52 protein-coding genes and 1 riboswitch (1 of these 53 running past the window's edge) are annotated in these 57,671 nt (G+C 43.8%); of the genes, 43 read left to right on the top strand and 9 right to left on the bottom strand.

Annotated elements, in window-relative coordinates:
• Window positions 1-572, top strand: the final stretch of a protein-coding gene (locus CA598_RS10060) for a dihydrolipoamide acetyltransferase family protein (RefSeq protein ID WP_094872109.1). 790 nt of this gene lie to the left of the window's left edge; the window shows 572 of its 1,362 coding nt (coding positions 791-1,362); its start codon lies beyond the left edge, outside the window; the stop codon is at window positions 570-572.
• A gap of 57 nt (window positions 573-629) precedes the next feature.
• Complete coding sequence (gene lipB, locus CA598_RS10055) at window positions 630-1,340, top strand: lipoyl(octanoyl) transferase LipB (protein ID WP_094876419.1); 711 nt, start codon at window positions 630-632, stop codon at window positions 1,338-1,340.
• Window positions 1,341-1,422: 82 nt separating this feature from the next.
• Here lipB and prli42 read toward each other — a convergent pair whose 3' ends face one another.
• Complete coding sequence (gene prli42 / locus CA598_RS10050; protein WP_094872112.1) at window positions 1,423-1,524, bottom strand: stressosome-associated protein Prli42; 102 nt, start codon at window positions 1,522-1,524, stop codon at window positions 1,423-1,425.
• Between the two features lie 94 nt (window positions 1,525-1,618).
• Here prli42 and CA598_RS10045 point away from each other — a divergent pair, with 94 nt between their 5' ends.
• Entirely contained in the window at window positions 1,619-2,746 is a 1,128-nt protein-coding gene (locus tag CA598_RS10045) for a tripeptidase T (RefSeq protein ID WP_094872114.1), read from the top strand.
• A 232-nt stretch (window positions 2,747-2,978) separates the two neighbouring features.
• Here the strand turns inward: CA598_RS10045 and CA598_RS32245 are convergent, their stop codons facing one another.
• Window positions 2,979-3,152, bottom strand: a complete 174-nt coding sequence (locus CA598_RS32245) for a hypothetical protein (protein ID WP_179281665.1) — start codon at window positions 3,150-3,152, stop codon at window positions 2,979-2,981.
• Window positions 3,153-3,229: 77 nt separating this feature from the next.
• Here CA598_RS32245 and CA598_RS10040 point away from each other — a divergent pair, with 77 nt between their 5' ends.
• The 9 genes from CA598_RS10040 to CA598_RS10000 all read left to right on the top strand — a co-directional run bounded on the left by CA598_RS10040 (window position 3,230) and on the right by CA598_RS10000 (window position 11,487).
• Window positions 3,230-3,802, top strand: a complete 573-nt coding sequence (locus CA598_RS10040; RefSeq protein WP_076299537.1) for an NUDIX hydrolase — start codon at window positions 3,230-3,232, stop codon at window positions 3,800-3,802.
• Window positions 3,793-4,992: an endonuclease Q family protein gene (locus CA598_RS10035; RefSeq protein ID WP_094876418.1), complete on the top strand. Its 1,200-nt coding sequence runs from the start codon at window positions 3,793-3,795 to the stop codon at window positions 4,990-4,992. The genes CA598_RS10040 and CA598_RS10035 overlap by 10 nt, the downstream gene beginning before the upstream one ends.
• Window positions 4,993-5,073: 81 nt before the next feature.
• On the top strand, window positions 5,074-5,724 hold the full coding sequence (gene spoIIM, locus CA598_RS10030) for a stage II sporulation protein M (RefSeq protein WP_094872118.1): 651 nt from the start codon (window positions 5,074-5,076) through the stop codon (window positions 5,722-5,724).
• A gap of 89 nt (window positions 5,725-5,813) precedes the next feature.
• Entirely contained in the window at window positions 5,814-6,278 is a 465-nt protein-coding gene (gene fur, locus CA598_RS10025) for a ferric iron uptake transcriptional regulator (RefSeq protein WP_094872120.1), read from the top strand.
• Window positions 6,279-6,440: 162 nt separating this feature from the next.
• On the top strand, window positions 6,441-6,674 hold the full coding sequence (locus CA598_RS10020) for a DUF4227 family protein (protein ID WP_042129742.1): 234 nt from the start codon (window positions 6,441-6,443) through the stop codon (window positions 6,672-6,674).
• A 158-nt stretch (window positions 6,675-6,832) separates the two neighbouring features.
• On the top strand, window positions 6,833-7,726 hold the full coding sequence (xerD, locus tag CA598_RS10015; RefSeq protein WP_094876417.1) for a site-specific tyrosine recombinase XerD: 894 nt from the start codon (window positions 6,833-6,835) through the stop codon (window positions 7,724-7,726).
• A 227-nt stretch (window positions 7,727-7,953) separates the two neighbouring features.
• On the top strand, window positions 7,954-9,132 hold the full coding sequence (gene deoB / locus CA598_RS10010) for a phosphopentomutase (RefSeq protein WP_094876416.1): 1,179 nt from the start codon (window positions 7,954-7,956) through the stop codon (window positions 9,130-9,132).
• A 38-nt stretch (window positions 9,133-9,170) separates the two neighbouring features.
• On the top strand, window positions 9,171-9,995 hold the full coding sequence (locus tag CA598_RS10005; protein WP_076284512.1) for a purine-nucleoside phosphorylase: 825 nt from the start codon (window positions 9,171-9,173) through the stop codon (window positions 9,993-9,995).
• A 160-nt stretch (window positions 9,996-10,155) separates the two neighbouring features.
• Window positions 10,156-11,487 (top strand): pyrimidine-nucleoside phosphorylase, encoded by a 1,332-nt coding sequence (locus CA598_RS10000; RefSeq protein WP_094876415.1) that lies wholly within the window; start codon window positions 10,156-10,158, stop codon window positions 11,485-11,487.
• Between the two features lie 84 nt (window positions 11,488-11,571).
• Here CA598_RS10000 and CA598_RS09995 read toward each other — a convergent pair whose 3' ends face one another.
• Window positions 11,572-12,585 (bottom strand): serine hydrolase domain-containing protein, encoded by a 1,014-nt coding sequence (locus CA598_RS09995; RefSeq protein ID WP_094876414.1) that lies wholly within the window; start codon window positions 12,583-12,585, stop codon window positions 11,572-11,574.
• 393 nt (window positions 12,586-12,978) lie between these two features.
• Between CA598_RS09995 and CA598_RS09990 the strand changes: the two genes are divergently transcribed.
• From CA598_RS09990 to CA598_RS09940, 11 genes are all read left to right on the top strand, one after another.
• Entirely contained in the window at window positions 12,979-14,115 is a 1,137-nt protein-coding gene (locus CA598_RS09990) for a D-alanyl-D-alanine carboxypeptidase family protein (RefSeq protein ID WP_256989916.1), read from the top strand.
• 175 nt (window positions 14,116-14,290) lie between these two features.
• Window positions 14,291-14,644, top strand: coding sequence for an anti-sigma F factor antagonist (gene spoIIAA / locus CA598_RS09985; protein ID WP_094872130.1), 354 nt, complete (start codon window positions 14,291-14,293; stop codon window positions 14,642-14,644).
• Window positions 14,641-15,096: an anti-sigma F factor gene (gene spoIIAB / locus CA598_RS09980; RefSeq protein WP_042129726.1), complete on the top strand. Its 456-nt coding sequence runs from the start codon at window positions 14,641-14,643 to the stop codon at window positions 15,094-15,096. The genes spoIIAA and spoIIAB overlap by 4 nt, the downstream gene beginning before the upstream one ends.
• 11 nt (window positions 15,097-15,107) lie before the next feature.
• A complete protein-coding gene (gene sigF / locus CA598_RS09975) occupies window positions 15,108-15,863 on the top strand; it encodes an RNA polymerase sporulation sigma factor SigF (protein ID WP_042129724.1) in 756 nt (251 codons plus the stop codon).
• 100 nt (window positions 15,864-15,963) lie between these two features.
• Window positions 15,964-18,897 carry a sensor histidine kinase gene (locus tag CA598_RS09970; protein ID WP_094876413.1) on the top strand — a complete coding sequence of 978 codons (2,934 nt, stop codon included), beginning with the start codon at window positions 15,964-15,966 and terminating at the stop codon, window positions 18,895-18,897.
• 40 nt (window positions 18,898-18,937) lie between these two features.
• The gene (locus CA598_RS09965) at window positions 18,938-19,600 is read left to right on the top strand and encodes a response regulator transcription factor (protein ID WP_094872133.1); all 663 of its coding nucleotides are present in this window, start codon (window positions 18,938-18,940) and stop codon (window positions 19,598-19,600) included.
• 204 nt (window positions 19,601-19,804) lie between these two features.
• Window positions 19,805-21,403 (top strand): HAMP domain-containing methyl-accepting chemotaxis protein, encoded by a 1,599-nt coding sequence (locus CA598_RS09960; protein ID WP_094872135.1) that lies wholly within the window; start codon window positions 19,805-19,807, stop codon window positions 21,401-21,403.
• Window positions 21,404-21,444: 41 nt separating this feature from the next.
• Window positions 21,445-22,530, top strand: a complete 1,086-nt coding sequence (cheB, locus tag CA598_RS09955; RefSeq protein WP_179283634.1) for a chemotaxis-specific protein-glutamate methyltransferase CheB — start codon at window positions 21,445-21,447, stop codon at window positions 22,528-22,530.
• Between the two features lie 372 nt (window positions 22,531-22,902).
• Window positions 22,903-23,670 (top strand): ABC transporter ATP-binding protein, encoded by a 768-nt coding sequence (locus tag CA598_RS09950; RefSeq protein ID WP_094876411.1) that lies wholly within the window; start codon window positions 22,903-22,905, stop codon window positions 23,668-23,670.
• Window positions 23,660-25,663 carry an FtsX-like permease family protein gene (locus tag CA598_RS09945; RefSeq protein WP_179283633.1) on the top strand — a complete coding sequence of 668 codons (2,004 nt, stop codon included), beginning with the start codon at window positions 23,660-23,662 and terminating at the stop codon, window positions 25,661-25,663. Before CA598_RS09950 ends, CA598_RS09945 begins: the two co-directional genes overlap by 11 nt.
• A 20-nt stretch (window positions 25,664-25,683) precedes the next feature.
• Window positions 25,684-25,905 (top strand): hypothetical protein, encoded by a 222-nt coding sequence (locus CA598_RS09940; protein WP_094872144.1) that lies wholly within the window; start codon window positions 25,684-25,686, stop codon window positions 25,903-25,905.
• Window positions 25,906-25,982: 77 nt separating this feature from the next.
• Here the strand turns inward: CA598_RS09940 and CA598_RS09935 are convergent, their stop codons facing one another.
• Window positions 25,983-26,990, bottom strand: coding sequence for an ABC transporter substrate-binding protein (locus CA598_RS09935; RefSeq protein ID WP_094876409.1), 1,008 nt, complete (start codon window positions 26,988-26,990; stop codon window positions 25,983-25,985).
• A gap of 210 nt (window positions 26,991-27,200) precedes the next feature.
• Between CA598_RS09935 and CA598_RS09930 the strand changes: the two genes are divergently transcribed.
• The 6 genes from CA598_RS09930 to CA598_RS09905 all read left to right on the top strand — a co-directional run bounded on the left by CA598_RS09930 (window position 27,201) and on the right by CA598_RS09905 (window position 35,064).
• A complete protein-coding gene (locus tag CA598_RS09930; RefSeq protein WP_094876408.1) occupies window positions 27,201-28,259 on the top strand; it encodes a FecCD family ABC transporter permease in 1,059 nt (352 codons plus the stop codon).
• A gap of 2 nt (window positions 28,260-28,261) precedes the next feature.
• Entirely contained in the window at window positions 28,262-29,296 is a 1,035-nt protein-coding gene (locus CA598_RS09925) for a FecCD family ABC transporter permease (RefSeq protein WP_373455817.1), read from the top strand.
• Window positions 29,297-29,339: 43 nt separating this feature from the next.
• Window positions 29,340-31,055 (top strand): ABC transporter ATP-binding protein, encoded by a 1,716-nt coding sequence (locus CA598_RS09920; protein ID WP_094872150.1) that lies wholly within the window; start codon window positions 29,340-29,342, stop codon window positions 31,053-31,055.
• A gap of 42 nt (window positions 31,056-31,097) precedes the next feature.
• The gene (locus tag CA598_RS09915; RefSeq protein WP_094872152.1) at window positions 31,098-32,138 is read left to right on the top strand and encodes an NAD(P)/FAD-dependent oxidoreductase; all 1,041 of its coding nucleotides are present in this window, start codon (window positions 31,098-31,100) and stop codon (window positions 32,136-32,138) included.
• A 142-nt stretch (window positions 32,139-32,280) separates the two neighbouring features.
• On the top strand, window positions 32,281-33,906 hold the full coding sequence (locus tag CA598_RS09910; protein WP_179283632.1) for a helix-turn-helix domain-containing protein: 1,626 nt from the start codon (window positions 32,281-32,283) through the stop codon (window positions 33,904-33,906).
• A 132-nt stretch (window positions 33,907-34,038) separates the two neighbouring features.
• The gene (locus CA598_RS09905) at window positions 34,039-35,064 is read left to right on the top strand and encodes an iron-hydroxamate ABC transporter substrate-binding protein (RefSeq protein WP_256990446.1); all 1,026 of its coding nucleotides are present in this window, start codon (window positions 34,039-34,041) and stop codon (window positions 35,062-35,064) included.
• A 71-nt stretch (window positions 35,065-35,135) separates the two neighbouring features.
• Here CA598_RS09905 and CA598_RS09900 read toward each other — a convergent pair whose 3' ends face one another.
• The gene (locus CA598_RS09900) at window positions 35,136-36,164 is read right to left on the bottom strand and encodes an ABC transporter substrate-binding protein (protein WP_256990445.1); all 1,029 of its coding nucleotides are present in this window, start codon (window positions 36,162-36,164) and stop codon (window positions 35,136-35,138) included.
• Window positions 36,165-36,267: 103 nt separating this feature from the next.
• Window positions 36,268-37,851: an AraC family transcriptional regulator gene (locus CA598_RS09895; RefSeq protein WP_094876405.1), complete on the bottom strand. Its 1,584-nt coding sequence runs from the start codon at window positions 37,849-37,851 to the stop codon at window positions 36,268-36,270.
• Window positions 37,852-37,997: 146 nt separating this feature from the next.
• Here CA598_RS09895 and CA598_RS09890 point away from each other — a divergent pair, with 146 nt between their 5' ends.
• The 4 genes from CA598_RS09890 (at window position 37,998) to CA598_RS09875 (ending at window position 41,976) form a co-directional block, all read left to right on the top strand.
• Complete coding sequence (locus CA598_RS09890; protein WP_094872157.1) at window positions 37,998-38,357, top strand: (2Fe-2S) ferredoxin domain-containing protein; 360 nt, start codon at window positions 37,998-38,000, stop codon at window positions 38,355-38,357.
• Window positions 38,358-38,904: 547 nt separating this feature from the next.
• Window positions 38,905-40,059, top strand: coding sequence for an AI-2E family transporter (locus tag CA598_RS09885; protein ID WP_094872160.1), 1,155 nt, complete (start codon window positions 38,905-38,907; stop codon window positions 40,057-40,059).
• Window positions 40,060-40,078: 19 nt separating this feature from the next.
• The gene (locus CA598_RS09880; protein WP_094872161.1) at window positions 40,079-41,551 is read left to right on the top strand and encodes a carboxylesterase/lipase family protein; all 1,473 of its coding nucleotides are present in this window, start codon (window positions 40,079-40,081) and stop codon (window positions 41,549-41,551) included.
• A 23-nt stretch (window positions 41,552-41,574) separates the two neighbouring features.
• Complete coding sequence (locus tag CA598_RS09875) at window positions 41,575-41,976, top strand: VOC family protein (protein WP_094876404.1); 402 nt, start codon at window positions 41,575-41,577, stop codon at window positions 41,974-41,976.
• A 56-nt stretch (window positions 41,977-42,032) separates the two neighbouring features.
• On the opposite strand, the gene CA598_RS09870 is transcribed toward CA598_RS09875, so the two are convergent.
• On the bottom strand, window positions 42,033-43,526 hold the full coding sequence (locus CA598_RS09870) for an N-acetylmuramoyl-L-alanine amidase family protein (RefSeq protein WP_094872182.1): 1,494 nt from the start codon (window positions 43,524-43,526) through the stop codon (window positions 42,033-42,035).
• Window positions 43,527-43,733: 207 nt separating this feature from the next.
• Entirely contained in the window at window positions 43,734-44,924 is a 1,191-nt protein-coding gene (locus CA598_RS09865; protein WP_256990441.1) for a substrate-binding domain-containing protein, read from the bottom strand.
• 209 nt (window positions 44,925-45,133) lie between these two features.
• Window positions 45,134-45,282, top strand: a riboswitch (FMN riboswitch).
• Between the two features lie 126 nt (window positions 45,283-45,408).
• On the opposite strand from CA598_RS09865, the gene CA598_RS09860 reads away from it, so the two are divergent.
• The 7 genes from CA598_RS09860 (at window position 45,409) to CA598_RS09830 (ending at window position 54,967) form a co-directional block, all read left to right on the top strand.
• On the top strand, window positions 45,409-46,368 hold the full coding sequence (locus CA598_RS09860; RefSeq protein WP_094872164.1) for a DMT family transporter: 960 nt from the start codon (window positions 45,409-45,411) through the stop codon (window positions 46,366-46,368).
• Window positions 46,369-46,670: 302 nt separating this feature from the next.
• Window positions 46,671-48,422 carry a sensor histidine kinase gene (locus tag CA598_RS09855; RefSeq protein ID WP_094876403.1) on the top strand — a complete coding sequence of 584 codons (1,752 nt, stop codon included), beginning with the start codon at window positions 46,671-46,673 and terminating at the stop codon, window positions 48,420-48,422.
• Between the two features lie 11 nt (window positions 48,423-48,433).
• Window positions 48,434-50,074, top strand: coding sequence for a response regulator transcription factor (locus CA598_RS09850; protein WP_094872185.1), 1,641 nt, complete (start codon window positions 48,434-48,436; stop codon window positions 50,072-50,074).
• Window positions 50,075-50,183: 109 nt separating this feature from the next.
• Complete coding sequence (locus CA598_RS09845; RefSeq protein WP_094876402.1) at window positions 50,184-51,887, top strand: type 2 periplasmic-binding domain-containing protein; 1,704 nt, start codon at window positions 50,184-50,186, stop codon at window positions 51,885-51,887.
• A 237-nt stretch (window positions 51,888-52,124) separates the two neighbouring features.
• The gene (locus tag CA598_RS09840; RefSeq protein ID WP_094876401.1) at window positions 52,125-53,015 is read left to right on the top strand and encodes an ABC transporter permease; all 891 of its coding nucleotides are present in this window, start codon (window positions 52,125-52,127) and stop codon (window positions 53,013-53,015) included.
• 24 nt (window positions 53,016-53,039) lie between these two features.
• Window positions 53,040-53,918 (top strand): carbohydrate ABC transporter permease, encoded by an 879-nt coding sequence (locus tag CA598_RS09835; protein WP_094872170.1) that lies wholly within the window; start codon window positions 53,040-53,042, stop codon window positions 53,916-53,918.
• A gap of 2 nt (window positions 53,919-53,920) precedes the next feature.
• Complete coding sequence (locus tag CA598_RS09830) at window positions 53,921-54,967, top strand: glycoside hydrolase family 53 protein (protein WP_306440455.1); 1,047 nt, start codon at window positions 53,921-53,923, stop codon at window positions 54,965-54,967.
• Window positions 54,968-55,026: 59 nt separating this feature from the next.
• Here CA598_RS09830 and CA598_RS09825 read toward each other — a convergent pair whose 3' ends face one another.
• Window positions 55,027-56,061, bottom strand: a complete 1,035-nt coding sequence (locus CA598_RS09825; protein ID WP_094876399.1) for a glycoside hydrolase family 53 protein — start codon at window positions 56,059-56,061, stop codon at window positions 55,027-55,029.
• Between the two features lie 262 nt (window positions 56,062-56,323).
• Here CA598_RS09825 and CA598_RS09820 point away from each other — a divergent pair, with 262 nt between their 5' ends.
• The 3 genes from CA598_RS09820 to CA598_RS09810 all read left to right on the top strand — a co-directional run.
• On the top strand, window positions 56,324-56,986 hold the full coding sequence (locus tag CA598_RS09820; RefSeq protein WP_094876398.1) for a stage V sporulation protein AA: 663 nt from the start codon (window positions 56,324-56,326) through the stop codon (window positions 56,984-56,986).
• The gene (locus CA598_RS09815; RefSeq protein ID WP_042129676.1) at window positions 56,983-57,408 is read left to right on the top strand and encodes a stage V sporulation protein AB; all 426 of its coding nucleotides are present in this window, start codon (window positions 56,983-56,985) and stop codon (window positions 57,406-57,408) included. The genes CA598_RS09820 and CA598_RS09815 overlap by 4 nt, the downstream gene beginning before the upstream one ends.
• Window positions 57,409-57,422: 14 nt before the next feature.
• Window positions 57,423-57,671: hypothetical protein (locus tag CA598_RS09810; protein WP_218832593.1), on the top strand; the 249-nt coding region annotated here is incomplete at its 3' end.

The following is a 57,671-nucleotide window of genomic DNA, read 5'->3' as shown; positions in this document are numbered from 1 at the left end:
TGCGCAATAAACATAAGGATGAGTTCAAGCGCAAAGAAGGTATCAATCTAACCTATCTGGCTTTCATGATGAAGGCTGTTGTGAGTGCGATTAAGGATTACCCGATTATGAACTCTGTCTGGGCTGTAGACAAAATTATTGTCAAACGTGATATCAATATCTCGTTAGCGGTAGGTACTGAAGATTCGGTTATCACTCCTGTAATTAAGAAGGCTGATCAGAAAAATATTGCCGGGCTGGCACGTGAGATTGATGAATTGGCACAAAAAACCCGCGAAGGCAAACTGAGTCTGGAAGATTTGCAGGGAGGAACTTTCACTGTAAATAATACCGGCTCATTTGGCTCCATTCTTTCTTATCCAATCATTAACTATCCACAGGCAGCGATTTTAACGTTTGAATCGATTGTAAAAAGACCTGTTGTCATAAACGATATGATAGGTGTGCGATCAATGGCTAATATTTGTCTGTCGCTGGATCATCGGATTCTGGACGGAGTAATTTGCGGTCGTTTCTTGCAACGCGTTAAGGATAACATCGAAGGATATACCCCAGATACGAAACTTTACTAAAAAATAATAACGAGCCAAACTGTGCAGGCATGAGACTGAAAAAGGGGACCTGACGGTATGAATATTTCGGATAATCGTAAGCTGCAGATTTCATATGACCCTATTATGGAGTATGGGGAGGCATGGGATCTGCAAAAGGAAAGTGTGCACGCCATTGATGCTGGTGAGCAACCGGAACGATTGATTCTTTTGCAGCATCCGCCTACCTATACTATTGGTTCACAGAATCATCCCGAACATCTTCTTCTAGATGAAGAGCAGCTCAAAGAAAAAGGAATTGCGCTGTTTGAAATCGACCGGGGAGGAGATATTACATATCACGGACCGGGTCAGCTAGTAGGTTATCCGATCCTTATGCTCGGTGAAGAAGGTAAGGTTGATTTACGCGGGTACTTGCGCAGTCTGGAAGCAGTGATTATTGATTATTTGGCATCCTACGGAATTGTAGGGGAACGGAAGCCGGAGTATACAGGGGTATGGGTTGGCGACGAGAAAATCTGTGCCATTGGTGTCAAGTTTAACAAAAGCAAATTCCGAAGAGGGTTTGTAACTAGCCATGGTTTTGCCTTTAACATTTCTGAAGGGATATCTGGACACGGCTTTCAAGGAATTATTCCATGCGGTATCACTGAATTTGGAATAACCTCCCTAGAAGAATGTGCAGGTCGTCGTTTTGAACTTCAAGATGTGGCCAAAGAATTGGTTCCGTATTTTCTAAGACACTTTCCTTATGAAGAGCAGGATGAGTTCTTCGGCACTATGGCTTAAGGTTGAATAACGAACTAACAGGCAAGCCAAATAGCGGCAAGGGAGTCCCTAGCCGCTATTATCAATGTTCCTTGTGTAGATATTAACCTGCAAGGAAAGGCTCGATAACCATAAAGAGCGTAGAGGCAATCATGGCGAACAACATGACGTAGATGAAGATTTTGAACCATTTATTACGTTGCATGAGTAACTCCTTTAGATTTAGTTTAAGTTAATTGCATGAAGATGGTCTTTCTGTACAACCATTGTAACGTATTCACGAAAGAGAGGGAAGTCCAGTGATTTCACAAGACAGATTGATTCAAGAATTTATGGAGCTTGTCCAAGTTGATAGTGAAACAAGAAATGAACGGCAGATTGCCGATGTGCTCAAGAGCAAATTTAACGCTCTTGGCTTAGAAGTTACCGAAGATGATTCCCAGGAAAGAACTGGACATGGAGCGGGTAATCTGTTCATTACCTGGCCGGCTGTGAACGTTGGATCTGCACCAAAGCTTCTGTTCACTTGCCACATGGATACGGTTGTCCCTGGACAAAATATCAAGCCTACGCTCGGCGCGGATGGATGGATTACAAGTGACGGCACTACGATTCTTGGTGCAGACGACAAAGCGGGTCTAGCTGCACTGTTCGAAGCGATCAGAGTGATTCAAGAGCAAAAATTGCCACATGGTCAGATTCAGTTCGTAATTACTGCGGGTGAAGAATCTGGATTGCTGGGTGCACGCTCGATGGATCCGAGTCACTTGGATGCAGACTTCGGTTTCGCACTCGATTCTAATGGTGAAGTCGGAGCGATTGCAGTTGCTGCACCTACACAAGCTAAGATTACGATGCAAATCTTCGGTAAATCTGCTCATGCAGGTGTTAATCCAGAAGACGGCATCAGCGCGATTCAAGTAGCAAGCAAAGCAATCGCTGCCATGAAGCTTGGACGGATCGACAACGAAACGACTGCGAATATTGGTAAATTCGCTGGCGGCGGACCTACGAATGTGGTGTGCGATCACGTTCAATTGGATGCAGAAGCACGGAGTATCGTGCAGGAAAAGGTTGGCGATCAAATTGCTTCGATGCGTGAAGCACTGGAGACCACTGTCCGCGAATATGGTGCAGAATGCGAATTCCGCAGTGAAATTATTTATCCAGCTTTCAGCTTTAATGAAAATGATCCATTGGTACAGCTTGCACAACGGGCTATCACTTCTATGGGTCTTACACCGCGTCTGTTCCACTCTGGTGGTGGAAGTGACGCTAACGTGTTCAATGGCTTAGATGTTCCGACCATTAACCTAGCTGTAGGATACGAGCATATCCATACCACTAAGGAACGGATTAAAGCCGAAGATATCGTTAAAGTGGCTGAGCTTGTAGTGAGCATTGTTAAAGAAAGCGTAAAGGGATAACCGTCTTATAAAATAGCAGAGCAGTGATCCTACCGAAATGGAGGATTGCTGCTCTGCATTTTTTATGGGGAGTTTAATACAGCCAGATTTAGCCTTATGAAGAGGTGCGTATAGGATTTAAAACATAACTCGAAAAAAAGACTGAGGTGCCCCAGCAGCCATTTCTTGGCTTTTGGGACACCCCTATATTCGGATGCACATGTATGATTAAATCCTAAAGGAAAGAATGAATTTACCCTGCTTTGGTTGGAATGAACTTGGATTGATCCTTTAGGGAGAGAATGTAGGAGAGAGGCATATCGGGCCCATACCGCTCTATCCACCTAGCTAAGATGGCTTTGATTTCCTCCGGTTTACCTACCATTGTAACTGCGGCTGAGCTTGTACGGCTGAAGATTTCGTTCATCTGAAATTCCTTCTTTCCCTTTAAGTTTGCTATAATACACCGTATGCACAATAGAGAAAAAGGAGACCAGAAACTTTATGGGAGAACAACATTTGCACAGCAAACCCGAGCTTGATGAAGTGACATTGTCTACCCAGCCTGTTTTTGATGGGAAGATTATTTCTTTACAGGTGGACACAGTGAGACTGCCTGATGGAAATACTGCCACACGTGAAGTTGTGAAGCATCCCGGCGCCGTAGCGGTGCTTGCTTTAAACAACAACAAAATGCTTGTTGTAGAGCAATACCGTCAGCCTATGCAACGCACTGAAGTAGAAATTCCGGCAGGGAAGCTGGATAAAGGTGAAGATCCATTAGTTGCGGCTGGTCGTGAACTTCAGGAAGAGACTGGCTTTCACAGTGGAGATCTGAAATTGCTTAAATCCTTCTATACTTCTCCCGGCTTTGCCGATGAGATTATTCATTTGTATGTGACTACTAATGCAAAGCCAGGGGATATGTCCCTGGACGAGGACGAATTTCTAGAAGTTTCGGAGCTTACCCTGGAGGAAGCGTATCAATATATGGCTGACGGGCGCATCGCGGACGCGAAGACGATGATGGCAGTGTATGCTTGGCATCTATACACGCTGACTGGCCAATGGAATTAACAACTGAACTGAAGAGCTTCTATTGCGATTTGCATGTTCATATTGGACGAACCTCGGAAGGACAAGCGGTCAAAATCAGCGGCTCCCGCGAGCTTACCTTTGCAGGCATTGCCAAAGAGGCTGCAGAGCGCAAGGGACTGGAAATGATCGGTATTATTGATAGTCATTCACCTGGCGTTCTACGTGATATGGAGCGTTCCTTGGAATCTGGAGAGATGACGTTAGCTGAAGGTGGAGGGATTGCTTACCGAGGGACTACGATCATTCTGGGAACAGAGATTGAAATCCGCGAGCCTGGGCGAAAAGAGTGCCATGTGCTTGCCTACATGCCGGACTTGGAGCGCATGACCGATTTTAGTGCGTGGATGAGCCGCAATATGCGGAATGTGAATCTAAGTTCCCAGCGCCTGTATGCTCCGGCTAGGGAGCTTCAGGATGAGATTTATGGGCGGGGAGGCATTCTTATCCCTGCACATATTTTCACGCCTCACAAGGGCTTGTACGGCTGTGCAGCGGAGCGTATGGCAGACATCTTTGATCTGGATCGCATAGCAGCAGTTGAGCTAGGGCTGAGTGCAGATTCGGAAATGGCGGGTTATCTTTCTGAGCTGGATGACTTTACATTCCTAACGAACTCTGATGCGCATTCACTGGGCAAACTAGGCCGTGAGTATAATGTCATGGCGTTGGCACGACCTTCTTTTGCTGAATTACGACTCGCACTAGAACGTAAGGAAGGGCGGAAGGTAACTGCCAATTTCGGACTTAACCCCCGGCTTGGTAAATACCACCGAACCTACTGCGGAGGTTGTGGCAGTATTATTGACGAAGCATATGTCACATCGGAACGCTGCCAGTATTGTGGCAGTCTTAAGCTGGTTAGAGGTGTATTCGACCGGATCTTAGATATTGCGGACCGCAAGACACCGATAGTACCTGCTGATCGTCCACCCTATCATTATCAGGTTCCGCTTGAATTTATCCCGGGGTTAGGGAAGGCGAAAATGAACGCGTTACTGCAAGCGTTTGGAACTGAGATGAACATTTTACATGGTTGTGGTGAAGCGGAAATTGCCAGCGTTATAGGTGCGGATTTGGCGTCGATGATCGTCCAGGCCCGCTCTGGAATTTTGGAGCTATCGGCAGGCGGGGGAGGAACATACGGTAAAGTCGTACAACCTGGAAAGTAGAGTTATTGTCCTAAGGACAAGTCATATCGCGGGACGTTTTCTCATATGGTGTAACATGTAACCGGAAAGGGGAACGTCTCGATGCGTAATTTAAGGCTGATGATGAAGGAACAGACGCCTCTGTATATTTTTGTCGGCGTATTATTTCTGGTAGGTGTTGTATTTGGAGCTCTTATCGTTAGTGCGCTTACGATGGATCAGCAACAGGAGCTGGGGGATTATCTAGGGAATTTCTTTGTAACGGTTGATCAGCAGGGTCTATCTGCAGCACCTGATTCGTACTGGAGTATAGCGGCCTTAAACTTAAAATGGATTGGGCTGATCTGGATCCTTGGATTATCAGTCATTGGGTTGCCGGGAATCTTGATTCTTGATTTTTTAAAAGGGGTACTGATCGGCTTTACAGTCGGTTGTCTAGTCAGTCAATATTCTTGGCACGGGATGCTGTTCGCACTAGTCTCTGTGGCTCCGCACAATCTGGTACTGATCCCTGTGTTGTTAGTAAGTAGTGCAGCAGCGATCGCCTTTTCCTTGCAGATGATTCGTAGCCGAGTGTTAGGACAACGCCGGACGCCAATAACTCGACCTTTTACGATGTACACGATATTGTCACTTGTGATGGCTCTGTTGATTCTGGGCATTTCTAGCTTTGAGACCTATGTTACGCCGATCATGATGCGCTGGGTTACACCTTCACTTGTACAAGCAGTGACTACCTTGGGCTTGCAGTAAAAGCGTTTGACTTCTCAAAGCGACACCCCCTATAATGGAAGAAGTGGTTTGAAGACCGGTGAGGTAATTTTCCAAGGGGGAGGGAGACAATGGAAGCTCGAATAGACAAAATTAAGCAACAGTTACAATCCCAAGGATACAAGCTTACACCCCAACGGGAAGCGACCTTAAGAGTGCTGCTGGAGAATGAGGAAGATCATCTTAGTGCAGAAGATGTTTTTATGCTCGTGAAAGAGAAAGCTCCCGAGATCGGTCTTGCGACTGTATATCGTACCCTGGAACTTCTTAGCGAGCTTCACGTCGTAGAAAAGATTAACTTCGGTGACGGTGTCGCCCGTTATGATCTGCGAACAGATACTGCAAAGCACCATCATCATCATTTAATTTGTGTGCAATGCGGTAGTATGGATGAGATTCGCGAGGATTGGCTAGGTCCGCTAGAAGAGCGATTGGAGAAAGAATTTAATTTCTCAGTGCTTGATCATAGACTTGATTTTCATGGGATATGCTATCGGTGTAGCGATAAGAATAATTCAAACGGAAATCCGTCCTAAGTCATCTTATAATGAAATTCACTTCATAAGCTCTCCCCGGTTTTTTTACCGGAGAGAGCTTTTTAAATGATTGGTCTATTGGAGGTATACATATCAGTCCGTTTTAGTGCATAAGGTGAAGGACGAGCAGATCTTAACTGTATGTTAAAGGGAGGCGTCCTTATGATCGTTTCTGTGCCCAAAACCGTTCGAAAGCTGTATTTTATGATCATGTTTGTAGCTCTAAGCTATTTACTTTACAGTGCTATGAGCTGGCTTGGTGAATGGATCAGTCCGATAGAGAATTATGGAATTCCTGAAGGCACTGCTGTTCGGGCTTTTGATCATGCCGATCGTGGTGATGATGGTCTGGATACAAGACAGCGTTTGCGCTTCTATTACTGGTATGGAGAATGAAAGCTTCTCAGGAAGCAGGAACAAGCGAGAAGAATGTCGAAGAAAACAAGGTGGATTCATGCAGCGTATACTAAATGTACACATCTGCAGAGCCCTCATGCTGAATGTGCTGCAGGAAGTCACTATGAGTAGCTGCGCCAGGACAGGAGCGTGAAATAATGAAGTCACACTTGCAGCCGTTTTTACATTATTTGTCCGGAGATAAAGGCTTGTCCCCGAATACCCTGGAATCTTACGGTAGGGATGTATCGCAGTTTCTGGAGTTCGCTGAAGAGCGGGGGGCTAGTCAGCCTGATGAGATCCGAAGATCGCATGTGATATTATATCTTGGCTCATTACGCGGAGCTGGCCGAGCAACTGCAACATTGAACAGGAACGCAGTGTCCCTCCGTGCTTTTTTTCATTACTTGCTGAAGGAACGTTTGATTGAGCAGGATCCAACATTGGACATGGAGACCATGAAGCCTGATAAGAAACCTCCTATGGTGCTTACCATTTCGGAAATAGAGCAATTATTGGCTGCGCCGGATGTAAGTACGCCACAAGGGATGCGCGATAAGGCTATGCTGGAATTACTCTATGCAACAGGTATTAAGGTCTCTGAATTAATCTCACTTAACGTGGATGATGTGCACACGGATATGAAATTTGCGCGTTGTACAGGAACTTCTGGAAAGGAGCGGGTAGTTCCCATTGGCACCCTTGCAGCTGAGAGTGTATCGGCTTACACTTCACTGATGCGGGACAAGCTGCTTCGTGATCACCAGGAGGAACCAGCCATGTTCCTGAATAGTCTAGGCGGAAGATTAACCCGGCAAGGCTTTTGGAAAATCATAAAAAAATATGCGCGGGAAACAAACATTGAGCAGGATATTACACCGCATACACTTAGGCATTCCTTCGCAGCCCATTTACTGGAAGGCGGAGCAGATTTGCGTTCCGTACAACAAATGCTGGGTCATGCCGATATTTCGACGACTCAGATTTATAACGGTATAGCCCGTAAGAATATGAAGGAAGTATATGAGAGCCACCATCCTAGAGCTCGATAATTCTGCTGTAAAGATGCTTTTTGTGAGTAAGATGGTTATGATGGAATCATACTGAAAGGATAGACTGGGGAATGATCCGCAGGTTATCTTTTAGCAGAAACGGATACCTGATAAGCGGTACATTGTATCGCTAGCTTCGGAAGCGTATGTCTTCTGGAAGACGGTACAGCCGTTTCTTCTTGTTGGTACGAAAGAATATCTATACTAAAAAAGGAGTGAAGACAACAATGTCCTCATTTAAACGAATTGGTTTTATTGTTCTAGATAGTGTTGGTATCGGTGAAGCACCAGATGCTGCGGATTTCGGTGATGCTGGGTCGCACACGCTTGGTCATATATTGGATCGTGTTCCTGGTTTGAAGCTTCCTAATCTACAGAAGCTCGGGTTAGCTAATATTGCTCCGTTGCCACCACTAGAGCCTGTAGCTTCACCAACAGGGTATTACGGAAAAATGCAGGAAGTATCTGTAGGCAAGGATACGATGACCGGACACTGGGAGCTAATGGGGCTGAAGATTGAGGTTCCTTTCAATACGTATCCTGATGGTTTTCCAGCAGAGTTGATTGAGAAGTTCGAAGCGGCAACTGGTCGTAAGGTAATCGGTAATAAACCAGCTTCCGGTACGGAGATTCTTGTTGAATACGGTGAAGAGCAAATGAAAACCGGTGCTTGGATTGTCTATACCTCTGCGGACAGCGTGTTCCAGCTTGCTGCACATGAAGATATTATTCCGCTTGAAGAACTATACAGTGCTTGTAAAATAGCCCGTGAGCTGACAATGGCTCCAGAATTCTCGGTGGGTCGCGTGATTGCTCGTCCGTATGTTGGAGAACCAGGGAACTTCGTTCGGACACCAAACCGGCATGACTATGCGGTGAAGCCGCCGGAACCAACGGTAATGAACGCGCTTGCTGATATTGGTAAGGATGTTATCGCGGTTGGTAAGATCAACGATATCTTTACAGGAGAAGGGGTTACAGCTTCTTATCCAACGAAGAGCAATGAACATGGAATCGAAGTTACTATTGAGCAGCTTCGTCAACCGTTTGACGGTTTTCTGTTTACGAATCTGGTGGATTTTGATTCTTTATATGGACATCGTCGGGATCCAGAAGGTTATGGCCGTGCACTGGAAGTATTCGATCAGGCGTTGCCTGAGATTCTATCCACGCTTGGTGAAGATGATCTGTTGATTATTTCTGCAGACCATGGTAACGATCCGATCCATAGTGGAACTGATCATACCCGTGAATACGTGCCGCTCTTAATCTATAGCCCACGGTTTAAACATCCGGAAAGTTTGGGCATTCGTGAAACCTTCTCTGATGTAGCTGCAACCATTGCTGATAACTTTGGTGCAAAGGCGCCGCAGTATGGGACAAGCTTTTTAGCGAAACTGCAATAAAAGGGTTGCTCCGCAACATCAATGAAGGAGGATCATCCATGAGCGCGTTAACACAAAAAGAAATTCAAGAAGCAGCCATTTATATAAAAGACAAATGTCCGGTGGCTCCGGAAATTGGATTGATCCTTGGTTCAGGTCTCGGTGTGCTAGCAGACCTTATTACTGATGGAGTAAGTATTCCATATGATGAGATTCCTCACTTTCCGGTATCTACTGTAGAGGGACATGAAGGCGAGCTATTAATTGGTATGATCGAAGGCCGCCGAGTTGTGATGATGAAGGGCCGCTTTCATATGTATGAGGGGTATGGGCCAGAGGTAACGGCATTCCCAGTACGGGTTATGAAAGAGCTTGGTATAGCCAGTTTACTAGTGACGAATGCAGCTGGTGGAGTGAACACTGATTTCACACCGGGTGATCTTATGCTTCTTACGGATCATCTTAATATGACTGGACGGAATCCTTTAATAGGACCTAATGATCCTGCACTTGGTGTGCGCTTCCCAGATATGTCGACCGCCTACAGTCGCCGCCTGATCCAGGTAGCGAAGGAAACGGCAGCTCAGCAGAATTTCGAGTTCAAAGAAGGCGTATATGCAGGTCTATTGGGCCCTTGCTACGAAACGCCTGCTGAAATCGTAATGCTTCGTACGCTAGGCGCCGATGCTGTGGGCATGTCTACTGTATCGGAGACCATTGTTGCTCGTCATGCAGGTATTGAGGTATTGGGCATCTCCTGTATTACTAACATGGCCGCGGGAATCCTGGATCAACCACTCAATCATGAAGAGGTGATGGAAACTGCAGAACGTGTGCGTGAACGTTTCTTGAAACTGGTCTTAGGCTTTATTCCGAAAATGTAATTTGGGATACTTCATATTGAATTACTGGAGGTCATATCTATGATTCAAGAAATTATGATTGAGCCAATGACGCATGAACAGGTTGTAAAAGTACTTAATTTGACGAAACCAAAATATATCGGATTTGCTCGCGCAAATGTCCGTGAAGAGCAGGTGTAAGATGAGAGCTGTCGATATTATTCAGAAAAAAAGAGACGGTGGAGAGCTTAGTCGTGAGGAAATATCCTTCTTAATTCAGGGTTACAGTAAAGGTGAAGTTCCTGATTATCAGCTTTCTGCTTGGGCCATGGCGGTTTATTTCCAAGGTATGAACGCACGGGAGACCGGTGATCTAACGATGGAAATGGCGATGTCCGGTGATCAAGTGGATTTGAGCCCAATCGCAGGCATTAAGGTGGATAAGCACTCCACAGGTGGAGTGGGAGATAAAACAACCGTGGTGCTTGCACCGTTGGTAGCCTCTGCTGGAGTACCCGTAGCGAAGATGTCCGGCCGCGGACTTGGGCATACAGGAGGTACACTTGATAAGCTGGAGTCGATCACTGGTTTTTCTGTAGAGATGGATCGCGAGCGATTCTTCGATCAAGTAGGGGAGATCGGAGCTGCGGTAATCGGACAGTCAGGCAACATTACACCTGCAGACAAAAAGCTGTATGCCCTTCGGGATGTAACAGCAACTGTTGAATCCATCCCTCTTATTGCAAGCTCAGTGATGAGCAAGAAGATTGCAGCGGGTGCAGACGCCATTGTACTGGATGTCAAAACCGGCAGCGGTGCTTTTATGAAGACGCTTGATGATTCTATTGCGCTTGCCCAGGCTATGGTGGATATCGGCACCCATTTGGGTCGTAATACCGTTGCGATCATCAGTGATATGGATCAGCCACTGGGTTTCGGGATCGGAAATGCGCTGGAAATTAAGGAAGGAATCGAGACCTTGAAGGGTCATGGTCCTAAAGACTTGCAGGAAGTATGCCTTATTCTGGGCAGCCAGATGCTTGTTCTTGGCGGTAAAGCCAAGGATGAAGCGGAGGCTCGTTCGATTCTGATGACACATATTGAAGATGGCACAGCGCTGGAGAAATTCAAACAGATCGTGAGTGCGCAAGGCGGAGATGTTTCGCAAATCGATGATCCGGAGAAACTCCCTGCTGCTAAACGATTCATTGAAGTGAAAGCGAAGACTAAGGGTTACATTGAGGGGATTCAAGCAGAAGAAATCGGCATTGCTGCTATGTTGCTTGGTGCAGGACGTGAAACCAAGGAATCTGTAATAGATTTGGCTGTAGGTATTCAACTCTCTAAAAAAGTTGGAGATGCTGTAGAGATTGGGGATACACTTGCAGTATTGCATATCAATGATGCCAGTGATAAGAAAGTAGAGGAAGCTGAGGGCAAGGTATTAGAAGCTTACCGCATTACTTCTGAATCGGTTCCACCATTACCACTGGTATTCGCGCTTGTTACGAAGGATGGGGTAACACGGTACTAGCCAAGTAAATATAATTATTGTCATGATAAAGACCTGAAATAGACAGTAAAACAGCGAGCCTCCCGTAATAGGAGGCTCGCTGTTTTATGTTTTTGACGGAGCAGCTACAAAATGCTTATCGATAAGATTGAAAATCTGAGAAGCCCCGCTGCTTGTATTACATAATACGACCACAGTTTCTCCACTAGCTGGATAGATAGCCGATCGGAAGGAAACGCCGGGATCGTAGCCCATAATGTGAAACTTGAACACTTTTTCTTCTCGGAGGGTGATCCATACACCATAACCATAATAGCCTTCACCATCCACATGTATGTGGGGAGTAAGCAACAATGAAGTGAGTACTGGACTCAAAAGGGTATGGTTCATTAGCCCGTTCCAAAATAACTGCATATCGGCAGCGGTAACGAAAGCTCCACCGTCAGCGCCTCCTTTTACCGGGATTGAATAGATGTTGCTTCTCCAGCTACCGTTCTCTTCCTCTATGTATCCTAGTGCACAGTTGGCTGGTAAGGCATCTAACGTAAAGTAACCGGATTGCTCCATTCCGCAAGGCTTAAAGATGTGAAGCTCCACATAATCGGAAAAGGACATTCCACTTAAATCCTCCACCAGAAGACCTAGCACGATATATCCGGCATTGTTGTAGTGGAATCGTTCACCAGGGGTCCACATCATGGGGAGGTTTCGAAACATCGGTACAAAGTCTTCCAGCTGCCGTAAAGTATACATAGGTTGTGTCTTCCACAATTCTTCGAAGTCATCCATGATTGTTTCATCAAAATAATCTGGAATCCCAGAGTTATGCGTAAGCAACTGATGTATGGTGATTTCAGAACTAAAGAGAGGGAACTCTTCCTTTTTCAGATAGTCTGATAATCTGCTTTCGAAAGAAATCAATCCCCTTTCGACCAGTTGAGAGACGGCAATTGCTGTGAATATTTTACACCCGGAAGCGATCCCGAACCGAGTATGAATATTGTTTTCGCGCTTATCCGACTTATTGGCATAACCGTGACAGCTGCTGGCAATTTCTTTATCATATTGTTTTGCTAGTACTACGCCTGAGAAATCGTTCTGTTTTACTTCTGTTTCAATATAAGTTTCAGTGGGTTCATTCGTATTTCTCCTCTGTAAGACAGTTATAGGTTCATAGATAGCATTCGTGAAAGCCTACGATTTACCTTTAAAAGTCCTAAAATGAGAACGAAAAAAATGGGAATACTTTAAATTTGAAATATTATTTAATCTCCCCTATAATAAAAATGCTCTGCAACTGCTGCTGGGCTTTTTTTAATTGATGACATCCTTCCTTCTTGAGATAAATAATTGTGGTTATTTCCTTAAAAATGGAATAATTTCCACCCTTTCTGACGAAACTGGAACACAGTACCTGTGATATGAAGGTTAACGTTCAGGAGGGGAACCATTGTGAGAAAAATGCGTTTTGCTGTGCTTGTGGTCTGTATCGCTGTATCGGTTCTAGGACCTATGTCAGGCGCTTATGCAGAAGAAAAAACCAAGGACTCTGGCAGTAATGCTGCCGCTGTAGACCTCGCACCGGGAGCACGTTCTGCTATTTTGATGGACGCTGGTACCGGAACCGTTATTTATGAGAAGAACAGCCATGATAAGCTGCCTCCCGCAAGTATTACGAAGATTATGACGATGTTACTGACGGTGGAAGCGCTGGATGAAGGAAGACTGCAGCTGACTGATAAGGTGAGAACAAGTGAATATGCGGCTTCTATGGGCGGATCACAGATTTTCCTGGAGCCTGGTGAAGAAATGTCGGTAGACGATATGCTCAAAGGTATCGCTATGGCTTCTGGTAATGATGCTTCTGTGGCGATGGCGGAGAAAATAGCTGGTTCAGAGAGTGCTTTTGTCGATCTGATGAATAAACGTGCAGAGGAGCTGGGTCTAAAAGATACCCATTTTGCCAACTGCAACGGTCTTCCAGCCGCCAATCACTATTCCTCAGCTTACGATATTGCGGTCATCAGTCGTGAGCTTTTGAAGCATGATCAAATTATAAAATATACCGGTTCCTATCAGGATTACTTACGTAAGGATTCAACCAAACCGTTCTGGCTGGTGAACACGAACAAGCTGGTGCGTTTCTACACTGGTGCTGATGGTTTGAAGACAGGTTATACTGCAGAGGCAAAATTTTGTTTGTCTGCTACAGCAGCAAGAGATGGCCTACGTGCTGTCGCTGTTGTACTAGGCGAGCCGAACACAAAGACGCGCAATAGTGAAGTCTCAGGCATGTTCGATTACCTGTTCTCGCAATATAAAGTACACACGATCCACAAAGAAGGGGATGCGATCGGCACCCTAAAGATTGAAAAGGGCGTAAAATCCGAGTTACCGATAACAGCCAAAGAGACGTACAGTGTTCTTTTGAAAAAAGGTGTGACTCAAGAAGGCATCCGCCACGAACTAGTATTACCGGAAAGCGTGAAGGCTCCAGTAGCTGAAGGTCAATCTGTGGGTAAGCTGGTGGTCTACCAAGGAACCCAAGTGATTAAGGAATATGATTTAAAAGCAGGGGAAGCTGTGGCGAAAGCGGGCTGGTGGAAGCTCTTTAAGCGCACAACTGGCTCGATGTTCGGCGTAGATTAAAAACAGTTTTTTTGTAGATTACCCCCATGTACTCTGTAGATTCATAGGGGTTTTCTTCTAGTTTTGTCGTGAGGCAGGATTCCTGATTTGCCGCGTAGAAAACCTTGTCCTTGAAGGGAATAGGTACTGTCTTTCAAGGTCAGTTTTCAAAGCAACGAAGAGGAGAGTGGCAAGCATGAATTCTCATGTGGAGATGGAGCATCACAGGGGTGTGTTGATTGTCCGTTTATCAGGGGAGTTGGATCATCACGCAGCCGATTTTGTAAGAATGGATATGGATGAAGCGATTATGCGTGGTCAGGTATCGCATTTAGTTCTTAGTCTTAAGCAACTGCAGTTTATGGACAGTTCAGGCCTAGGCGTAATTCTGGGAAGGTATAAACTGATCCACAGTAAAGGTGGAAAAATGGTTGTGTGTGATGCAACGGCACCTGTGAAGCGGCTGTTGGAAATGTCTGGCCTGTTCAAAATCATGCCCCTATATGACGACGAGAGTACTGCACTCTCGGATTTGGAGGTTGCGTTATGACAAATAGTAAGGCTGGTAACTTCATGAACGTGCAGTTCGCTGCACGCTCGGAGAACGAATCGTTCGCGCGTGTAGTCGTAGCGGCGTTCGTTTCCCGGCTTGATCCTACGATGGACGAGCTGAATGATCTGAAGACAGTCGTGTCGGAAGCGGTCACCAACTGTATTATTCATGGGTATGATAGTGATCCGGAAGGTATTGTGACCATTTCGGCATCGTTGGACAACGAAACGGTACATCTAACCATTGAGGATCAAGGACGCGGCATTGAGGATTTGGAGCTGGCGCAACAGCCGCTGTATACCTCTAAGCCAGAGCTGGAGCGGTCGGGCATGGGCTTTACTATTATGGAGAATTTCATGGATGAATTTGAAGTCACTAGTGAACCGGGACACGGTACTTCTATCTCAATGAAGAAAACCATCGTCTCGAAAAAAGCTTTATACAATTAGGGGTTGGAGCCATGGATGCAGAGTCAAAAAAAGCTCCGCCGACCTATTTGGACGATGCGGAGGTCAAACGTCTTATCGCGCTCAGTCAGGCCGGAGATAGTCTTGCCCGCGACACGCTTGTAAGCTGTAATATCCGACTGGTCTGGTCGGTGGTGCAGCGGTTTATGAACCGCGGGTATGAGCCTGACGATTTGTTCCAGATCGGTTGCATTGGACTCTTGAAGTCCGTTGATAAATTTGACCTCAGCTATGAGGTCAAGTTCTCCACTTATGCAGTGCCGATGATTATCGGTGAGATTCAGCGTTTCCTTCGTGACGATGGCACCTTGAAGGTCAGTCGCTCCCTTAAGGAAATGGCTAATAAAGTTCGTAAGATGAAGGACGAAATGTCTAAAACGCTTGATCGTCTGCCTACGATTGGTGAAGTTGCGGAAGCGCTAGGGGTTACACCCGAAGAAGTGGTATTCGCCCAAGAAGCCAATAAGCCACCGACTTCTATTCATGAAACGGTGTTCGAGAATGATGGAGATCCAATCACGCTGATTGATCAAATCGCTGACGAATCACAGGAGCGTTGGTTCGATAAGCTGGCATTAAATGAAGCTATCGGAGGCCTCAGTGAACGTGAACGTCTGATCGTCTATCTTCGCTACTATCGTGATCAAACGCAGTCGGAGGTCGCTAGTCGTCTAGGGATCTCTCAAGTGCAGGTATCCCGGCTGGAGAAGAAAATATTGCAGAATATCCGTGAGCAGATTGCTCAATAGTAGGATAAAGTTATTCATGTAATGACGCTTATAAATTAGCGAATTAGAACAAAAAGCCGCCCCGAAAAGGGGGGGCTTTTTATGTGGAGGTGATCTCAATATGGATTCACTCGGTGACGAGAATGTGATCACATGGTCTTTGGATATGGAAGAAAATCTGCTGACGATGTCGAATATTTTAGAGGAATGGGTTGGTTGCACAAGTAAGACTAAACCGCACAACCCTAATTTTTTGCGGGAACTTGTGAATGTAGCGGATCTTGATCGATATGATGCCTACATGGAAAGATTAAATGCTGGTCATATCAGTTGTCTTGAGTATCGGATGCAACTACCTGCTAAAGGACTGAAGTGGGTTCAAAGTATTGGCACGCCAATCCTGAATAAGGAGAGCAAGGTTTGCCGAATAGATGGAATTATGCTGGACATTACTGAACAAAAAACGGCGCAAATTCAATTAGAAAGCACCTTTTCTTTGTATCAACAGATGTTCTCTAACCTTGACGTGGCGATTTGGTCTTTTGATTATGTTGCAAAGAAAGTATTGTTTGTATCGGATGCGGTTCACAATATCACTGGTTATTCCGTTGAACAGGCGAAAGAGGATGATTTTTGGTTCCGTATTGCGCATAAAGAAGAAAACCCCCTGATTCAAGAGATAATATCATCGGTTGGTCAAGGGATTCCACAACTTAGTGAATATCGGATTATCCACGCAAGTGGCGAGCCTCGATGGCTACAGGTCAGAATCATACCCAGTCTAGATGAATCCCAAGCGGTTGTTCGGCTAGACGGGATCTTGGCAGATATCACTGAAAGAAAGTTAATGAAGGAGGCATTACTCAAAAGTGAACAGCGCTATAAATCCTTATTTGACTATAACTCAGACGTCGTATGCGAGGTGAATCTGCAAGGTAATATTTTGGCAATCAATTCCGCAGCAGAGCAAATTACTGGAGAAGCTTTAAATATGGTCGGAGAGAACTTGTGCATCACGAATCTATTTGGAGTAGAAAATATACTGAGGATGTCGGATTTTTTTGAAAGAACAGTACGGGGATCTGCTCAGCACTATGTTGTTGCCTCTTCGCGTAAGGATGGAACAGTGAGCCACTGGACTATGAAAAATATCCCTATTTATGTGAATAGTCGTATTGTAGGTGCTTTTGTGGTCGCTAAAGATATAACATCAACAGTAGAAGTAGAACATAAGCTGGCACAGCGTGAAGCAGAGTACAGACTTATTATTAATAACATGAAGGATATGATGGGGGTACTGGATCAGAAAGGAAATTTCATTGTAGCCTCGCCTTCCTGCGAAACCCTAATCGGTATTCCTGTAGGGCTAATCAAAGACACTACCATACTTAAGTATATCGATCCAGATGAGCAAGAAAGCTTGCGTGAACAGATATTAAATATTTTTCGGACAAAAGCAAGCAAGATGTTTTACAATCGTTTTATTCACACAAAAGGTTATATCTTAAATTTAGAATGTCTTGCCACTCCTGTTCTAGATGAGGATGGAGAAGTAATAAGTATCGTAATTGTAGCAAGAGACATTACTAAGAGAGTCCAAATGGAAAATGAATTAAGGGAAAGCGAGGAGTTCAATCAGCAGCTGATCAAGATGTCGCCTGAAGCGGTTGTTCTGCATAGCGATTATAAGTTTGTTTATGTAAATTTCTCTTGTCTTGGATTATTTGGAGTTAGCGATGAGAGTCAATTGATTGGTAAAAATATTTTCAATTGGGCGCACCCGGAGTATCTGCGGCTGTCGAAAGAACGCATGCGAGAGATCTATAAAGAACCCTATAAGATCATAGCTCCTATTGAACAAAAGGTCGTACGTTCGGATGGAACGATTATCGATGTAGAGGTAACAGCTAGCTCCATTTTGTATAAAGGAAAAGTCGCATGTATCTCTATATTTAGGGATATTAGCGATCGAAAAAAAGCAGATGAGGACAGAGAACATACAGAGCAGATTATACGAGAGAGTGAGGAACGGTATTTTCGTCTGCAAATGAGTCTCGATCAGTTCTCCCAAGATCTTTTTGGTGTGATGAAGATTAGTCATATGGAGCAGCGGTTGCTTAGAGAAGTCAGAGAAACTCTGCAGATAACAAATATAAAATTTATCGCAGTTGAATCTAACCATGATAAATTATGTGAAATTATAGAGACTGAGCAAGGGTATTCACTCAAGATCGGGGAGTCCAGAGGAAAAAGCTACTTGTTGTCGATTAACGAGAAGACGCTTTTACTAGAAATCGGTTCTATTCGAGTGTGGCTGGAGACGATTACCCGTTATGTCAGTGTTCTCTTTGATCATTTTTTGCTTATCGAAGATTTAACGAAGGATCTTGAGCTAGCAGCTTCCAAGCAAGTGGCGCCTACATGGCTTCTCCGATTTATGTTTAATTTATCCGAGAATGAGCGAAAAAGACTTGCTCAGGACTTACACGACTCAGCGCTTCAAGAACAGATTATCTGGTATCGTAAGTTGGATCTACTGTTAGGTGAAAAATCCATCAATGGGGATCTTAGGGAACTGCTAGAACAGATTGCAGAAGGGTTACTAGATGTTATTTATCAACTTCGGATTATTTGTAACGAGCTCAGACCTCCTGCATTAATCAATGAAGGTCTTATCTCCTCGCTGGAGACGTTGTTTGAATTTACGCAGCTACGTACCAACTATCAGATTTATTTCGAGTCTGAAGGATTCACACATAAGTTAGATGATGAAGTGCTTATAGGCCTGTACCGTATTGTGCAAGAACTTTTGGCTAATGCAGCAAAGCATTCTTTTGCGACAGAAGTACGCATCACCTTAGCTAGTGAAGACAATCATATTCATTTGGATTATAAAGATAACGGAATCGGAATGAATTTATTTGGTGAGGATTCACTTACAAGTATGGGGATTTATGGGATGAAGGAAAGAGTTCGAAGTATGGATGGGACAATAGTATTTCACTCGCCAGATAAAAAGGGATTAGCGGTCAATATATCTATACCTGCAGATTAATCATGCGGCATAACAATTGGATAGAGGGGTAGTCATAGGCATGATTCAAATATTGTTAGTGGATGATCATCCATCTGTTATGGAAGGGACTAGAATGATATTAGAGCAAGAGGGAGACATGAAGGTTACTCTAGCTAATTCAGCGAATGAAGTGCTTGAAATGGTGAGTAGTCATTCCTTTGACGTAATGTTATTTGATCTTCATATCGCGGATGTGAATGGGATTGATTTGGCGAAGCAAGTATTAATAATGAACGCGGATGCGACTATCTTAATCTACACCGGATATGAATTTACTAACAAATTTAACCTGATGATCGAATCGGGGATCTTTGGGTTTATTTCAAAAACAACCAATAGAGAGCAGTTGATTACAGCGGTACGATGTGCATTAAGAGGGGAAGTCATTCTACCGCGGACCTTAGTAAAGCAGTTAAGAAAAGTACCTCCTAAAGGTTTAGAGATCAATGATGAACAAGCAACCTCCATGATTAGCAAAAGAGAACATGAAATGCTGACGGAAATTGCAAAAGGAAAAAGTAATAAGGAAATAGCGGAGATTGTGCTTATGAGTCAGCGGTCACTAGAATATAGTTTAACGAATTTGTTCCAAAAGCTAAATGTGAAATCTAGAATTGAAGCGGCTATAAAGGCTAAACGGCTCGGAATATTGAAGGAATCAGATTTTACTAATTCATTGTGAAAATACGTAACAATTCTATAGATTGAAATCCCGATCACTAGATAGTGAGGCGGGATTTTTTGTTTTGCGCGTCATTGCGGAGGTACGCAATAATTTTGCGTGCTCACGCCATTTATTTTCGGTTACCATATTCTGCTTACCGTTTATGATGAAATAGTTCCTAAGAATTACTAAAAATTGACTAACGTAATGAGGTGCAGAAGGATGAAATGGTTTTATAATTTGAGAACAGCAGTGAAGCTAATCTCAGCATTTGTGTTGGTATCAGTCATTTTATGCTTTGTAGGATTCTATGGAATAAGTAATTTGAGTAAGATGGATGAGTCCATCGAGGATATGTATAAAAATCGCTTAACACCGATTGCCTATCTCGGTGAAGCGAATGAACTTTTTTTAACGAATAGGATAAACATCCGGGATATAAATACGATGGCCCAAACCGAGGTGAAGAAAAAAGAATATCGGGATAAATTACATAAGAATGTCCAAAGCATTGAAGACATCATGAGTAAATATAGTAAGACAAGATTGAGAGAAGAAGAATTAGAGAAAATGAAGGATTATCCTGAGATCTGGCAACGCTATACCACCAGCGTGGATCATGCAATTGAATTGGATAAGAAGATCATTAGTAATGAAGAATATACGAATTATTTGCTGACAGGCGATTTACAGCTGGCCACTACGGAGATGACGAATTTCTTGCAAGGTTTAATTGACATCAATATGAAGCAGGCACAGGAATCCAGTGATAATGCGAATGAATTATATCAATCCTCTCGGTTGATTACCTTTAGTGTTACTATCATTGCACTTTTAATCAGCGTGGGTTTTGGCTATCTAATCTCGCAAATTATAGCACGGCCTCTTAATCAAGTGATGCGCCTGCTAGGTAAAGTAGCCAATGGAGACTTAAGCGAAACATCGAATCTGAATTCTAAGGATGAGATCGGCAAACTTGCGAATTCTGTGAATGAAATGGTTCTGAACTTAAGGCATACTGTGGGGGGGATTTTGTCCTCTGCAGAAAGTGTCTCGGCGGCAGCACAGCAAATATCAGCAAGTACTGAGGAAGTAGCTAGCGGCAGCATGAGTCAAGCAACTGCAGCGCAAACAATGAATGAGTTGTTCCGGGAATTGTCTGAAGCGATTAATTCAGTAGCTCAGAGTGCAGAGCAAGCCTCAGAGCTGTCAGATCATACGATGCGTATTGCTCAGGATGGAGGTGCGGTGGTTACTGACTCCATTCAAGGGATGACGTTACTTAACAACCAAATGTCTAGACTAGAAGAAGGCTCAGATAAAATTGGTGAGATCATTGCGGTCATTGATGATATTGCAAAACAGACAAATCTGCTGGCTCTTAACGCAGCTATAGAAGCGGCTCGTGCTGGTGAACAGGGCCGAGGTTTTGCCGTTGTAGCGAATGAAGTAAGAAAGCTAGCAGAGCGGAGCAGTGAGGCTACTAAGCAAGTCACGGACATTATTAAAGAAATGCAGAAAAATACGCAGCATAGTGTAAAGGCTGTAGTCGAAGGCGTAGCTTTTTCACAAAAAAATGGGGAAGCCTTTGATCATATTCTCTCTATGGTGAACGATACCGCTCATAAAGTAACAGAAATCGCTGCTGCCAGTGAAGAACAGGCCGCGCAGTCATCAGAGGTGTTGTACTCGATCGAGAGCATATCGGCAGCAACGGAAGAAATGGCGGCAAGCAGTAGTGAAACGGCAACGACGGCTAATGCATTAGCACAGCTTGCGGAGGAACTAAATGCACTCGTATCTATTTTTAAAGTTAAATAAACAGTGTCATGGGGATCATCATTGATAGGAGAGGAGAAGTAGTGCAAAAGTTAAAGGTGCTCGTTGTAGCTACTTCAGTAATGATGCGTAAACAGATCTCGAACCTTATTGCGGAGGATTCAATTATCGAGGTCATTGGAGCAGCTCGAAATGCATCCGAAGCGGTTAGTATGGTTCAAGAACTCAAGCCTGATGTCGTGACGATTGATATAGAAGTGCCAGAATTGAATAGTTTAGTAGCGCTCTCTAGTATTATGTCGCAACGTCCAACCCCTATCCTTATCCTAAGCTCGGGATCAAAGGATGGAATAACAGCAACTATCACAGGTCTACAGAACGGAGCTGTAGATTTTATATCCAAGCCCACACAATTCCATGGGCCTGATTTATCACAAATAAAAGACGAGCTAATATTCAAAATCAAACAAGCTGCTCAAATTCCTTTGAGAACCGTTATTCTTAACAATATTACTGTTTCGAAAGTGATGACAGGACAACAGGCAGAAGACAATTCTAAGAGCGGGTGTATGGAAGAATTCGATCAAATCGTAGCCATAGGATGTGGAGTTGGTGGCCCGAAGGCGCTTGAAATCGTAATTAGCTCGCTCCCGGCAAACTTCCCATATCCTTTGTTAATCGTTCAGCATATGCCACCCAAGTATACGAAAGTATTAGCAGAACGATTGAATCGATTCTCAAGTGTACGGGTGGTTGAGGCGAAAGATGATCAATTGGTACATGGCGGAACGGCATATATTGCACCTGGTAATTGTCATATGACCGTAGTTCAGCAAGGACAAGTATGTAGAATCAAACTTCACAAGAAAGCCCCAGTGAACGGATACCGTCCATCCATTGATATATTATTCGAATCGATTTCTGGACTGAAAAGCTTGAAGCAGCATTTGATTCTAATGACTGGAAGGGGAAGCGATGGCTCGAGAGGCATGCTGAATGCCAAACATGCTGGCGCCCAATCTACTCTTGTAGAATCGCAAGAGACTTCGATTGTAAATGAAATGCCTGAAGCGGCAGTTGAGCTCGGGTGCGTGGATTATGTAGTTCCTTCGTTCTTGTTAGCCTCGAAGATTATGGAGGTTACGGGGATGTTGGACGAACAATTTTAATGAATAAATTATTACCAAAGGCGTTGGTAGGAGGAAAATCCACCAACGCTTTTTTATGTAAACCTAGGGTTTCATCCCAAGTGGGTTGTCTCGAATGGTCAGAAGATGGAGGATGAGTGTGCTTAAAATAGGTGCACTGATGATGGGATGCTCTAGTTTGTTGCTTATATAAGAGCTAAATGTGGATGCGACGCATCTGCTGGGCGCGCGGAATATTTTAACGCTATCGGAAAGGATAGAGGAGGAATCAAGTTTTCTTGTTCTGTGAGCAATCTAACAACCGTTCTCTTCACTTAGTTTTATAGTATTTACAGGAATAACATAATTACATTTAATGTTAATCCTACAAGCTATGAAGGGGACGGTGCGAGCATGCCTATTCTAGAGGTAGAGAATCTCTCAAAAGAATATAAAGGCAAGGGTAAAATGAATGTGTTTCGGGCGCTAAACGGCATAAGCCTGAGTGTGGACAGCGGAGAGTTTGTAGCAATTATGGGGCCTTCGGGGAGCGGTAAAACGACACTGCTGAATATCCTTAGCGGGATCGACACGGAATATAGTGGGGTAGTCCAGATTGCAGAGACTAGTATAAGCGAGATGTCTAAGAACGAGCTTGCACTGTTTCGCCGGCAACGAATGGGGTTCGTTTTTCAAGATTACAATCTGCTGGATAGCCTGACCCTACGGGAAAATATAATGGTGCCCATGGTTCTGGATGACCAAGAGGCAGACGACATCAATACCAAGACAGATGAGACGTTATTACTCTTTGATCTGGGCGAGGTGAAGGATAAATATCCGTATATGGTTTCAGGAGGACAGCAACAACGAGCGGCGATTAGCAGAGCGATTATTAATGATCCGGAGGTGATCTTTGCGGACGAGCCAACGGGAAATTTGGATTCCAAATCCTCCAGTATAGTGATGAAGACCTTCGCCAAACTGAATGCTCTGAAAGGAGCAACAATTGTGATGGTCACACATGATCCTTTTGCGGCCAGCTATTGTAATCGCGTGCTCTTTATCAAAGATGGGAAGATGCTATTTGAGATTACTAGGGAAGATAAAGAGCGGAGCGCATTTTTTGATAGGATTCTGGAGAATCTGGCCTTCATTGGAGGGGGAGAAGATGACCTTTAGGAGAATGGCTTTTCAGATTTTTAAGGCGAACCTTAGAAGGTATTTGTTATTTTTCCTATGCAGCAGCTTTACGATTATGGTATTTTTCGCCTTTCACTCCCTGTATACGAACCCTGATTTTAATGACCCCTATCAAGTGAATGGGATGGTGTCCGGTAATTTATATGCTCCTTTCTTGGTTATGAGAGTGTTTGCTGTTCTATTTATTGGATATGCGCAAACGGCCTTTTTGAAATTTAGAAAAAGCGACTTTGGGCTGTTAATGATTCTTGGAATGACGAGCCACAATATCCGTAAAATTATTTTATTAGAAAATAGCATGATCGCATTAGCTTCGATTCTCACGGGTTTAGGTGCAGGGTCGGTCTTCTCCGGTCTTTTCTTTCTCTTCATCTCGTTGTTTGTTAATATAGGGGACAGTTCTTTTTCACTTACGCTGGAAAGTTATCTGTATACCATTAAATTCTTCGGGATTATTTACATAGCTGTGATTGGAATCCAATTATTATTAACGCTGAGATACAACATTGTACGCCTTCTAAAAGAATCCAGAACCGCAGAACGTAGCCTTCTTCATGGTAAAATCACAGGGATCATCGGAGTTGTACTACTGGCGATCTCCGTTTATGATATGATTACTCATTACAGTCCTGATAATACCCGTATGATGTTAATCAATCTGGGCGTAAGTATGGTGGGGATCTATTTGCTGCTGTCAGGTCTTGGTGACTGGATGAAATTCATCTTTTCGCGATCTACGAAAGCTTATCATAAGCATTTAATGTTAAGCTCCGATTTGAACTATACTCTTGGACGCTCCAAAATAGTACTTTCTCTCATCACCTTCCTCGTCTTCATTACGGTTTTTCTAAGTGGCATTATCTTTTATATTACTTGGGATGCTGAGAATATTCCTGTAAAAGACAACCCTTATGATATTGCCTATGCAGAAGTATTCGGGAAAAATAGCCTTCCATCAGAGATACTCAGCGAAATCACGGATCATGGGGCTACACCTCTGATTTCACATCAAAGGCTTGAATACATTGATTTGTTCTATTTCAAAATATTTTTGGATCAAAACATCAACACATTAATCGGCAGTGATTATCATGTGGAGAAAGATCATTTTCTTAATCTTGCCTTAGGTGCTCGAGGAGAAGAATGGAAGAATCAAAGACCAGAGATGCCCACCTTTGAAATGAAGCTTTCTTCCGGGAATCATACGTTGTACTCACAAGGACTTATATTTAAAATGCTATTTAACCCTGTGCCGAATCTTATGAATGGTCTTCATGTCATTGTAAACGAGGATGACTATATGGCGCTGAAAGTGGAGAATATGGATGCGATCGGGAATCTTCAGCTCCTCAATTTCAAGGATTGGAAAAAAACTGCAGATATAGATACCAAGCTAAATACGGCTTTAGCCAAATACAATAAGGACAATACGAAGTCCTGGTATGGCAATGAACGGCATGAGGCGCTCGTATTTTCCACAAAATCTAGAATAAGTGAGTATTTACAGTTACAGGAGTCCGGTCGATTTGGAATCTTCGTCATTACCTTTGTTGGTCTAATATTTTTTGGTGCCTCTTGTATAGTGCTGCATTTCAGTATCCAGACTGATTTAGAGCGGGAGAAGATCAAATTCGGGAAGTTGCATAAGATTGGAATAACTTCTAAAGATGTGGCTCAAATGATAGGCGGTCCTTTAAAAGTATTATTTTTTCTTCCTTATGTATTAGGTATTGTGCTAGCCACTGTGTATGTTGTCAGCTCTTCAAGGTTTGAGATGTCCGTAGCTCTGGCGCCATTTTGGTTTTGCTTGTTTGTAGGAGGGGGCTATCTTTTATTTCAAGTGCTCTTTTATGATCTATATACCAAAGTATATACTCGCAAGATGCTGGCTCATATCGAACTGCTTGATGTTCCCACAACGAATAATAGGAGTTGTGAATTTAATTCCAATTATGATAATATTAACAAATAAAAAACGTAGGGGGCTCCATTTTGAAAAAGATTTTATCCAGAATTGCAGTGGCATTGTTGATCTTAACCCTAGTTGCTATTGTCACTTGCTTCTATATTGGTGAACTCACCTATGCGTATTTATTGATCTTGGTCTTATTTTTCGTATTTGCGGGTATGGGTCAGCTCTACAAGCTCAAGAATGATGAGTATATGTACAAAAAGTTAAACAAAAGCGATCAGTACGAGAACTACACTAGATAATATTCATTTCGTAATTCAAAACAACACCCCACTTTAGGCAATGCCTAATAGTGGGGTGTTTCTTTATTTGTCTATTCTTATTTCTTACCGTTGCGCTCAAGAATCATATCAACGAACAGATCAATCTGTGCGGTAATCGCAATAGGATCGTAGCGATAGAAAGTATCAAAATCGTTGTAAAACAGATGATCATTCTTCGCAGCAGCGAGTCCGTTCCAGACTGGCGATTCTTTTAGTTCCTTCAGCTTATCCCCTTTTTTGTCAGGATCATAAGTGGTGAGGAACATGTAGTCCGCTGCGTATTCTGGTAATAGCTCCATGGACAGCTGCAGTGTTTGATTGTCATTGCTGTTCTTAGTAGGCATTTTCAGCTTAAGAGCATTATAAAGGGCTTGTCCACCACGGCCCGCATTGTTACCGAAGGTCCATAGCTCACCTTTGTCAGTCAGCTCATATATTCCGAATGTATCATTTTCATTCACGACATCTTTAAGCTTTTCGCGGCCTTCAGCAGCCTTTTTCTCAAAATCAGCAATGAATTGCTCAGCTTTATCAGGTGCTCCCACGATATCTCCAAACAGTTTTACGGTTTCATAGATGTTAGTAGCAGTTCCGTATGGAATATGAATGGTTGGAGCGATTTTGGATAAAGCATCATAGTTGTCATCGTACATAACTACAATTAGATCAGGTGCAAGTTCTAGTGCTTTCTCAGCGTTGACTGGAGCACCAACATCTTGTGTGTTTTTGAGCAGGTCTTTCAAGAAGGGGTTATCAAAAGTACTAGGTTCAACGCCTATGACGTTAGCTCCAACGGAGAGTAATTCCCCACCATAATAATCTGTAACGATACGCTGAGGTTTAACTGGGATTTGAACAGTACCTTTAGTAGTTTCATAGCTGCGCATTTCGGCAGCGGAAGCATCAGGAACAGCCGTTGCCTCTGCATTCGGGGCTGTTGTTGCTTCAGTTGTCGCTGTTGGTGTATTAGATGAAGCATTGTTGTTTCCCCCGCAAGCCGTCACAAATACAGACAATAACATTACGAGTGCAAGGATGGGGAAAAGGGACTTTCTTTTTAGCATGGTAAACCTCCCTAAGTATATGTAGCAAATGATAATAATGAGAATCATTATCATTATTATCATTTTGAACTGTATCAAAGCTTAGAATTTCTGTCAATGCAATAAATTAAATGGTACCAATTAAATCTATCTATTGCCAAACCTAGGAAATGTAATTTACAATAGTCTAATGATAATGAGAATCAATTTCATAGAAATAGGGTGGCATTCATGAATCAACAGATAACTACCAGGATAGGAGCCGATAAGGGAGTAGTTAAACGAGAATTTCGTTCACGTCCTTGGGCGGCAACATTCATCTTGGTCGGCGGTCTGGCGCTATTATTATTAGGAATTGCTGTTTCCGTCTCCTTCGGCGCAGCAGATATTAAGCTGTCTGTGGTGTGGTCAGCTGTGTTTCACTTTGATCCAGAGATCATGGATCATCAGATTATTAGAGAATTAAGATTTCCTCGTGTACTTGGCGGGGCAATGGTAGGGGCCAGCTTTGCAGTTGCAGGTGCCATTATGCAAGGGATGACGCGAAATCCATTGGCTGATTCAGGTCTGATGGGTATCAACTCAGGCGCAGGATTTGCGCTTGCACTATGTTTTGCTTTTTTTCCAAATTTATCGTTCATGTATTTGATTCTATATTCTTTCGTGGGTGCCGGCGTAGGCGCGGGTGTGGTATATGGAATAGGATCACTTGCTAAGGGAGGATTAACGCCTGCTCGTTTGGTGCTGGCCGGTGCGGCTTTTAGTGCACTTTTGTCGGCGCTGAGTGAAGGGGTAGCTTTATATTTTCATATCGGTCAAGATTTAGCTTTCTGGTACGCGGGAGGCGTGGCTGGAACGAAATGGATTCAACTCAAAATCATGTTCCCTTGGATAGGGGCCGCTTTAATTGGTGCAATGGTAATCTCTCGATCGATCACGATGCTCAGTTTAGGTGACGATGTTGCGAAAGGTCTAGGTCAGCGTACAGGGCTTGTGAAGTTGGCAGGTGCATTAATCGTATTGATTTTGGCTGGATCATCGGTTGCCGTAGTTGGTGCAGTGGGTTTCATTGGACTGATTATTCCGCATTTGACCCGCTTTTTTGTAGGTGTGGATTATAGATGGATCATTCCTTGTTCAGCGATCCTCGGCAGTTTACTTGCTGTATTTGCAGATTTAACTGCGCGGATGATTAATCCACCTAATGAAACGCCACTTGGCGCTATTATTGCACTGATTGGTGTACCTTTCTTCCTTTATCTTGCACGTAAAGAAAGGAGGGAGCTGTAATGATGGAAAAAACGACATTCGGTTCCTTCGAAGCCGCCAAAAACAAACGGGGCTTAATGATCATGATTTCGTTGGCTGTACTGATTGTGATTGCTTTTATTATTAGTATGAATACAGGTTACATACGTTTGACTCCTATGGAGTTGATTAATACATTGTTCGGTAGAGGAACCGACAAGCAGGAGTTAATCTTGTTTCAGTTTCGGCTGCCACGTATTGTGATTTCCGTTCTAATTGGGGCAGGTCTGGCTGTATCCGGTGCTGTGATGCAGGGCGTCTTTCGTAATGCATTGGCGGACCCTGGTATTTTAGGGATTAATGCTGGTGCAGGAATCATGGTTATGCTGTTAATTTCTTTTTACCCTACGGCAACCGCGGCTCCAGTGTATCTGCTGCCAATGGTAGCGTTCGTCGGTGCAGGGTTTACAGCTGCCTTAATCTATGCTCTAGCTTATAAGCGGCACCAAGGAATATCGCCTATGCGCTTACTGTTGACTGGTGTAGCTGTTGCAGCTGGGATGAGTGCAGCTATGATCGTGCTTACGCTAAGACTTGATCCAGAGAAATATCAATTCGTCGCTACCTGGCTGGCAGGCAGCATTTGGGGAACAAGCTGGAAGTTTGTACTGTCACTCTTACCGTGGATCCTAATTCTGGTGCCTTATGTCATCTATAAGGCAAGGGTGATGAACGTACTGAATCTAGGGGAGCAGACGGCTGTGGGACTTGGTGCCGCAGTAACGAAGGAACAATTCCGGCTTCTTGCGGCTGCGGTAGGATTAGCAGCGGCGAGTGTAGCTGTCAGCGGTGGGATTGGTTTTGTGGGATTGGTCGGACCCCATTTGGCGAGACGGTTAGTTGGGCCGAAGCATCAACTCATGCTTCCAACCTCGGCACTGCTTGGATCACTACTCGTTATTACAGCGGATACCATTGGGCGCTGGATTCTTCAACCGTCTGAGATTCCTACGGGTATCGTTGTAGCAGTAATTGGAGCACCATACTTTTTATATTTATTAGCCCGTACGAAATCTTGATGAAAGTAGGCTGATCTCTCACCAGAAGGAGCGAATCATTAACATGTTGCGTCGTTTTTTTGCTTACTATAGGCCCTATAAGGGATTGTTTATTCTTGATTTTTCTTGTGCTATTGCTGCTGCACTACTTGAACTGGTCTTTCCGTTAGCCGTTAACCGGGTTGTAGATGATCTACTGCCAAGCGGCAATTGGAGATGGATACTCTATTCATGCCTCGGCTTGCTGGGGATATATATTGTCAGTGCCTTTATGCATTTTGTCGTCACTTACTGGGGGCATAAGCTGGGGATTAATATCGAGTCGGATATGAGAAAAAAGCTTTTTGACCGAGTTCAAAAGTTATCTTTCAATTTCTTTGACAACAACAAGACCGGTCATCTAGTATCCCGGATGACAAATGATTTGATGGACATCGGTGAAATTGCCCACCACGGGCCAGAGGATCTCTTTATAGCAGTAATGACGCTGCTGGGTGTGTTCGGCATTATGCTCAGTATCAATTGGCAATTAGCTATTCTGACGTTTGTGATCGTTCCGCTTATGATTTATTTATCCATGTACTTCAGCCGGAAAATGTCTAAAGCCTTCCACATCATGTTCGCGGACATTGCTGACTATAACGCACGCGTGGAGAACAATGTAAGCGGCATCCGTGTTGTGCAAGCTTTTGCTAATGAGAATCATGAAATTTCCCGCTTTGCAGTCAATAACGAACGCTTCCGTATAACGAAGCTGATGACTTATCGAATTATGGCTTGGAATTCATCCTTTAGCTTTGTTCTCATGAAACTGGTCTCGTTATTCGTTCTCGTGTGCGGAACATATTTTGTAATCCAGAAGCAAATGACTTATGGTGAATTTATCGCTTTTGTGATGCTGTCCAATGTATTTTTAGGACCATTACAACAAATTAACTCGGTCATTGAGACCTATCCCAAAGGTATTGCAGGTTTCAAACGTTATCTCGAACTGCTGGAGACGGAGCCGGATGTTGATGATGCGGTAGACGCTAAGACAGTTCATGATCTTAAGGGGAATATAACCTTCCATGATGTGGCTTTCGCATACAGCGATAAAGAAAACGTACTCCAAAATGTGAATCTATCGATTCAAGCAGGAGAGACCGTTGCTCTGGTCGGTCCATCCGGTGCGGGTAAGACAACGCTTTGCAGTCTACTGCCCCGCTTCTATGATGTAAGTGAGGGCAACATTAGCATTGATGGAATTGATATTCGTTCCATGAAGCTTGAATCTCTTCGTTCACACATCGGGATTGTACAGCAAGATGTGTTTCTGTTTGACGGAACCATCCGTGAGAATATCGCTTACGGGCGGCTTGGAGCCTCCGATGAAGAAATCTGGGAGGCAGCACGGCGCGCCCAACTGGAAGAGTTGATCAAATCCCAGCCTGCTGGGCTGGATACTATGATCGGGGAGCGCGGCGTTAAGCTCTCTGGAGGTCAGAAGCAGCGGCTGTCTATTGCTCGGATGTTCCTGAAGAATCCAACGATTCTCATTCTAGACGAAGCCACATCGGCGTTGGATACCGAGACGGAGTCCGCGATTCAGGAAGCACTTGCGGAGTTGTCACAAGGTCGTACGACGCTTGTTATTGCTCATCGATTGGCAACGATCAAGAATGCCGACCGTATTGTTGTCGTTGCGGAAGGTGGTATTGCTGAGCAAGGCAGACATGAAGAACTGCTACAGACTGCCGGAATTTACAGTCGACTACATGAGGCACAATTTGGAGCGTAAGAAGCTAAAGGCATCAATAGAATATACTTTTGGAGGGACATAATGAACAATCAACTGGAATTATACGATGTAACGATTATTGGCGGCGGACCTGCTGGGATGTATACAGCTTTTTATAGTGGTATGAGAGATTTGAAGACGAAGTTGATTGAAGCGAAGGATGAGCTTGGAGGAAGAATGCTCGTATATCCTGAGAAAATGATCTGGGATGTAGGTGGGGTAACACCCGTACTATGTCGTCAATTGATAGATCAGCTTGCTCAGCAGGCACGGACGTTTGATCCTACGATTATTTTCGGGCAGCAGATTACGCATCATGAGCGTCTGGAAGATGGAACTTATATGCTGACCTCGGCTACTGGTGAGCAGCATTGGACTCGTACGGTCATTTTGGCTATTGGCTATGGGATTCTGCAAATGGCAAAGCTGGAGATTGAAGGTGCCGACCGTTATGAGGTAACGAATCTTCATTATACAGTTCAGGAGCTGGAGCCTTTCCGAGGTAAAAAAGTGCTGATTTCTGGTGGAGGTGACTCCGCTGTGGATTGGGCAAATGAACTGGAGTCCATCGCAGCAAGTGTGACCATTGTGCACCGTCGCGAGCAGTTCGGCGGCCATGAGAAAAATATTGTGCGTATGAAGGAATCATCAGTCAATGTTCGCGTGCCTTTCGCAGTAAGCCAATTACACAGCAGTAATGGGGAGACCATTGATCAGGTTACGATCAGCCATATCGAAACAGGTGAGAGTGAACAGTATGAAGTAGATGCTGTTATTGTTAATCATGGTCTGAAAAGCGATTTTGGCCCATTACGGGAATGGGGCATTGATATGGGCGAGTGGTGTGCGAATGTGAGCGGAAAGCTGGAGACGAATCTTCCAGGTATTTTTGCAGCAGGTGACTTTGTGGATTATAGCAGTAAGGTCCGGTTAATCGCTGGCACCTTTACCGATGCAGTTCTTGCGCTGAACAGCGCTAAACTGTATATGGACCCCTCTGCACCTAAGGCTGCATATGTTTCCTCTCATAATGAGCGGTTCAAGGAGAAGAATAAGGCGCTTGGTGTCGTTGACGACCATTAAGGATAGAGGCTTTTCAAACTATAAAATCTGAATTTTATATGAAGCGTATAGGGTATCTTATCCATTTCGAGCGGAGAGAAGCCTTATGCGCTTTCTTTATATTTCAAGGTTTAATGGCCTGATGATCTGGAAGGGAGCAGGAATGAAGTTATCTAATAATAGCCCGGTTCACAGAATTTATATGTTAAAAGAGGCTGGGAGACGCCAATCCGGCGGTGGTCACATCCGTAATCTCCAGATTGCCCAGTCCCCACTCTTCCTGACACCCATAGAAGCTGCTGTTCTAATAACTATTGAAGGAGAGACTGTAGCTCTTAAAATAGGTGAAATTCTATTTTTAAGTGCAGGTACGACTTATCAAATTGATGTGCCAATAGAGACTGTTATCTCCATTCACGCAATTTCTTATGAGATATACGGGCTAAGTAATAGCACTGAGCAAGAACTCATCTATGGACTTTGTCGTGAAATTTTCCCAGCGAACGGGATCTTACCTATACGTACAACGAACAAAATAACCCGCTTATTTAGTGAATTGGAAGGCGTTGCTGCCAATAATTTAGAAGCACAGTTAAATAGAATTCAATCCTTGCTGCATCAGCTACATCAACTGGTCGTAGAGGCTGATGCTGAAGCAGACATTACGGATAATTCATATTTCAGAATGCTCTCTTATATTCACCAGAACATCCAAAGAGAGATCACGCGAGAGATGATGTCAAAAATGATGGGATTTAATCCTCGCTATTTCTCAGTATGGTTCCGCAAGCAGACGGGGTGGAGCTTCACCGAATATGTAACTCATCTAAGAGTGAATAAAGCGAAAGAACATTTGATGTCCAGCCAAGCAACAATCCAGCAAATTTCTCAAAAAGTAGGCTATTCAGATGGACTATATCTGAGCCGCAAATTCAAGCAAGTCACCGGGATGACTCCAACAGATTTCCGTTTACGTCCCAAACCGAAGCGGATAGTAGCGTTGCAATTTTTCGGGGATTTACTTGCGCTGGGTGTTAAGCCTGTCGCGGTTGAAAAAGATGTGATGAACTACTCATTACTTTTGCAGCCTGAACTGGCGGATGTACAATCGTTTGAATTGCAGGGATGTCCGGCGGAAGCCGACTTGTCTGGGCTGGAAGCCGATATAGTCATTGCACCGACCTATCTGAGCCCCCGTCAGCTTAAATACATGGAAAAGTTGGGTCCACTAGTTACGGTGGAATGTGATGAGATGGACCGCTTAGAACAGATTCGTTTATTCGGCAGACTGCTGGGAGAAGAGGAGAGGGCAGAGGCATGGATAAGGCACTATCATTTGAAAATAGATTTGGCCAAGCAGCGCTTGTCCTCCCTAATTGAATCTGGTGAAACGGTAGCGGTGTATGAGATTAGGCAAGATAACGGTATTTATATCTGGAATCATACAGCCCGAGGTGTGTACAATCTGTATCCAATGTTAGGGTTAGCTCCACCGGACAAGGTAAGGTCAGATGTTCTGGAGCGGAATGATCATCTATGCATCTCACTTTCGGAATTGCCAATATATGCGGCTGACCATATGTTTGTGGTTGTATCAGGACGTGAGGACTGGATGTCCAGAACACGTAAACGCATTAGCAAAAGTACGGTTTGGCGCAATCTTACAGCATACAGGAATGAACGCATATATTACCTGAAGCTTGAGGAATTTTGGGGCAGCGAAGGGCTTGCACTCGAACGTCAGTTGGAGATACAGACAGATTTGTTAACCGGCCATAAATTAAGCTGACAATCGTCCATAGCCAAATTGATGTATTAGCGTGTATATATGTTTTCCCACCGAGACGGTATATTAAACAAGGATATAAATGATATTGATTATCAATATCATAATAATATAAAGTCTCAAGGAGGATTTACATTGTACAGAGTAATATCGTTAGGAAAAACAAGCATGATAGCCGTTGTGCTTACGCTGGTGCTACTGTTGAGCGCATGCGGACAAGCTGCTAATCAGGGGAATGCTCCAGCTAGCACGTCTGCTGATGTGGCTAAAAGCACTAATGATTCTGTAGTTGCCAGCACGGAGCCGGCTGCTGATGCAGAGTACTGGACATACGAAAGCGACAAAGGTCCGGTGCAGATCCCACGCAATCCACAAAGAATTGTAATTCCGGTACAAGACTTTATTGGTGATCTTCTGACACTGGGGGTGACGCCCATTGCCGTAGCTGGGAATGATATCTTGAACCATCCATATTTCAAAGAGGCGCTTACAGGTGTAGAAGTAGTGGGCGATGACATGACGGTGTCCCTGGAGAAAATAACGAGCCTGGAACCGGATTTAATTATCACTTATCAGGAAGATACCTATGAGCAAATCTCCAAGATTGCTCCGACTGTCTTTATTCCTTGGGGTAAATACGACTATAAGGAACGATTGATTGAGATCGGGAAAATCTTGAACAAGGAGCAGCAGGCTGTAAAGTGGGTGGCGGATTTCAATCAGAAGCTGGAAGCGAAGAAAGCTGAGTTGGCCGATCTGATCGCAGCTGACAAAAAGGTGGCAATCTTTGAAATTGCCGGTAAAGAGCTGTATCTATACGGTTCGTCATATGGGCGTGGTGGAGAGATTATATACAACGGATTGGGGCTGCATGCACCTGATCTTGTCGAAGAGGTAGCCTTTAAGGAGGGCTGGGCTTCCCTTTCTCTCGAAACGCTGCCCGAATATCTAGGAGAAGCTGATTATATATTCCAAGGCTTCAGCCGTGGTGTGGAGCAGGATAAGCTGGACATTCTGGACAGTGTCTTTTGGAAAAGTCTACCTGCTGTTAAGGCGGGTCATGTGTTCACATACGATCTCAAAACTTATTATCTCTCTGATGCTTATGCGCTGGACAAGCAGTTGGATGAGATAGTTACGTTGTTGAAGTCACTACAATAAGTTAAATTTGAAGCGTGAGAAGGGATGTCCGCTTAGCCGCTATGGCTTCGGACATCCCTTTTCCTCATGCATTATTTATTATTTATTAGCCAATCGGCCAGCTCTTCGGTCTGGGTTAATACGGCGATAGGGTCATAATACCAGGAACGTTCTTCTTTCCAAACATAGAGGTGTCCATTTTTGACAGCAGGAAGGTTGCCCCAAAATGAATCAGCCTTGTAATCAGCTTCTGTAAGGTTATTTGAGGTTAAGATAATATAATCTCCGGCATACTTAGTTAACGCTTCTTTAGATATTTCCGCCCATTGCTTCTCCATAATCTCCGCTGCTACTTCTGTAGGCGGCTTGCGACCAAGCGCTTGATAGATGGGCTGTCCGCCTCGTCCAAAGTTATCGCCATAGACCCAAATGGATTTTCCGCCGTCTTCCATGATGGAGAAGGTTGCATCTGCCGGGAGGACCTTGTCCACTTTTGCTTTAGCTTCGGCTATCCGTTTGTCATAATCTGCAAGCCAATTCTTTGCTTCTTGTTCCTTTCCAAGGAGTTCTCCGAAATAGGTTAATTCTGCATGAGCATCTTTTAAATCCCCGTAAGGCACAATGATGGTAGGAGCAATTTTGCTAAGCGTTTCATAGCTTTCTGCTTGTCCCGAAATAATCAAGTCAGGATTTAGTGTGATGATTTTTTCAGGTGACATTTTACCGTACGCTCCTGTGTCTGTAACACCTGTAAGAGCCTCCTTATAATACATATTCTCTAAGGTCAAGCCTGGAGCCCCGATAGGAATGGTATCAAGAGCTATTAGACTTCCCAAGTATTCCTCAGCGACAATTCGTTTAGGATGAACAGGGATTTCAACATCACCTTTTACGGTACTGACTGTTTTGACAGTAGGGGTTTCAGCACTTTCTGCTTCTTGACTAGTTTCGGTTGGTGCTTGTGTTGCTGCTGTTGTATTACTGGTGTTACTGGTACCACCTGTATTCTCCACCGTAGTATTGGAATTTCCACAAGCTGATAGGACTAGAATTAACGTCAGCATGAAGGGAAATAGAAGCCAATGATTCTGTTTCGAAGTATTCTTGTGTAGATTATACAATTTGTTGTTCCTCCTATAGTAATTGATTATCATTCTCAATAAGAACTTTACAATCTTCTCTGGTTATTTACTATGGACGAATATGATCTTCGTTTGTGCATATTTATGATGTCATCACACGTAGCAATTCTTTAAGCTGTGCTTGAGAAGACAGCGGATCAAATCCATAGAACATGTCACCCTTGTTCAGGATGTATACCCGATTGTTACGGACTGCATCTAACTGCTTCCAATCACGAGAACGCAGAAGGCGAGAGAGGCGTTTTCTTCCCTCAGAAGATGATGGGATGCTAGTGATAATAATATAGTCTGCAGGATAGGTTCCGATTTCCTCAATAGATGACACTAGATACCCTGAATCCATTATTCCGTTCTCCATAATGATGGATGGTGGCTTGAATCCAAGATCTCCGTACAAAATCTGACAACCCCTACCGTAACTGCTACTGAAACAATAAGCTGCTCGGGAACTAAGCTCCCAAACGATGGCTGTCCCTCTTTCCGATCCTATCGAATGGTTCAGTTTCTTATTGGCCGCATGGCAGAGCCCGTCGTAATGACCTAACCATTCTTCCGCTCGCTGTCGCCGATTAACCACATCAGCGATCAAACCAAATTGCTCTCGCCAGCTCATTTGCATAAAGGGTAATTCAATGACCGGAGCAACTGGAGTCAGGATCTTATTCTCCGGAATATTGTAGCTGATAATAATATCAGGCTCTGCTAAAGCTATCGAATCCAATAGGGAAGAGCTACCTTCGTTCATCGCTAGTTGCTTGGAGGCAGGCACTTGCTCCAAGCTCCGATGCCAATCCGAATAAACACCGAGTTGGGGCATGATTTCCAGTACTCGTAGGATAGCTGTGTGATTGTAGTTCAAAGCAGCAATTTTTTTGTTCTTATTCTGATAGGCTGTAGGTGAAAGGCCCACAAGCTGCTTGAATTTACGGCTGAGATAAGTCCCTTCTTCATAGCCAACCTCGTGCGCCAGAGTGGTTAGATTGGGAGAACTGGTGAGAATTCGTTGCTGCGCTCTGCGGATTCTTAACAGTGTAATATAAGCACTGAAAGTTTGACCCATAATTTTACGAAAGGTACGTGAGAAGTGTTCAGGGCTTACCCCAGCTAACGTAGCCATCTGCTCCCGAGTGATATCTTCGTTGTAATGCGCTTCTATGTATTTAAATACATGTTCAAGCCAGCTTCCTGATGTTTCCTTTCTTGCAGCCAGCTCATGATGAAGATTCACGATCAATTGAGTGAATAATTGCTGGACCTTAAAAGGCTTCCGATTATCGGGTTGTATCCAAGCACTATAAAGCTCACCTGACAGTGCTATCAATTCTGTGGAGGCATGGTGTAAGGAGGAGCTGTCATTTAGAAAATAATCCTCTTGATTACGGTTGGCCGTACTGGCGTACTCTATCCACATCCCCTGTAACTGTTGCTCAGTTTCTAGCTTTAAATTAGAAGATGCAGCAAAATTCTTGATGCTTCCGGGTTTGAGGTTGTGAGGTTCGCCATCTATCTCAAGCTGGCCCTTACCTTCCCAGACAATCATAATACAGGAATTCGTAGCTGGGATGTTATCGGTTGTGTAGTGGGAAAGACTTGTTAGGCTACTAATCTTAATAGGCATATAAAAAGGATGGGAATGATGTGGCATCCCGCCGGATTGGATGGGCATGGTAGAAATCTCTCCCTTTTTCAATGATAATCATTCTCAATTATAGTATACCAGTCTTTCTTTCTATTGACTATAATAGCTCTTATGATAGTGTTTAGAATAATCCGCTAACGGGATATTTTAGGCATGAAAGGAATGGGGATTTCATGACAACTTGGAATTTACAAGGAACCGTAAGTCACTTGTTGATATGTAATGGTAGCAGCTGCAAGAAACACAAAGGTGAAGAGGTAGCTGAAGCGATAGAAGATGAGATTGAAAAGCAAGGTGCACAGAGTCTTATACATACGACGGTAACCCGTTGTAATGGTAGATGTTCAGATTCCTGCGTCGTGATCGCATACCCTGAAGGCGTGTGGTATAAAGAGATCACACCTAAATCAGCGAAATCGCTAGTACGGAAGCATTTACAGGGCGAGAGACTTGAAGATCATCTGCTGTATTCTTATGATGGTCAGCTGATGGCTGCCGATGACAAGGGAGCTAAAGGGAAGAAGAAAAAATAGCTGTCCATAGATCGAAGTTTCGCAGCTGAGTGGAATCAAAGCAGAAATGATTGAAGTACCGTCAATGCGCTGGCGGTATTTTTTTGTCTTTTCAGGAAGGCAAGGTTGTTTCTTATAGTTCAGTAGAGGATCATGATTGAATGAAAGGAAGATCTAGGGGGAATAGACATGTTTAAGAGGTTTACAGTGGATGATCATGAAGAAACGGCGTAGTTGTTTGCGGAATCTTTTTGTGAATTACATGGAGAAACTTTTCATACATATATGAAGCTTGAGGCTTATCACTGCCTTATCGTAAAGAAGCCTGCAAACGTTGGAGGATATTTACGGCTTGCGACTGAAGAATACAGTACTACGATTGCAAAACTCATGGCGTAGCGGATGCCAAAAACCCGGATTCTAACAAAGTATATCAATCGATTGGTTTTGTGGAGGCGGGCAGAATTACAGATATCAAATTTGACTTGCGCCCCTAACGTTGACTATGCTATTAAAAAGTGAATAAAATAACACTTCATATAAGGTGGCGCATGGGGGAGAGGGTTCGATGGAGAGGCTGCAGGTGTGGCCGGGGAAGTTTAAAAAGTTTTTTCTGAACAATAAATTTGTGGTAACGTTACTTATTTTATTGTTAACTGGGGTAACTATCCTGGTGTTTTCAAAGATACCGTTTATTTTTACGCCTATATCTGTATTACTGCACACGGTGGCGGCACCATTGTTACTATCTGGTATCGCTTATTACTTGCTGAATCCGTTAGTAGACCTAATGGGAAATAGATTCAGGATGAAACGTGTGTATGCAATCATCATTCTCTATCTGTTAATTGCGGGTATTATTACGTTGATTCTGGTGATGGTGATTCCGATTCTTCGAACGCAGTTATCTGGTTTGATTGACGATTTTCCAAGGTATAGTGACTTGATTCAGGAACGATTTATGAACCTGACGGGAAGCGAATTCTTTGGTCAAGTTCAAGACAGTATAGGAACCAACCTAAGTGAAATTACCAGTAAAATTACGGCTTGGGGCACTTCTTTTCTGAATAATGCGCTAACAGGCGTAGGGAGCTTCGTCGGAGCCGTTACGGAAATTGTGCTGGCGGTGGTGACGACACCGTTTATTCTATTCTACTTGCTTCGTGATGGAAAAAGATTGCCAGATTACATTTTGAAATTTGTACCTACCGCGCTGCAGCCGCAGACTCGGATGGTAATGTCGGAAATGAACGCGCAAGTATCTTCCTATATTCGAGGGCAAATAATAGTAAGCTGCTGCATTGGTGCGCTGCTCTATATTGGCTATTTGATTATTGGTCTGGAGTATTCACTTGTTCTTGCCATTGCCGCTGCTTGTACAGCAGTTGTTCCCTATTTGGGTCCGGCAATTGCTATTACACCAGCCTTAATTGTGGCCATGGTCACTTCACCATTTATGCTGCTGAAGATGATCATCGTTTGGACGGCTGTACAGCTGATTGAAGGGAAGTTTATCTCTCCGCAGATTATGGGCAAGACATTGAAGATTCATCCGATCACGATCATTTTTGTGATTATTTTTGCCGGCAAAATGTTCGGCGTTCTTGGCATTATCCTTGCAGTTCCTGGTTACGCGGTGCTCAAGGTTGTATTTACACATATTTTTCAATGGTTCCGGTTCCAGTCCGGATTGTATAAGCAGATTGAAGAGAATAAGGAATAATGTGGAAGGGTGAAATGTAATGGTAGGACCGATAGCAGTAACCTCTTACGGTAAGCTTCAAGGACGAGAGGAGGATGGCGTGAACGTTTGGCGTGGAATCCCTTTTGCCGCTCCACCAGTTGGAGAGCTTCGATTTCGTGCGCCGCAGCCACCAGAAGCTTGGAGCGGAATTAGAGATGCTTCTGAATTTGGTCCAGTTAGCCATCAGCCAGCGGATACGAGAGGTACGCGTTTCGGTGGATTAACACCTCGTCATTCTGAAGATTGTTTATATTTAAATGTATGGTCACCTGCATCCTCAGGCGAGGCACTTCCTGTAATGTTCTGGATTCACGGGGGGACATTTGTGACAGGTGCGGGAAGTCAGCCACAGTTTGATGGCACTAGCTTCGCGAAGAATGGAAATGTAGTCCTGGTGACGATTAATTATCGACTGGGACCGTTTGGTTTTATGCATCTGTCTTCGCTTGGTGATGGATTTGCGTCTAATCAAGGCTTGCTGGATCAAATTGCCGGGCTGGAATGGGTAAAGCATAATATTGCCGCCTTTGGAGGCGACCCTCAGCGAGTTACGGTATTTGGAGAATCAGCTGGCAGTATGAGTATCGCAGCCCTTCTGGCTATGCCTGCTGCAAAGGGATTATTTGCTGGAGCGATCATGCAAAGTGGGGCTGCTCAAACTTTGCCAAATCAGCAAGGAAAAGATATTGCTGTAGCATTACTTACTGAACTAGGCATTTCCCCTGATGGAGATACTAGCCTACTTAATACTTTCTCAGCGGAACAAATTATAGACGCAGCCACAAGAATGACCATTAAATTAACGGGTGGTTCAATAGGCATGTTATTTCAGCCTGTCATTGATGGGGATACGCTTCCTATAGATCCTGCACAGGCTGTGGCAGAAGGATCGGCCCAGGGGATTCCGTTGTTGATTGGAACCAATCGAGATGAGGGTAATTTATTTTTCAGGGGAGAGACACCAGGTGCAGACTTTGATGAATCGCTCAAGGCACTGGAGCAGATGATGGGAACTGGAAGTCTGGCGGAGGTTGCCAGCCACTATTCTTCTACATGGGAAGGACAGGCGGAGATTCTAACGGATCTATATTTCTGGGGTACTTCTATATCCTTAGCTGAGAATCAATTGGCCTATGCGCCTGTGTGGATGTATCGTTTTGATGGGACGGTCCCTGGCCATCCATTGTTAAATAAAGCTGTACATGGTGCGGAAATTGTCTATGCTTTTAATAATTTGTCTCATGTAACTCGCTTGGGCGCGGAAATTACACCGGGGATGCAAAAATTGGCTAAAAGTATGCATGCGGCATGGATTGCCTTTGCTCATCGTGGAAACCCGGCTACATCTGAGCTATCATGGCCTGAGTATAATCTGGAAGAACGTCCTACACTGATCTTTGATGAGGAGATGCGAGTAACTCAAGATCCCGATTCAGAGAAACGCAAGAGAATTGTCTCTATTCTGGTTTGAGAAGTCTGAGGGGATGAACGGGGATGAAAATTCAAGGATTTAATCATGTGACGGTAAATGTGAGTGATTTATCACGTTCATTGAATTTCTATACGGGTATTTTGGGTCTTCAGCTAATTCACAAAGGGAATACAGATGCTTATCTGGAATGGGGGAGCGCATGGATTTGCCTCATTGAAAAGCCAAAATACATTGAATTAATGAGCAATGTAATTGGGATAGACCACATTGCTTTTAGTATAGCGGAAGAACATTTCGAGGAGGCAGTACAGGTACTCCGTACCCACGAAGTACGAATCATTAGAGGACCTGTTAAAAGGGGAGTAGGCTGGACAGTCAACTTTCTCGATCCAGATGGGATTCAGTTAGAGCTGCACACTTCTAATCTAAGAGAACGAATGAGTGTTTGGAATGAACAAACATGAATAAATAGAAAGAGGAGCTTCAAAGCCAATTGGTGGCTTTGAAGCTCCTCTTTTTTCTATCGACCTAAATATTCCTTTATCCCTAGAACTACTGCTTCGGCTATCCTATTCTGTACATCCACGGTGAAGAGTAATCCTTCGTCCTTGGTATTACTTAAGTAACCACATTCTAATAAAATGGCTGGCATTTTAGTTTCTCTTGTTACATGATAATTCGCTTGACGAACCCCTCGATCCTGAAGACCTGTAGCAACAGTAAGATATTTATGAACGGTTTGCGCGAATAATAAACTATCTTTACGTGTGTAATAGGTCTCTGTACCACTAGGATTGCTCTTACTGCCCACTGGGATACTATTGGCATGAACAGAGATGAACAAATCTGCTTTTACCTTATTGGCGAGGTTGGATCTGTCCTGTAGGGTCGGGTATGTATCATCACTTCGAGTGAGCACAACCTCAATATTTGGCTCTTTCTTTAGTAGTTCTGCAATTTTCAGTGCTGTTGGCAAGGTGAAATCCTTCTCTTTTCGGTTACTTCCGGTGCCAGGATCTTTCCCACCATGTCCTGCATCAATGACGATTATCTTCTTGTCTGTGTTGCCGGTTGAAGGTGGAGGCGTTGTAACCGGTACTTCTGGTACAGTGGTTGCAGGAGGCGTGGTGCTTGTCCCATTTAGATCCACTATAATAAGTCCATCGTTAGCATTTGTTACACTGTAGTTATTCGCGCTGTTCAGATCAATCACGATCCGGATCGTAGAGGGAGAACTACTGAATAATGAATAACGAATGGTTGAGACGTTAGGATATTCGGTAATCGTCAACTGCCCACTTTGGTTTTTTCCGACAGAAAGGTTCTGATGAAAGCTGTCGCCAAAGCTGGTATTCGGTAAATCTACGACAATTCGGTCTTTATCTGTCATTGTGAATACATTAGGTGTTACACTACCGTTCACCGCAACGATTAGTTTATTATCAACAAAGCTAAGATTTGTGACGGCCGTTGAGGAATTTCCGTCGGTTGCTGTGTTACCGTTGGATCCATTATCAGAGGGTGCGGTTACAGAAGTGTCTGGAACTGTAATTTCTGGATCGCTTCCGCCAATCTCTGGCACTGGAGAAGTTAAGTAGACCGTTTTGGTCACATTATCCCAACCTACAGTAGTTCCTGTCTGTTCACCAACAAATCTTAAAGGAACGAGGGTCGTGTTGCCACTTAGAAAAGGAGGGTTGTCCAGTTTCACCTGTTTCCCCGAAGCCTCTGCCATCGCATTATTCACGATAAGCTTTAATGTCGTTCCCTTTTGCTCAATGGTTGCAGTCTTGGTCACATTATCCCATTTCACGGTATAACCAAGCTGCTCCGTAACGAGGCGAAGTGGAACCATCACGCTTCCATTTACAATTTGAACTTGTGCTTCTTTAGAAATCTTAAGATCATTGCCGTCTAGATTGATGTGTGTCTCTGCAGAGCCGGCATAACCAGTTCCTGGATGAACCAGCACCAACAAAAGCAGCAGTAACGCCAAAAAACCAAACTTCTTCATCTGCAATCCCTACCATCCCCGTTTCTTGGTTTCTAGCAATTCTTACTTTTTCTTCCTTTGATGCAGTTTCAGCGTATATAATTCTTAAACGACAATAGTTTCCAAAAGTTGCGCTCTTTTAGAGTGAAAAAGGAAAAATTTCGGTAGAAAAAGCGAAAAGAGAGCTTTCCCAAACATTTGGGTTAGCTCTCTTTCCCTAACAATATTTTATTTCAAAGAAGTATAACCCGTTTTTTCTACCAATTCCTGACCCTGAGCAGATTGCATCCAATCTAGAAAGGGCTGAATATTGGGGTTGTCACTTCCGGCAGTCACAGCATAAAATTCTGTAGCCAAAGGGTACTGTCCACTACGAATACTCTCTTTGTCGGGCTTAACACCATCTATGGCGAGTAGTGCAATTTCCCCGCTTTGATTCATTTCTGAGGCGTAGAATAAGAAGCTGTACCCGAGCGCATTTTTATAATTGCGATAGCTGGATGTTTGTTTAATGATTCCGCTCATAATATCTGCGACGTCTTCCTTAGGTGGTGTCATGAGTGTGGTATCTCCCATAAACTTTTGCAGCATCGTCTGGCTCCCACTATCCTCTGGCCGTTGAAAAGCGCGAATACGGTTATTAGCTCCGCCTACATCTTTCCAATTGGTGATCTTGCCTGCGTAGATATCTTTAAGCTGGGCGGTAGAAAGTCCAGTCACTTCGTTTCGTTTATTCACAAAAAATACGAAAGCCTCGCGCCCAATAGGTGTGAGCTTCAGCTCGACGCCTTTTCGCTTCGCATGTTTTTGCTGAGCAAGAGAAGGAGCAGCCACAAAAATAATATCGGTCTCACCTTCAATTAGTCTTTTGTAAGCTTCCGGTGTGCTGCTGCAAATTACTTGGCCGATTTGAAAATCATATGGTTTATAATTGCCCGCAGGATAAGCAGATTGCACGAAAGCTGAATACAGTGGGTAAAGTGCGGTTGCACCATCCAGCTTGGGTGGATTGCTATCGATACTATAGGCAGAAGGTTTGTCTAATTTCACTGCTTTCGTATTCTCAGCAAAGGGTTCATATTGTACGAGATTGACCTCCCGATCATCGACCGTGGCAATGCTGTTAGTATATGCTTGCTTGATCTCATATCCTGCGGTTACGAGCACACTAAGTCCGAGGATGGATAGCAATATTATATTGCTTGTTTTTCGGGACAACAAATCAAATATAAGGAGTACAACGTAAATGGCTATTACCACAGATAAAATCGCCACAAGAGGAGTATAAAAGATAAGCCCCCCGAAAAGCGCAGTAATTATCGAACCTATGAATCCTAAAAAAGCTATGACTCCGACCGCAAAAAAGGAGAACAATAGCTTCGTCCAGAATGACTCCTTCATCCAAAATGATTTCTTCATAACAACCTCCTTAGAAAAATTCCTAAACTATGGAAAAATAAACATAATTTCATTATACAGATTTTTGTGGATGAGACAGTAGAACAATAACGAAAAAAATATGTAATAAAAAGCTGTAATACATGAAAATTTTATGTATATTTTCATAAAGTACTGGACGAATGGCAAGAAGAGGTTTATTCTGAGATTGTGAAAAAAACAACGGAATACAAGATTCTCGGGGTAGGGTGAAATTCCCAACCGGCGGTAATGTTCAAAGCGAACTAAGCCCGCGACTCACTTGTTCTGCTTGCAGAGAAGTGACTGATCTGGTGTGAATCCAGAGCCGACGGTAAAGTCCGGATGGGAGAGGATCATAAGATAAAGGCGCTAGGAGTCTATCCTGTACGTCTTTATTGATAATGCCCCCGAGTCGACCTTTTATGGTGATTCGGGGGTTTTTGGTCTCTTATCGAGGGTTTGTATCGACAAGGAGAATGGAATTATGAGTAATGTAACAGCTTCAACATCAGCTAATAAGGTAAGCAGCACGTCGCCGTTACGCAGTGGTTTTTGGCTCGTTGTGTTCGGTGCAGCACTATGGGGTGTGGATCCGCTCTTTCGTATTATCCTCTTAAAATCCTTGACCTCATCGCAAATTGTTCTTTTGGAGCATGTGGTGCTTTTCTTGGCTGCTTCCCCTGTTCTTTGGCGTCACCGGGCGGAGCTAAAAGGTATTGGATTCCGCCAGATTGGAGCTTTGCTAATTGTTTCCTGGGGAGGTTCTGCCGGGGCAACAATTCTATTTACGATGGCACTCTCCAGTGGGGATTTAAATGCTGTGCTGTTGCTGCAAAAGCTTCAGCCGATATTCGCTATCGGTCTTGCAGCCTTAATTCTTAAAGAACGTCTGCCTAAAAATTTCGGGATCCTCATTACTGTGGCTCTGGTAGGAACCTACCTGCTGACCTTTGGCTGGAGTATTCCATTCGGACATGTGAACAACTTTATCGGTGTTAGCAGTCTGATGGCCTTAGGAGCGGCCGCATTATGGGGTGGCTCGACAGTAATGGGACGTTATCTGCTTGGGTCTATGAAATATGAGACAGTGACTTCCCTAAGATTTATAATGGCGCTGCCGCTGCTTTTCGTAATCACCACATTAGAAGGGGCTCCTTGGCAGATTAATGGTGGATTTGGTGCATCTGCTGCCATAGCCATTAATTTGTTGCTGCAGGCTTTGCTGCCAGGACTGCTCAGTATGCTAATGTATTACAAAGGACTCAGCACTACCAAAGCTTCCTTCGCTACATTGGCTGAACTAAGCTTTCCTATGACGGGAGTAATCATTAACTGGATCGTATTCCAGCAGCTCGTCACCCTACCGCAAATTATCGGGTTCGCGTTGATCTGGACTGCTTTATTCTTTATATCGAGTCAACAATCTAAAGCACAAACGCTCTGAACAGACTCTGATTGTATAGATTGAACTAAATAAAGTATAAAGGGATGACTGAATGCCTAGAGGCTTTCGGATCATCCCTTTTTGTATGTCTCAACAATACATTAGACTGCAAAAACTGCAGAAATGTTTCGTACGTAGCATATAGCGTAATAATTTAAGCCTTTACAATAGAGAGGACGATAACAGTGCTTGAACAAGCTATCACCTGTCTACCTCATTGTGCGGGGAGAAATTATCTATGCGTTAATGAAGATTATTTGTACAATAGAGGCTATGACATTTGAGTCGGAGTGTGAAGGAAAGTGTATAGATATAATTTATTTACCAAAATCGTAAGTATCATGGTCATCATGCTGATTCCTATTACGATCCTCTATTTCTATTCCAATAAGACGACCACGGATGTGCTACGTACGGAGTTAAATACTTCGAACAGCAATCAGCTCAGTTTTTTTCAGAATCAAGTCGAGAGTAATATGGAGCTGTTGTCCTCCTGGCCGATCCTGCTCATTCATGATCCTGATATTTTGAGCTTAAAGGATACTTATTTAAAGGGGACACATTTGAACCTGGATGCAATAAATTTGATTAAGCGGATTCAGACCAAAATCAGTATTCAGGAAAGCTCCTCCAACTGGAAGAGTAAGTTGTATCTATATTCACCGTCGATCCACCGAATGGTGTCAGAGAATGATGCTTTACCATATTCGGATGAGGATTTGAAGCGGGAAGTAAAGTCAGGCTGGCATGTAGAAAAGATCATTGAGCAGGATGGCGACCATTTTGTGTTCTCTTGGTTTTCTTTTACCCCCTTCATGTCAGAGTTCACTCCTGAAAAGGCCAATACGATTATGAAGGTGGAGTTTGACAGCCGAAACATTGAAGATATGCTGGATAAATTTAAAAGTGATGGCAGGAGAGATCCTTTTTATTATAAACAGGGTACTGGACTTATCTTTAACCGTAGTGCTGACAAGCTGCTAGCTAATGAATTGGTAAATAGGCTGGAGCAAGAGCAGTTGAAGCAAAGCGAAAATCGTACAGTGAACATTAATGGTGAGTCCTACAGTGTAAACATAGTCTATTCGGATAAAATGGGCTGGTATTTGATCGACTATATGCCGCTGTCAGAAATACTGCATCCAATCCAAACCTCCAATCGCTTATTTTATTTTGCTATTGGTGCATTGTTATTAATGAGCTGTCTCGTAGCCTATCTACTATATGTGCAGGTGCAGGTGCCCGTTAGATTATTGGTTGGAGGCTTCCAGAGGTTGAAGCAAGGAGACTACTCTGCGCGGGTGGAGATCAAAGGTAAAAATGAGTTCAGCTTCCTGTCCGGAAGGTTTAATAGCATGGTGGAACAGATTCAGAAGCTGATCGAGAATGTGTTAATGGAAAAAATCCATGTTAGGGAAGCCAGATTAAAGCAGCTTCAATCTCAGATCAATCCGCATTTCTTCTATAATTGCTTCTCCTTTATTACGAGTATGGCGAAGCTCGATAATATGGGTGCTGTCGTCGGTATGTCGCATAATTTATCCCGGTATTACAGATATACGACCCGCCAAGAACGCGATCTTGTCGCTTTATCTGAAGAAACGGAATTTGTGACTCACTATCTAGAGATCCAAAAAATGAGGATGAGCAGACTTCAATATGAAGTTCTTATCCCACCGCAAATGCGGAAACGGGATCTTCCTCCGTTGGTTCTTCAGCCTTTGGTCGAGAATGCGGTTATCCATGGAATTGAGCCTGTCTCTAAAGAGGGGCTGGTGCGAATTACGGGCACATGCAACGGAAGAGTTATGACATTAACGGTTGAGGATGACGGAAAAGGCATGACCCCGGAGGAAATTATCGTATTGGAAAATAAGCTAGGCAAAGCGATGGATGAAGAAATGGGCTGCGGGCTTTGGAATGTGCATCAGAGAATGCGGCTGCGTTTTGGTGAGGATGCAGGATTGACGATTGCACCATCATCACTTGGAGGACTACAGGTTAAACTTCAGTGGTTGCTACCGCTAACTGACAATAATATGGATGACATCTAGGAGGGAATATGTTGATAGAGATCTTGTTAGTCGATGATGAGCCTTATGTAACAGAAAGTCTGGCCCGCACGATTCCGTGGGACGAGATTGGCGTAAAGCAAGTGCATCAGGCGGCATCAGGTGCTGAGGCTCTGGAAATATTGGAACAGCAGGATATAGATATTATGGTTACTGATATTTCTATGCCGGGAATGTCCGGGTTACAATTAATTGAAACAGTGAGTGAGAAATGGCCGGATATCCGTTCGATCCTACTGACAGGTTATTCTGATTTTCAGTATGCTAAGAAGGCGATTCAGCTGCAGGCCTTTGATTATATTTTGAAGCCGGTAAGTGATGAAGAATTTATCAAAAGTATCTCCGGAGCGATTGAGTCTCTAAAAGATGAATGGGAGGCACATGATAAATACCATTTGCTACTCTATAATCGGAAAGCCGATTACAGTGTTTTACGGGCCAACTTGATGCATGAATTACTACTTGGTAGAGTACTGTCTGAGCGGACACTTGCTTTAAAGCTAAAGGAATATGAAATCTCTTTCGAATCAGATGTGGAAGCGGCGATGTTATTGATTCAGCTGGGTAAACATTATGCCGCGATGGATCATCATTCGGTTTCCCTAATGGAATATGCCATCGGCAATATTGCCGAGGAGCTCTTTAAAGAGCAGTTCCATGTCTGGTTTTGCAAAGCACCCCATGATTGTTTAATTTTGCTTGTCGAGCTGAAGCCAGTCATCCAGCGGGAGTTAGAGAAGTCGAATAATTACGATGCTGCGAGACAACAAATCCTTAAGTCAGCGATCGCTAACTTCAGAATTAGTGTGAGTAACTACCTGAAGGGTGAGATATCGCTTATCGTTACGGAGTGGTTTGCTTTTCCCGAAGGGATGACGGCTGCCTATCGAAGTGGCTTAAGTTCAATGTTTTTGACAACACATAATGAAACAGGCTCGGTACTTTATCTGGGGGATCGTCATCTTCAGGAGATGATGAGCATCAAATCACTCGAAAGCCTTTACCGTCCGCCAACGCTTATTCATTTGCTGGAATCTAAGCAATGGGATACAGCCCGCGAGAAGATCGCTGATGTGTTCCGAGATATGGAGAATGCGCGATTTTCAAGTGAGCATCTGTATGAAGTTTTTTTGTCCATTACTAATGCGTTCATGTACATTGCCCACAAAGGGGGGCAGTTCATCTCACAAATCGACCAATATGCGTTCGATCCGATGTTGACTCAGAGCATCATTGTTTCTTTTGACAAACTGAAGGACTGGGCGTTCGATATGCTAAACAAGCTTCAGAAGGAACTCTCAGAAAGTGATCAGAATACGAAAAGTTACATTATTAAGCAGGTGCATGAGCTGGTAGGGAACCATTCCGGACATGATTTGTCGGTCAAGACGATAGCGGATCATGTGTATCTGCACCCCGTATACTTATCTAAAATATATAAGGCAGAGACAGGAGAAGGGCTCGGAGACTATATTATCCGCATGCGGATGGAACGTGCACTTTATCTGCTTAAGAATACGAATAAAAAAATCTATGAAATCACTACCGAACTCGGATATCAAAATCCGCAATATTTCAGCAAAATGTTCAAAAAGCATTACAATATGACACCAAATGAATTTCGTGACGGATAGAGAGGTTGAGAAAGGTGCAGAAACCTTGTTTAAATGACGTATTCGACATCATCTTCGTTCCCTATAATTAAGTCATAACCAACACTTAAGGAATCTAAGGGGGAACAAAATGAGCGCGATGAAGAGAAAAAAATGGCTGCCGCTCCTGTGTATGAGTATGCTTTTGGTAGGTAGTCTCGCAGGTTGTTCGAGTAATAATGCTGCTGATGGAAAGAATACAGCCGGTGATACGACTACCAATACAACATCTAATTCTGAAAACGCCTACAAGGATAAATATGATCCTGAGGTAACCATTACAACGGTATGGGGTGTTGACCCTGAGCTTAAATTCAAGAATGGGGAAAGCATTGAGAATAACGTAGCTACGAAGTGGACAAAAGAAAAGTTCGGCATCAATATTAAATCACTTTGGTCCATTACAGATACGAATGGCGCTTTTGGAACCAAACTACGCCTGTCGATGTCATCTGGTCAGGAAATGCCCGATGTTGTAACGATCGGTACGGGGGATAGCACGATTGCTCAGGATTTGATTGATTCCGGTATGTATGCTGAAGTGGGAACACTATTTGATAAATACGCCTCAACTACTTGGAAAGAAGCCATGGCACAGGATCCGAACGTATGGAACCAATACAGCCGTGATGGCAAAAGAATGGGTCTCCCTGTACTCGATTACGCATACAACCATGATTACATTCTTTGGATCCGCCAAGATTGGCTGGACAAGCTAAATATGCAAGCTCCTAAAACGATTGATGAGCTAGAAAAAGTTATGGATGCATTCAAGAATCAGAACCCTGACGGCTTGGCACCAGATAAGGTGACTCCGCTCAGTATCGGCTTTAAGACATCAATGAACACTTGGATGGGCGATCCTTCTTGGATCTTCGGTGCTTATGGAACGCTTCCGCAGCAATGGAATCTTGATGCTGATGGTAAATTGGAATACGGCTCTGTAAATGCAGGTATGAAGCAAGGGCTCGAAAAAATGAAGGAATGGCTCGCAAAAGGTTATATTCCTCAAGAAGCAGCGCTTTGGGATGAGAACAAAACAGCTGAGCCAGCAGTGGCGGGCACAGCAGGTATTCTCCCAGGACCATACTGGATGAGCGGTTGGCCGCTTCAAGATACTGTGAAGAATGCTCCGGATGCTGTATGGGCTCCAATTGAAATTCCAGCAGGACCAGATGGTAAAGTTATGCGTCATGGAACACAGTTCACTAACGGTGTAACTCTGATTAGCACCAAGATGAAAAATCCAGAAGCCTTCTTCACCTATCAAAACTATCTGTTCGATAACTTTGCTGATCCTAAGCCTGGAAGCGAGCTAGATAACGGCCTCTTTGCAGGATATGACTATGAACTAGATGCAGACGGTAAGATGATTGAAAATGATAAAATTGCTGGTGGTTATGTAAACAGTGTTCGTTATATGCTGGTTCGTGACGGCGCCCGGATTCCAGATGCCCAAATGAAAGCCCTTCTTAACCTTGCAGATGGTGCTGAACCAACCACTCGTTTGGAGAAGGATGTAGCTGTGAACTATGGTAAGGATACTCCTGCAGCTGCAAAGGTTCTGCTGGCACAAGAGGATAAATCCTTCAAAAATATGTTCACAGGCCCTACTACTGAAACTATGAAATCGAAGATGGATTACCTGAACAAAATCGAGAACCAAACGTTTAATGAGATCATCTATGGCAACAAGCCACTAGAAGCTTTCGATACCTTCGTAGCGACCTGGAAATCAGGCGGCGGCGATCAAATCACTAAAGAAGTAAATGAATGGTATGACAGTGTAAAATAATGCTCTGTTAAGGGTACAATTAGGGACTGTTTTCTCAGCTGTTATTTAGCTGTGGAAACGGTCTCTTTTTGCGTTAGCGGTTATCCGAATTTGTATAAATTAGCTTCTGTTTCTATACGGTAAAGAGATTGGTTTTGTACCATATATATTGGTTTTGCTCGCTATTTGGGGAATCCTGTCGTTGCTATAATTTGAGTATGGTTACAGAAGAACTTGACACGATATGGGGGACCAAGGATGAGAACACTTAAAAAAACATGGCCATTTCACTTAATGTTGCTGCCGGCGATGATATTCCTGATCATCTTCAGCTTTATACCGATGGGCGGAATTGTGATGGCGTTCCAGGATTATAAGCCATGGCTAAAAATTTCGGGATCAGCGTGGGTTGGATTAGATAATTTCCGCTATCTATTTGAACGTAATGACAGTATGCAGGTCATTTGGAACACATTGATTATTGCCGTTCTGAAGATGATCTTCAATCTGGCTGTGCCGTTTGTGTTCGCCATTCTGTTGAATGAGATCCGCAAGGTTTATATACAGCGTACAATTCAGACACTGGTTTATTTACCTCACTTCTTGTCTTGGGTCATCCTTGGCGGGATCTTGCTAGATTTGCTTGCTACAGACGGCTTCGTCAATCAGATTCTCGGCAGTATGGGGATTAAACCCATCTTTTTCTTAGGAGATAATAACTGGTTCAGGTTCACGGTCATTCTCACGGATGTATGGAAGGAATTTGGTTATAACACGATCGTTTTCCTGGCTGCTCTAGCAGGAATTAACCCTTCATTATATGAAGCTGCTGAAATAGATGGTGCAACCCGCTGGAAACAGACACGTTTTATCACAATGCCTTCTCTACTGCCAATGGTTGTTGTGGTAGGTACCCTGGCTCTTGGAAATGTATTGAATGCAGGGTTTGACCAGATCTATAACCTCTATAATCCGCTGGTCTATCAGAAAGGCGATATTATCGACACCTTCGTATACCGTACAGCTATTCTGAATGGTGAGATGGGGTTTGGTACAGCAATCGGACTGTTCAAGTCAGCCATTAGTATGGTCCTAATCCTTGTATCGTACAGTCTGGCTAAAAAATGGGCAGGATATCGCATTTTCTAAACTACCAAAGGAAGAGGGAGACCTATGTATTACAAAACTAGAGGTTATCGTATTTTCAACATATTCAATACTTGTTTTCTGATCATACTCGCACTCATGTGTATTGTTCCTCTGATTCACGTATTAGCTGTGTCTTTCAGTGCCAAGTCTGCGGCTGATGCCAATCTGGTAGGCCTGTGGCCAAAGCAGTTCTCTCTGGAAGCTTATAAAAAGACAATGAATAATCCGATATTCCTGCACTCCATATGGGTATCCGTACAAAGAACCGTACTCGGAACCGGACTTACACTTCTGATTACTTTTCTGGCGGCTTATCCCTTATCTAAGGAAAACTCAGTTTTTAAAGGTCGGAATGTGTATTCCTGGTTGTTCGTTTTCAGTATGGTGTTCAATGGTGGACTGATCCCTTTCTACATTGTCATTCAAAAAATTGGCTTAATGGATTCCTTCTGGGTACTCGTTCTGCCAGGTGCAGTAAATACGTTCTTGGTCATTCTGATGCTGAACTTCTTCCGTGGTATTCCTAAAGATCTGGAGGAAGCTTCACTAATAGACGGTGCCGGACATTTCCGAACCTTATTCAGTATTTACTTACCGATTTCACTACCATCGATTGCGACGATTGCACTGTTTAGTATGGTGTTTCATTGGAACTCCTGGTTCGATGGACTGTTGTACTTGAACAATTCCAAGCAGTTTCCGCTGGCGACCTTTCTGCAGACCGTTATCATTCAACGGGATATGAGCTCCATGAGCATTAATCCGAAGGAGATGGAATTAATCTCGCAGACAACGGTTAGAGCCGCGCAAATCTTTATCGGGGCTGCTCCTATTCTAATCGTATATCCATTTTTGCAGAAATATTTTGTTAAAGGGATGACACTTGGTTCTGTAAAGGAGTAGGGATGATGATAACGACATTTATCAATGGAATGGATATCTCGTTTTTGGATGAAATAGAGCAGAGTGGAGGCAAGTTCCACAGTAGCTCTGTTCGGAGCGCTGAGGAAGGTGAGGATTTACTCCACATCCTAAAGGACAATGGAGTGAATGCCATCCGGCTACGGATTTGGAATGACCCTCCAGGCGGTTTCTGCAATTTAGAACGTACACTGGTCATGGCTAAGCGAATCAAAGAAGCAGGGCTTAACTTTTTATTGGATTTTCATTATTCAGACAAATGGGCCGATCCGGCTAACCAATGGAAGCCAAAAGCTTGGGAGGCACTTGACTTCAGTGGTTTGACATCCGCCGTGTATGAGTATACACGCGAGACCCTCGAAGCTTTACAGTCCCAAGGCACACTGCCCGATATGGTGCAGATCGGTAATGAAATTACGCCAGGCATGTTATGGGGAGAAGGCAAGGTTGATGGAGATTGTGATACTCCGGAGCAGTGGGAGCAGTTCACTACGCTAGTTAAAGCGGGTATAGGGGGTGCGAAATCCGTCGATTCTGACTTGTCCATTATGATCCACATTGACCGGGGAGCTGATCATCCGGCGAGCCGTAACTTTTTTGATCGTTTCTTAGAACATGGCGTAAATTTTGATGTGATCGGATTATCATTCTACTCTTGGTGGCATGGTACTTTGGACGACTTGCAGCTTAACCTGAACGAATTAGCGCTGCGTTATAACAAGGATATCATTGTGGTGGAAACAGCCTATCCATGGACACTGAATGCACCTGAAGGATTTCCAGTAATTGTGAATGAGGAAGCCCAGCTCCATGAAGGTTATCCAGCCACAGTAGAGGGTCAAGCTAAGTATATGAAGGATTTCATAAACGTAATTGAGAATACACCTAACGGAAAAGGAATCGGCTTTTATTACTGGGAACCTGCTTGGATTCCTTCGCAAAAGGAATGGTCTGTTGGGCATGAGAATGGGTGGTCCAATTTAGCTCTGTTTGATTTTGAAGGTAAGAAACTGGATTCGCTCCATTTCTAAAGATTATTAGGATAGAAAAGAAGACAGCCAATGGTTAAGCACCGTGGCTGTCTTCTTTTTTAATTCAAAAAGGCATCTAAAGCCACCGTAGGCTTACCAGAAGAATCAAAGGCACCTTTTGTGTAAGCGTACCATGTACCATAACTCTCCGGTTCCCAATAGAATACGCCAAGCCCTTTGCCGCCACTTACCGATTTTGTTTTGCTAATGATGTCCGTAAGAAAAGCTTTAGCCGTTGTTGGAGCACTAACATCCATTCCGACCTCTGAAATGATCACCTCTTTACCATACCGGGCAACCATATCATTCATATTCGTTAATGTCTGAGCATTCAGTGTAGACCAGTTGCTTGTAGTTGGATAGAGTGACATGCCGATCACATCATAGTTGGCACCGTTAGACTTCAGACCGTCAAACATCCAGCGGAACAAGGAATTGTCGTAGCCGTTAGAGAGGTGGACGATGACTTTTGAACTACTACTGACCGCTTTTACTGCACTATAACCTGAATTGATCAACGCGGCAAAATTACTCATACTTACAGAAGCTTTTCCATCCTCCCACAGCATTCCATTATTCGTCTCGTTCCCTACCTGTACCCATTCCGGCGTTACACCGCTAGCTTGGAGAGTATTCATAACATCATAAGTGTGGTCATATACCGCTGTCTTTAGAGCAGTAAAGTTCTTGCTGGTCCAGGCAGCAGGTTTCTTCTGATTGCCAGGATCTGCCCATGTATCACTATAATGAAAGTCAATCATGATTCGAAAACCCATGTTCTTGGCGCGAACGGCCTGTTTCACAACATCGGCTTTGTTGGAGAAATTAATGGAGGGGTTGACCCAGACCCGAAGTCGAATGGAATTCATCCCGTGGTCTTTGAGGATTTGCAGTAGATCTTGTTTCACACCGTTATCATTATAAAAAGACCAATTATAGTACTCCATCTCCGATAGCCAGCCTACATCCGCCCCTTTTGCAAAAGTCGCAGCAGCCTCCGCAGGTTTGTTATTCACAAAGTTGAAACACATACTAAACACGAGAGACAGGCAGATGAACAATTTGAACATTGTTTTTGAGCTTTTTTTACTCATGATAATAACCTCCAGATTATGGTTTTAACAACAAGTGCTCATTAAATCGCGACGTTTGTATCCGCTTACATAAATGCCTCCCTTCGTCTTTTATAACAAGATTGTAAGGTGTGATAAGTCTTCCCGATACCTATAAAGAATCAACATTTCAGCTTCTTTGGAAATTGATTCAGAGCTTCAAGAGTAAAAATAAGGCTTTACTCCCATACTACCGTTATCTTGCACCGGAGCTATTTGACCACAACCTTTAGGAGGAATGCGGATGAAACAACATTCTGCTCCCGCCATCTATATACAGCTTAAGAACCGGGTGACGGTACCCAAAGGTAAAGGTGTCACATTGGGTGATATTGCATTTTTGATCGCGGAGCCAGAGCTGAAAGAGTCCCTGGAATCTATTTTGCTAATGAAGCCAGAGCAAAGTGACGGCAATCTGATTTTGATTGATCTTCTGATGGTTATTCCCCGCATTTATGAGCTGGTGCCCGAAGCGGACATTGAGCCGATCGGTGAAGGGAGAACGATTGTGCAGATTGAAGGTCCGGTGGAGAGGCGGAAGCCCTCAGTAGCGATGTTTGTTTTAGTGTGGCTGCTGCTGTTCTTCGGGTCTGCGCTGACCATTATGAATTTCCATGCGGATGTAAACATGCAGGAGGTCCAAATCCGAATTGTCGAGATGATAACCGGTCATCGGGATGAGCATCCGGTTGTCTTTCAGATTGCGTATTCTGTAGGCATCGGTTTTGGGATGGTCATTTTTTTCAACCATTTATTTAAGAAAAAGTGGAATGAGGAGCCAACACCGCTAGAAGTGGAAATGTACCTGTATCAGAAAAATATCGATCAATACGTCATCAATGAGGAGTATAGCAAAATGAGGCGCCGTGGAGAAAATCAACCAGAGAACGTGGAGGACGGAAGATGACGGCACCTATAACACTAGGGTTGAATTTGCTGCTGGGGATTGCAGGGGGGATCGCTGTAGGTGGCGGTGTGATCGCTTTATTTGTGGTTCTTGACATGGTGCCCCGTCTGGCCCAATTAACTTCTTCTTACGATAAAGTACATTGGTACGAGGGTGCGATGGTAGTCGGATCATTGGTAGGAACCGTAAGTGATTTTTGGAATTGGAAAATATCTTCAGGTCCTTTAGTTGAACTTGGTATAGGACTATTTGACGGGATTTTTGTCGGGATGCTCGCTGCAGCATTGACCGAGGTATTAAATGTGCTGCCTATACTCGCGAAACGCTTGAATATGACACATTATCTGTTCGGGCTGTTAATGGCGATGGTTAGCGGGAAGGTCGCGGGTTCTTTGTTCGACTGGTTTGTATACCGACAGTAAACGGGGGTTATGGAATGAGCAAATTTATTCACAGCGGTGATTCTGTGCCAGAAGAGGATCATCAGGAAGAAAACGCTGCGGCTGCCGCAGCAATGAAGAATACCGCAGAGGATCTGGTTGATGATCATACTGAGGCAAACGGAGCTTCTATGAACAGTGAAGACGCAGATCCGGCGGAAAATACTACAGCAGCTGATCCGAGTCAAGGGCAACAGGATGCAGAAGCATCTGCGGAGCTAGGGTCAGAAGAGCAAAGCGCTGAA

Source organism: Paenibacillus sp. VTT E-133291 (assembly GCF_002264395.1).
Taxonomy (GTDB): domain Bacteria; phylum Bacillota; class Bacilli; order Paenibacillales; family Paenibacillaceae; genus Paenibacillus_AQ; species Paenibacillus_AQ nitricinens.
Note: the sequence above shows the minus strand (reverse complement) of the source record. Positions and strands in the feature narration are given on the sequence as shown.

Bases quoted from the DNA above. Each gene is read 5' to 3' on its own strand.
- CA598_RS09890 (WP_094872157.1), top strand. From the start codon at position 37,998: ATGACAACTTGGAATTTACAAGGAACCGTAAGTCACTTGTTGATATGT.
- CA598_RS09915 (WP_094872152.1), top strand. From the start codon at position 31,098: ATGAACAATCAACTGGAATTATACGATGTAACGATTATTGGCGGCGGA.
- CA598_RS09930 (WP_094876408.1), top strand. From the start codon at position 27,201: ATGAATCAACAGATAACTACCAGGATAGGAGCCGATAAGGGAGTAGTT.
- CA598_RS09815 (WP_042129676.1), top strand. From the start codon at position 56,983: ATGACGGCACCTATAACACTAGGGTTGAATTTGCTGCTGGGGATTGCA.
- CA598_RS09960 (WP_094872135.1), top strand. From the start codon at position 19,805: ATGAAATGGTTTTATAATTTGAGAACAGCAGTGAAGCTAATCTCAGCA.
- CA598_RS09925 (WP_373455817.1), top strand. From the start codon at position 28,262: ATGGAAAAAACGACATTCGGTTCCTTCGAAGCCGCCAAAAACAAACGG.
- CA598_RS09935 (WP_094876409.1), bottom strand. From the start codon at position 26,990: ATGCTAAAAAGAAAGTCCCTTTTCCCCATCCTTGCACTCGTAATGTTA.
- CA598_RS09965 (WP_094872133.1), top strand. From the start codon at position 18,938: ATGATTCAAATATTGTTAGTGGATGATCATCCATCTGTTATGGAAGGG.
- CA598_RS09875 (WP_094876404.1), top strand. From the start codon at position 41,575: ATGAAAATTCAAGGATTTAATCATGTGACGGTAAATGTGAGTGATTTA.
- CA598_RS09910 (WP_179283632.1), top strand. From the start codon at position 32,281: ATGAAGTTATCTAATAATAGCCCGGTTCACAGAATTTATATGTTAAAA.
- CA598_RS09920 (WP_094872150.1), top strand. From the start codon at position 29,340: ATGTTGCGTCGTTTTTTTGCTTACTATAGGCCCTATAAGGGATTGTTT.
- deoB (WP_094876416.1), top strand. From the start codon at position 7,954: ATGTCCTCATTTAAACGAATTGGTTTTATTGTTCTAGATAGTGTTGGT.
- CA598_RS09970 (WP_094876413.1), top strand. From the start codon at position 15,964: ATGGATTCACTCGGTGACGAGAATGTGATCACATGGTCTTTGGATATG.
- prli42 (WP_094872112.1), bottom strand. From the start codon at position 1,524: ATGCAACGTAATAAATGGTTCAAAATCTTCATCTACGTCATGTTGTTC.
- spoIIM (WP_094872118.1), top strand. From the start codon at position 5,074: ATGCGTAATTTAAGGCTGATGATGAAGGAACAGACGCCTCTGTATATT.
- CA598_RS09830 (WP_306440455.1), top strand. From the start codon at position 53,921: ATGATGATAACGACATTTATCAATGGAATGGATATCTCGTTTTTGGAT.
- CA598_RS09820 (WP_094876398.1), top strand. From the start codon at position 56,324: ATGAAACAACATTCTGCTCCCGCCATCTATATACAGCTTAAGAACCGG.
- CA598_RS09885 (WP_094872160.1), top strand. From the start codon at position 38,905: ATGGAGAGGCTGCAGGTGTGGCCGGGGAAGTTTAAAAAGTTTTTTCTG.
- CA598_RS10000 (WP_094876415.1), top strand. From the start codon at position 10,156: ATGAGAGCTGTCGATATTATTCAGAAAAAAAGAGACGGTGGAGAGCTT.
- sigF (WP_042129724.1), top strand. From the start codon at position 15,108: ATGGATGCAGAGTCAAAAAAAGCTCCGCCGACCTATTTGGACGATGCG.
- xerD (WP_094876417.1), top strand. From the start codon at position 6,833: ATGAAGTCACACTTGCAGCCGTTTTTACATTATTTGTCCGGAGATAAA.
- fur (WP_094872120.1), top strand. From the start codon at position 5,814: ATGGAAGCTCGAATAGACAAAATTAAGCAACAGTTACAATCCCAAGGA.
- CA598_RS09990 (WP_256989916.1), top strand. From the start codon at position 12,979: ATGTCAGGCGCTTATGCAGAAGAAAAAACCAAGGACTCTGGCAGTAAT.
- lipB (WP_094876419.1), top strand. From the start codon at position 630: ATGAATATTTCGGATAATCGTAAGCTGCAGATTTCATATGACCCTATT.
- CA598_RS09870 (WP_094872182.1), bottom strand. From the start codon at position 43,526: ATGAAGAAGTTTGGTTTTTTGGCGTTACTGCTGCTTTTGTTGGTGCTG.
- CA598_RS10005 (WP_076284512.1), top strand. From the start codon at position 9,171: ATGAGCGCGTTAACACAAAAAGAAATTCAAGAAGCAGCCATTTATATA.
- CA598_RS32245 (WP_179281665.1), bottom strand. From the start codon at position 3,152: ATGAACGAAATCTTCAGCCGTACAAGCTCAGCCGCAGTTACAATGGTA.
- CA598_RS09860 (WP_094872164.1), top strand. From the start codon at position 45,409: ATGAGTAATGTAACAGCTTCAACATCAGCTAATAAGGTAAGCAGCACG.
- CA598_RS09840 (WP_094876401.1), top strand. From the start codon at position 52,125: ATGAGAACACTTAAAAAAACATGGCCATTTCACTTAATGTTGCTGCCG.
- spoIIAA (WP_094872130.1), top strand. From the start codon at position 14,291: ATGAATTCTCATGTGGAGATGGAGCATCACAGGGGTGTGTTGATTGTC.
- CA598_RS09950 (WP_094876411.1), top strand. From the start codon at position 22,903: ATGCCTATTCTAGAGGTAGAGAATCTCTCAAAAGAATATAAAGGCAAG.
- CA598_RS10035 (WP_094876418.1), top strand. From the start codon at position 3,793: ATGGAATTAACAACTGAACTGAAGAGCTTCTATTGCGATTTGCATGTT.
- CA598_RS09880 (WP_094872161.1), top strand. From the start codon at position 40,079: ATGGTAGGACCGATAGCAGTAACCTCTTACGGTAAGCTTCAAGGACGA.
- CA598_RS09945 (WP_179283633.1), top strand. From the start codon at position 23,660: ATGACCTTTAGGAGAATGGCTTTTCAGATTTTTAAGGCGAACCTTAGA.
- CA598_RS09835 (WP_094872170.1), top strand. From the start codon at position 53,040: ATGTATTACAAAACTAGAGGTTATCGTATTTTCAACATATTCAATACT.
- CA598_RS09865 (WP_256990441.1), bottom strand. From the start codon at position 44,924: ATGAAGAAATCATTTTGGATGAAGGAGTCATTCTGGACGAAGCTATTG.
- CA598_RS09825 (WP_094876399.1), bottom strand. From the start codon at position 56,061: ATGAGTAAAAAAAGCTCAAAAACAATGTTCAAATTGTTCATCTGCCTG.
- spoIIAB (WP_042129726.1), top strand. From the start codon at position 14,641: ATGACAAATAGTAAGGCTGGTAACTTCATGAACGTGCAGTTCGCTGCA.
- CA598_RS10020 (WP_042129742.1), top strand. From the start codon at position 6,441: ATGATCGTTTCTGTGCCCAAAACCGTTCGAAAGCTGTATTTTATGATC.
- CA598_RS09845 (WP_094876402.1), top strand. From the start codon at position 50,184: ATGAGCGCGATGAAGAGAAAAAAATGGCTGCCGCTCCTGTGTATGAGT.
- CA598_RS09895 (WP_094876405.1), bottom strand. From the start codon at position 37,851: ATGCCCATCCAATCCGGCGGGATGCCACATCATTCCCATCCTTTTTAT.
- CA598_RS10040 (WP_076299537.1), top strand. From the start codon at position 3,230: ATGGGAGAACAACATTTGCACAGCAAACCCGAGCTTGATGAAGTGACA.